We start from the raw sequence: 57671 nt of genomic DNA, 5'->3' as shown, positions 1-57671 counted from the left end.
TTAATGTCTCAAATAATAGAAGAAGGAGATTTGTAAGATGTTGAAAATTGTGACCGTATGTGGAAATGGGATTGGTTCAAGCCTATTGCTTCGCATGAAGGTAGAAGCCATTGCTAAAGATTTAGGAATCGAAGTGGATGCCGAATCATGTGATTCCAACGCAGCTGTTGGTAAAGGGGCTGATCTTTATGTAACAGTTAAGGAATTCAAGGATATTTTCCCTGAAGGTACTAAAGTATGTATCGTTAAAAGCTATACCAACCGGAAGAAAATTGAAGAAGATTTGGTTCCGGTCTTGAAAGAAATGTCTGGTCAAAACTAATTATTTAAAAGAAAAAGGGGTATAAAATGGAAGCCTTACTATCATTTTTTAGAGATATTTTAAAAGAGCCTGCCTTCTTGATGGGACTCATTGCTTGTGCTGGTTTACTTGCTTTGAAAACGCCATGGCATAAAGTCTTAACAGGTACCTTAGGACCAATCCTTGGTTACTTAATGTTAGCTGCTGGAGCCGGTGTCATTGTGTCAAACTTGGACCCATTATCAAAATTAATTGAACACGGTTTTAACATTACTGGTGTTGTGCCAAACAACGAAGCTGTGACTTCAGTTGCTCAAAAGATTCTTGGTGTTGAAACCATGTCAATCCTTGTTGTTGGTCTTTTGCTAAACTTGGCCTTTGCCTGTTTTACACGTTTTAAATATATTTTCTTAACTGGTCACCACAGTTTCTTTATGGCATGTCTTTTGTCAGCTGTACTTGGTGCCGTTGGCTTTAAAGGTGCTGTTCTAATTCTTTTAGGTGGTTTCCTACTAGGTGCTTGGTCAGCTATTTCACCAGCTATTGGTCAAAAATATACCCTTAAAGTTACTGACGGAGATGAAATTGCCATGGGTCACTTTGGCTCTTTAGGTTACTATCTTTCTGCTTGGGTTGGTGGTTTAGTTGGTAAGGGTAGTCAAGATACAGAAGACCTTGAAATTTCTGAAAAATGGAGTTTCTTACGTAATACAACCATTTCAACTGGTTTAATCATGGTTATCTTCTACTTGATTGCGACGATTGCATCTATTCTTCATGATCCAGCTTTTGTTGAAAAATTAGCTGCTGGTCAAAATCCATTTATTTTTGCTATTAAGAGTGGTTTAACTTTCGCTGTTGGTGTTGCAGTGGTTTATGCAGGGGTTCGGATGATTCTTGCTGACTTGATTCCTGCCTTCCAAGGTATCGCTGACAAGTTAATTCCTAATGCTATTCCGGCTGTTGACTGTGCCGTTTTCTTCCCATATGCACCGACTGCTGTTATTCTCGGATTTGCTTCTAGTTTCGTTGGTGGTTTAATTGGAATGCTCATTCTAGGCGCAGCTGGTGGAGTTCTTATTATTCCAGGTATGGTCCCTCACTTCTTCTGTGGTGCGACTGCGGGGATTTATGGTAACTCAACTGGTGGACGTCGTGGTGCTATTGTTGGGGCCTTCGTTAACGGTTTATTCCTAGCTTTCTTACCAGCTATGCTATTACCAGTATTAGGAAAACTCGGCTTCTCAAACACAACCTTTGGTGATTTTGACTTTGGTGTCTTAGGTATCTTGTTAGGTCGTCTTGGCACTTCAATTGGTCAAGTTGGTATCTACATTGTTATTGCTGTTATGGCGCTTGCTTTGATCATTCCAAGCTTTATGTCTAAATCTGATCAAGCTATTAATAATGTTGAGGAAAACTAAGGAGGGAATATGGAAAAGAAATTAAAGGTAAAAGTTTACTCAGATGGTGCTGTTTTAGAAAATATGCTCAATGACTTGAACTCTGGTTTGGTTACTGGTTTTACGACCAATCCAAGCTTGATGAAGAAAGCTGGTATTGGCTCTTATATCGGTTTTGCCAAAGATGTTTTGAGTAAAATTACGGAATACCCCGTTTCATTTGAAGTTTTCGCTGATGATCTTGATACCATGCGCAAGGAAGCTGAACGCATTGCTCAACTTGGGGATAATGTTTACGTTAAGATTCCGGTGACAACCTCAACAGGGATTTCGACAGCCGACTTAATTAAAGAGTTGTCTGAAAAAGGCATCAAATTGAATGTAACTGCTATCTTTACAGTTGAACAAACCCGTCTTGTGGTTGATCATTTAACTTCTGGTGTACCAGCTATTGTTTCTGTTTTTGCAGGTCGTATTGCTGATACTGGTGTTGACCCAATGCCGATTATGGAAGAATCTCTAGCTATCTGTCGTGAAAAAGAAGCTATTGAATTACTTTGGGCTAGCCTCGTGAAACATTTAATATTTATCAAGCGGATGCGCTTGGTGTTGACATTATCACATGTACCAGTGATTTAATTGCCAAATTGCCATTGGCCGGCAAAGATTTGGACCAATACTCATTGGAAACAGTGCAAATGTTTTTAAAAGACTCTACAAGTCTTGGTTTTAAAATTTTAGAAGACTAATCCTAAAATGCATTAATAATGATTGAAAGAAGCCTCTTTAGGGGCTTCTTTTTTCCTGTTTGGAGTCGCTTACTTCCGTGCTATTTTCCTTTTTTTGTGGTAAAATTGTAGAGATACGACTGTTTGATACAAAGAGGAGTTTAAGAGTTTTTCTTAGGTTGCTTTTTGTAGCAAAACCAGACCGTATCGCAAAAAGATATTTTGAAAGGAAAAATAAGTTTTACTGGGGATTAAAAGGCTTTCTTCAAGACTTATTTTAGGAACACATTTTATGACAAAACAAACATTTACAACAACTTTTGCTGGTAAACCTTTAGTTGTTGAAATTGGTCAAGTTGCCAAACAAGCTAATGGCGCAACAATTGTTCGCTATGGGGAATCAACTGTTCTTACAGCGGCTGTCATGTCTAAGAAAATGGCAACTGGCGACTTTTTCCCATTACAAGTCAATTACGAGGAAAAAATGTATGCCGCAGGGAAATTCCCTGGTGGCTTCATGAAACGTGAAGGTCGTCCGTCAACAGATGCAACTTTAACTGCTCGTTTAATCGACCGCCCAATCCGTCCAATGTTTGCGGAAGGTTTCCGTAACGAAATCCAAGTGATTAATACCGTTCTTTCTTATGATGAAAATGCTAGCGCTCCGATGGCAGCCATGTTTGGCTCCTCACTTGCTCTATCAATTTCAGATATCCCATTTAACGGCCCAATTGCAGGGGTACAAGTGGGTTACATTGATGGCGAGTTCATTATCAACCCGAACAAGGCTCAACTTGAAGCTTCGCTATTAGAATTAACGGTTGCCGGTAGCAAAGAAGCCATCAACATGGTTGAATCTGGTGCTAAAGAACTTTCTGAAGACATCATGTTAGAAGCTCTTCTTAAAGGACACCAAGCAATCCAAGAATTGATTGCCTTCCAAGAAGAGATTGTCGCTGCGGTTGGTAAAGAAAAAACGGAAGTTGAATTGCTTCAAGTTGATACTGATTTGCAAGCTGAAATTATTGCAAAATATAATGGTCAATTACAAGCGGCTGTTCAAGTTGAAGAGAAAAAAGCGCGTGAAGCAGCAACGCAAGCAGTTAAAGATATTGTAAAAGCTGAATACGAAGCAAAATTTGTCGAAGATGAAAACTTTGGCATTATCATGCGTGATATAGCTGAAATTCTTGAACAAATGGAACATGCTGAAGTTCGTCGTTTGATTACAGAAGATAAAGTTCGCCCTGATGGTCGTAAAATTGATGAAATCCGTCCTCTTGATGCAGTTGTTGACTTTTTACCAAAAGTTCACGGATCAGGTCTCTTTACCCGTGGACAAACTCAAGCCTTGTCTGTATTAACGCTTGCACCTATGGGTGAAACACAAATTATTGATGGATTAGCTGATGAATATAAAAAACGCTTTATGCACCATTACAACTTCCCGCAATATTCAGTTGGGGAAACAGGTCGTTATGGAGCAGCTGGTCGTCGGGAAATTGGTCACGGTGCCTTAGGTGAACGCGCCCTCGAACAAGTATTACCAAGCTTAGAAGACTTCCCATATGCTATCCGTTTAGTTGCGGAAGTATTAGAATCAAACGGTTCATCTTCACAAGCATCCATCTGTGCTGGTACCCTTGCCCTAATGGCTGGTGGTGTGCCAATTAAAGCGCCAGTTGCTGGTATTGCGATGGGTCTTATCTCAGATGGTACTAACTATACTGTTTTGACTGACATTCAAGGTCTTGAAGACCACTTTGGTGACATGGACTTTAAAGTAGCTGGTACTCGCGATGGGATCACTGCCCTTCAAATGGATATCAAGATTGCTGGTATTACGCCGCAAATTCTGGAAGAAGCGCTAGCTCAAGCTAAGAAAGCCCGCTTTGAAATCCTTGACTTGATTGAAGCAACTATTCCAGCACCACGTCCCGAATTGGCCCCAACAGCTCCAAAAATTGACACGATTAAAATTGATGTTGATAAAATCAAGGTCGTTATCGGTAAAGGTGGCGAAACCATTGATAAGATCATTGCTGAAACAGGCGTTAAAATTGATATCGACGATGAAGGTATGGTTCAAATCTTCTCAAGCGACCAAGCTGCTATCAACCGTACAAAAGAAATTATTGCTGGTTTAGTGCGTGAAGCTAAAGTTGGTGAAGTTTATCATGCTAAAGTGGTTCGGATTGAAAAATTCGGTGCTTTTGTTAACCTCTTTGACAAGACAGATGCTCTTGTGCACATTTCTGAAATTGCTTGGACTAGAACTGCAAATGTAGCAGACGTTCTTGAAGTTGGTGAAGAAGTTGATGTTAAAGTCATTAAAGTTGATGAAAAAGGTCGTGTTGATGCGTCAATGAAAGCCTTGATCCCACGCCCACCAAAACCAGAGAAAAAAGACTTTGACAAAGCTGCCAGCAAACCAGCTCCAGTAGCTAACAAAGAAGAAAAACAGGACTAATCTTATGAATGAATTAGATAGACGCTTACGGGCTTTTATCAATGCCCCTGACAACTTTTTGGATAGTGTTGCCTTAGTCAATGCCCTTCACAACTTTCCAGTTTGGGCAGCCAAAGAACCTTATGCCATTGAGATTGAGGGCCTTCAAGTAACCCCTGTCTTCACAGACAAAGATGATATGGCCCTCTTCAAGGATCAACAAAAGAGTGCTCAAAGCCACTATTGGTTGGAGCGCTCTGCCATTGCTGTCTTGGAAGAAGTCATCAAATCTGGTGTTTCTGGCCTCGTTTTCAATCTTAAGAAAAAAGGCGATTTTGGTAATTCGACCATTTTCAAAAGTAGCGATATGATCCAGTTTATCAACAATTATACCGCTATCTTGAATACCCTAATGGGCGAGGAGAACTTAGCAGCTGACGCAATGGACAAAGTCTACTTAGTACCGGCCTTTGTTCAGGTGCTTGGTGAAGATAAATATGATCGATTCTTCCCAACCATGTCAACCCCAGAAGGCAAGTCTTATATTCCGGCCTTTTCTAATCTGGATTCATTTGCCAAGTGGTATAACCAAGAAGACTTTGGCGGAGCTTTTCGTAAAGCTCAAGGTGTTATCATGACATGGAAGATAGAAGACATTTACCAACCCGTAATGGCGAAAATGAAATTGAAGAAACTGTCGGTGTAGCCGTTAATCCTTTTGACGAGAAACAGATCCTCATGGATTGGACCGACATCGAGAAATAAGAGGAGAAGAAATGGGCTGGTGGAAAAAAAGTATTGCTATTGTCAAAGAGTTAGATCCAGCCGCACGTAACTCTTTAGAAGTAGTTTTAACATACCCAGGCATTAAGGCCTTAGCTGCCCACCGTTTATCCCATTTTTTATGGAATCACGGTTTTAAGCTGTTGGCCCGCATGCATAGTCAATTTTGGCGCTTTTTAACCAACATTGAAATTCATCCAGGAGCAAGTATTGCGGCCGGTGTCTTTATTGACCATGGTGCAGGACTTGTCATCGGAGAAACAAGTGAAATTGAAGAAGGGGTTATGCTTTATCATGGCGTAACCCTTGGAGGAACAGGAAAAGATTGTGGCAAACGCCATCCGACAGTTCGTCGCGGAGCCTTAGTATCTGCGCATGCCCAAGTCATTGGTCCAATTGAAATTGGCGCCAATGCCAAGGTTGGTGCGGCTGCTGTTGTCCTTTCGGATGTTCCAGAGGATGTGACTGTTGTTGGGGTCCCAGCAAAAGTCGTCCGTGTTCATGGGCAAAAGGATATTATCCAAATTCAGTCTATCGAACACCAACGTGAGGAATCATATTATTCCTCAAAATTATAAAAAGACCATAGAAACCAAGGAAAGATTGAATGATCAAAATATATGATACCCTGACTCGCAGCCTGCGTGAATTTGTACCTTTAGTTGATAAGAAGGTGAGCATGTATGTCTGTGGACCAACTGTATACAATTATATCCATATCGGAAACGCGAGATCGGCTGTGGCTTTTGATACCATTCGTCGCTATTTTGAGTACCGTGGTTATCAGGTCAACTACATTTCCAACTTTACCGATGTTGATGATAAAATCATTAAAGCTGCGACTGAAAATGACATGACGCCAAAAGCTTTGGCGGATCAATTTATTGCTGCCTTTATGGAAGATACTAAACAATTAGGTATTAAACCAGCTAATCAGAACCCACGGGTTATGGATTATATGGGGGAAATTATTGCTTTTGTGCAAGAGCTCATTCAAAAAGGCTTTGCCTATGAGTCGGCCGGTGATGTTTACTTCCGTGTTACCAAATCTGAGAATTATGCAAGGCTTGCCAATAAAACCCTAGAAGACCTTGAAGTAGGAGCTAGTGGTCGGACAGATGCTGAGACAGAATTGAAGGAAAATCCTCTTGATTTTGCCCTTTGGAAATCGGCCAAGCCTGGTGAAATTTCTTGGCCAAGTCCTTGGAGTGATGGCCGTCCAGGCTGGCACATTGAGTGTTCGGTGATGGCGACGGAAATTTTAGGGGACACTATTGATATTCATGGTGGCGGTGCGGATTTAGAGTTCCCACACCACACCAATGAAATTGCTCAATCAGAAGCTAAAACAGGTCACACCTTCGCTAATTATTGGATGCATAACGGTTTTGTCAATGTGGATAATGAGAAGATGTCTAAGTCCTTAGGGAATTTCGTCACTGTCCATGACATGTTGAAATCCGTTGATGGTCAAGTATTGCGCTTTTTCTTAGCGACTCAACAATACCGTAAACCCATTAATTTTACAGAAAAAGCCATTCATGATGCCGAAGTTAACCTTAAATATTTAAAAAACACTTATACCTTACCGCTTCAAGAGCAAAAAGATAAAGCTCAGTTAGCTGACTTTGTGGCTGCTTTTACGGAAGCCATGGATGATGATTTTAATGCAGCTAACGGCATTACGGTTGTCTTTGATTTTGCTAAATGGATTAATTCTGGTCATTTTGATCAAGAAATTAAAGAAGCATTTGGTCAAATGCTCGAAGTATTTGGCATTGTTTTCCAAGAGGAAGTCTTGGATGCGGATATCGAAGCTTTGATTGCTGATCGTCAAGCGGCGCGGGCGGCGCGTGATTTTGCCAAAGCGGATGCTATCAGAGACCAATTAGCTGCCCAAGGCATTAAATTATTAGACACTAAAGAGGGTGTGAGGTGGACACGTGACTGATTTGGATGTCAATCTTATTAATGGGATTGCCCTAGCTTTTGAAGGGGATGCGGTTTATTCTTATTATATCCGCCGTCACTTGATTTTTACAGGGCAAACCAAGCCTAGTCAGTTACACCACTTGGCTACTTGCTATGTTTCTGCCAAGGCACAGGCAAGTCTGATTCAAAAGATGTTAGAAGCTCAGCTATTAACCGAAAAAGAAGAAGATATCTATCGTCGGGGGCGCAATACCAATAGTCATACCAAGGCCAAAAATGCGGATGTGGTCACTTATCGTATGTCGACAGGCTTTGAAGCAGTCATGGGCTTTCTTGATATGACCGGTCAGACGGAAAGACTGGAAGAATTGATTGCATGGTGTATCCAAGAAGTCGAAACCAATAGGGAAAAAGGGAGATGAAATCATCCCTTTTTTTTCTTGGACGGGAATTTTTTAATTAAGTCTTGTTTTGAAAGTGACTAGTGACCACCTATATGAATTGAGCTATGGTTTTTCCTTGAAATATCTTTTTTATTGCTATACAATGGCAGTAGTAGGAGAAAAAGGAGGAAAAAAGATGAAAAAAATGAGAAATCACAAGACAATGACCCTCATTGCTACTCTTACCCTAGCAGCTGGTGGCTTATTAATAGCACCACAAGTAGCTGCTCAAGAGACAGGAACAGCCCCTCAAGCAAGCACTAGCCAGACAAATACTACTGGCTTAAGCATAAATGCACAAATGCGCAAAGATACCGTTATCATTGACTGTCAATTAGGCATCAGCCCTGAATTGGCAAAAGGTGGACAGGCCACAATTCAATTGGTGGATAGCCAAGGCAATGTCCTAGCAACCATCCCTTATGAATTAAAAGCTGGATGGCAAAGCATGACTGCCTGGTTTGACCTGACCGGCTACCCAAGTGGCGACTACAGTGTCAAAGCCAGCTACAATGGCCAAACCGTACAATCAGCGGCCATCCACCACCAAGTAAAATAGCACCTCCTTGAAAAAACCTCCTACCGATTGGTAGAAGGTTTTTTGATTGTATTGATTTGGTTTGATCAGAAAAAATGCTAAATTTTTGACTTTTTATAAGACGGAAGCCTATTATTTTCATCTAGTTATTGTTTTACAAATCCTCAATTGGACTTCGGTAACAAACTTAATCTGAAAGTTAACTTACTGCTCTTAATTAAGTCTTGGTGTTTTAATTCAGTTATTGCTTTTTGATCTATTTGAACAGAATCCACAAAGTAGTAGTGGTTTTGGTTATTTTGACAGGTGATTTGGATTTCGTTACCAGATGGTAGATGCAGAATCAGTTCTGTAAACTGGGGAATGCCTAGTTGGTATTTTCCAGTTCCGGGACAAACGTGATAGAAACCAAGACATGAAAAGAGGTACCAGGCTGCCATAGAGCCATTATCTTCATCACCTGGGAAGGCTTGGAAACTAGTATCAAAAAGTTCCTGACGCACTTGCTTTATGAGTAAGCTGCAGTACTCAGGTTTTTCCGACCAATGAAAGAGATAGGGAATATGAAAACTTGGCTGATTGGATAAGGCTAATTGACCAAATGACCTTTGTGACATTTCACTCATTTCATGAATTTCAAATCCGTAGTTATCTGGCTTAAAGATGGGCTGATCATTGCAGAGATTTATTAAATAGTCGGTAAATGGCTTCTTGCCGCCAAGTAAGTCCACTAGACCATCCATATCATGATAGGCGCCTAAAGTCGCATGGATAGCTGAAGACTCGGCATAATCTTTGCCCCAAGCATAAGGATTAAAGCTATCCGAAAATTGTCCTTGAGCAGATTTGGCTCGTAGATAGCCTGTTTTCTTATCAAATAATTGGCGATAAGACTGCGCTTTGGTAAAGTATTCCTTAGCAATTTCTGTTTTTCCTAGAGCATCCGCTACGGTGGCAATACACCACTCACTATAGGCATAGTCTAAACTATGGCTAACAGATTCTGTGAATTCTGCCGGCAGATAGCCCAGTTCCTGATAGCTAGCATTTCCCGCTCGACCATGCAAGCCAGCAGGGTCAGAAGCTTGGCTATTGGCCAGCATGGCCTCAAATAAGTCAGGCATTAAATCGGGGGCAATACCCTTACTGCAAGCATCGGCGATGACCCCATCAACCAAGGTGCCCGGCATGACATTGCGCTCGTCCGGAGACAACCACTTAGGCAGAAAATGGGTATCGTGATAAAACTGCAAAATGCCTTCCAAAAATTCTGTCAAATAATCTGGGTAGAGCAGAGAATATAGTGGGTAATTGCTTCGGAAAGTATCCCAGTAGCCATTGTTGGTAAACATCTTTCCAGCCTTAGGTCCATGACTTTGACTATCAAAATGAATTGGCTGGCCCTGAGCATCCAACTCATAAAAGGTTTGCGGGAAAAGCAAAGTCCGGTAGAGACAGTGATAGGCAAGAGTTTTTTCTTGCGTTTTTTTGCGGTCTTTAATTTCCAGACGACCTAATAATTGATCCCATTTAGCCTTAGTTTCTTCTTGTGTTTTGGTGAAATCAGCTTGGCGCTCCAAATTGAGCTCGGCTTGCTGGGAGCTGATGAAAGAAGTGGCCAGTTGACAAGAAATAGCTTTGCTGGCAAAATTCACTTGGAAGTGGAGGTCTTTTCCCGTCAGACTTTGTCCCATTTCTAAGGTCTCCTCACTTAAAATAGGGTGACAAAAAGTGATATCACTATCAAATGACATGCTGATGTACATAGCAAAATTAGGGGATTGAACCTGACTAGCATTGGTGACTTTTACCTGGATTTGACGCTTGCTCAAAAAAGTATAGCTTGTTTGTTCGGGTGCAAAAAAGGTCAAACTTACCGGTAATTCTTCAGCTTCTACTTGTATATTGGCACCGTAGAGACTAGGGGTTAGCCGCGTTGTCAAACGATAGCGATTTGAAGTGATTTCTAAAAGGTTAGGCTGAAAAATAGCAGTATCGAGTTGGTAGCTGGACTGGCGATGAAAGAGACTATCACCATGAAGTTGACCAACAATGGGAGTCATTAAAAATTGAGAAAAATCGCCAATCCAAGGACTTGGTTGGTGATTGAGACGAATCCCTTGATAGACAGGTTCATAGGGATTAAACCACCCAGTTACCGTTTTGATCAGTCGTCTGTAAGGCAAAAGCATTCATGCCAAAAGGGTAGCTGGTAAGAGGGAGGGCATTCCCATTGGAAAAAGCATGAGAATTATAAGTTCCTAGTCGTGTGTCAATAGTTTCAACAATTGAAGACATATCGTAAGCTCCTCATTCTATCTTTTCCTTTATTATAGCCCAAATGAAAAGCTTTGGAAGTCTCACTTTTGGACAAACATTATTTGTGTAAAAAGGGGTTTAATTTGTGTATAGGATTTGCCAGTAAAGTTTTTTACACTAGCATTAGGAAACTATAGAATAAGGAGAATAGGATGCTTTATACAAAAGAAAAAAGCCAAGCTTGGCTAGAAATGATTGCGAATAAATTAAAGAATCATCCCAAATGGGCTCAAGTCTTTGAGAAGTGTTTTACCAATACCTTGGATAAAACCATGACTAAGTTAGATGATGGGACTGTCTTTATTTTGACTGGTGATATTCCTGCCATGTGGTTACGAGATTCCGCTGCCCAAGTCAAACCCTATATTGCCTTAGCTAAGGATGATGAACTTTTAAGAGAAACTATTTTAGGTTTGATTGAGCGACAATTGGATTTTGTCTGCCATGATCCTTATGCTAATTCCTTTAATATGGCTGACAATTGGAACGGTCATCATGAGACCGACCAAACGGAATTAACGGGTTGGATTTGGGAACGCAAGTATGAGGTTGATTCCCTTTGTTATCCCCTCCAACTGGCTTATTTACTTTGGAAAAGAACTGGTGAGACTGGTCAATTTAATGCCACCTTCTTCGAAGCTTTGGAAAAAATTGTTTCCGTCTGGCAAGTGGAACAAAGGCATCAGAACTCACCCTACCAATTTGAACGCCGGACAGACCGCCAAGAAGACACCCTTGTTAACGGTGGTAAAGGACCTGAATGTGCTTATACGGGCATGACTTGGTCAGCTTTTCGTCCCAGTGATGATGCTTGCCAGTACTCTTATTTGATTCCGTCAAACATGTTTGCTGTCGTTGTCTTGAAGCAAGTCCGAGAAATATTGGACAAGCTTTTCCCAGGTGAAGAAGAAGACCTCTATCAAGCTATTATGACTTTGGAACAAGAAATTGATGAAGGTATCAAGAATTTTGGTATTATCCGTAACAAGTCAGGTCAAAGTATTTTCGCCTATGAAGTCGATGGCTTTGGTAATGCCTCAGTCATGGATGACCCTAACGTCCCAAGTTTACTTGCGGCACCTTATTTAGGCTATTGCGCAATTGATGATCCTATATATCAAGCGACACGACAAACCATTTTGAGCCCAGAAAATCCCTATTTCTATCAAGGAACTTATGCCCAAGGTTTAGGAAGTAGTCATACTTTCCACCGCTATATTTGGCCAATAGCTTTAGCAATTGAGGGGCTTACAACACATGATAAGGCTGAAAAAGCAGCCATCCTCGATACCATGGTTGCCTGTGATGGTGGTACAGGGGTTATGCATGAAAGTTTCCACGTTGATGATCCAACGCTTTTCTCAAGAGAATGGTTCTCTTGGGCCAATATGATGTTCTGTGAATTGGTTTTGGATTACTTAGAATTGAATGAGGACTGAAATGGAAAAAGAAACGGTACATATTATTTCTCATAGCCATTGGGATCGCGAATGGTATTTACCTTTTGAAGAACATCGCATGCGCTTGGTTGAATTGTTTGATGATCTTTTTGAACTCTTTGAGATGGATCCTGATTTTAAGAGCTTCCATTTGGATGGTCAGCTCATTGTTTTAGAGGATTATTTGGCAATTAGACCCCAAAATCGAGAACTCTTAAAAAAATATATTGACCAAGGTAAACTGATTATTGGCCCCTTTTACATTCTTCAAGATGATTTTCTCATTTCATCAGAAGCCCATGTCCGTAACCATTTGATTGGTCACTTGGAAAGTAAAGAATGGGGTCCGACCCCTAAAATTGGTTACTATCCGGATACTTTTGGTAATGTCGGTCAAATTCCGCAACTGATGCAAGCAGCTGGTGTCGATGTGGCCTTCTTTGGTCGCGGGGTTAAACCGGTTGGCTTTGATAATCAACTACTAGCTGATGAGCAGTTTCAATCACATTTTTCTGAAATGAATTGGAAAGGTGCAGATGGTAGCCAAGTCTTAGGAATATTATTTGCCAACTGGTATAGTAATGGTAATGAAATTCCAAGTGAAAAGGGAGCCGCAAAAGCCTTTTGGGATCAAAAATTAGCCGATGTGAGACAGTATGCTTCTACATCACATCTCTTAATGATGAACGGTTGTGATCATCAACCCGTGCAAAAAGACTTAAGTAAGGCCATCAAGTTAGCCCAAGAACTCTATCCTGAAATCTCTTTTAAACATAGCAATTTTGAGGACTATATTTCAGCAGTAAAAGCGGAATTACTGGACAACTTATCTGAGGTTGAAGGGGAACTGATTAGTCAGGAAACGGATGGCTGGTATACCTTAGCTAATACCGCTTCCTCTCGTATTTATCTTAAAAAAGCTCAAGCAAGATCTGAAAATCTTTTAGAAAAAGTGGTGGAACCACTTGTTGTGATGACGGGTGCCGATTATCCTAAAGATCAATTACGTTATGCCTGGAAATTACTCTTGCAAAATGCCCCTCATGATAGTATTTGTGGTTGTAGTGTCGATGCTGTCCACCGTGAAATGGAAACCCGTTACGAGAAAGTTCAAGAAGTTGGTCACTATCTTTGTCAAGATATTCTTGACAAATGGAGTGCTAGAGTCGATTCTTCTCAATTAGAAGGTTGGCCTTTGACCGTCTTTAATACCTCAGCTCAAAACAAAAGCCAAGAAATTTGCATGGAATTGATTATTGATCAAGAGGACTTTCGTGATGGGCAATTGGAAACACACTACCAAAACATGGCTGATTTGGATCTGTCATCTTTAGCTCTCTTCACCAGTGATAACAAGCCTGTGACAGCTAAGATTGTGGATTTAGGCACCCACTTTAACTATTATTTGCCGAAAAATGCTTTCCGCTCTGCCAACTTCGCTCGCAAAATCCAAGTCAGTTTTGTGGTTGAGGGCTTAGCTGCCTTTTCATGGCGCAGCTATTCTCTTAAAAAAGAGGCAAAAGTCGAAAAAGAATCTTCAAAAACAGCTTTTGCCCTTGAGAATGATCTGATTAGCGTTTCTGCCGATGAGAATGGTCACTTGGTCTGGGAGAATAAAGGAAGTGGACAACGTTATGTCAACTTTATGCAGTTTGAGGATTGTGGGGATTTGGGCAACGAGTACGTTCATAAGGCTCCCCAAGGAGACAAGCCTGTCTTATCGGAACTAGTCTCATTTGAGGTGACGGAACAAAATCCGCAATTATCAAAGGCTAAAGTGGTTCATCGTTTGCTGATTCCAAAATCAATGGATGATATTTTGCTGGAAGAACAGCAGAAACTGATTGAATTCAGAAATCGTAAGGCTCAACGTTCTACTGATTTGCAAGAATTAATCCTGGAAACGGAATTACGGCTTTATGCTGGTCAGGAAAGATTAGAATGTTCTTGTCATTTTAAGAATGCTATGGATGACCATAGACTGCGCGTGATTTTTGATTTTGGCATCACTAGTGACCATCATTATGCGGATTCTATTTTTGAACGGATTAAACGACCAAATCATGTCCATTCCACTTGGGAAAATCCAAGTAATCCGCAAAGACATCGGACTTTTATTCAATTAGATAATCAAGATGAAGCTATGACGGTTTCAAGTAAGGGCCTGTTTGAATACGAAATTTTGGATAATCACAAAATTGCCTTAACTCTTTTAAGGGCAGTTGGGGAATTAGGTGACTGGGGTTATTTCCCAACGTCAGAAGCGCAATGCCACCGCCGATTCAAGCTTGACTTTAGCATTGAAAAACATGCTAGCCAAGATTGTTTTGCGGCCATTCAAAGGGCTCAGGCTTTCCAGACGGATTTGATTGGTAAACAAATCAAGATTCAGGATGGGGACATAGAGCTTAATCATCAAGCCTTCAAACACCCTGCACTTGAAAATCAACGCCTCAATGTAACAGCTCTTAAGACTAGTGAAGATTTAAGTTGTCAGCTTTTACGTTATGTCAATTTAGGGGATGAAAAGGTGTCCTTAGAGCATCAGGCTCAGGGTCTTAACCTCTTAGAAGAGCTAATTGGGTTATTGCATCCAGACTTAAGAGCTCAAGAAATTAGAACAGAAATCATAAAGGAGAATTGAGATGACAGTTGCATGTTTTGACGTAGGTGGAACTGGTGTGAAATTTGCTAAAATTGGTCAGGATTTAGTCTTAAAAGGTAAGGCAGAGACTGCGACACCCAAATCTTTAGAAGAATTATTGGCATTTATGTCCCATTGCTTAGAGAAAAAGGATTTCTCAGCCATTTCAATCAGCTTTCCTGGTGCTATTGATAAAAAATCCGGAATTATTATGGGGATTAGTGCAGTTCCTTATATTCATGGACCTTCATGGTACGAGCTCTTAGGGTCTTATCAAGTTCCTATTTTTATGGAAAATGATGCTAACTGTGTTGGACTCAGTCAGATGGCAGTTAGTAAAGATATTCAGAATTTCATCTGTGTGGTCTGTGGAACTGGAATCGGTGGTGCTTTGATTATTAACCGTCACTTAATTGCTGGACAAAAGGCTTATGCCGGTGAATTCGGTTGTATGATTATTGATCACCAAGAAAAACCAATGCAAAACTGGTCACAATTGGCTTCTACAGCTAGTTTGGTTAGGAGAGTTGAAGCGACTTCAGATCGTGACCTTGACTGGAATGGCCGACTTATTTTTGATGAAGCAGCTAAAGGAGATCAGGTCTGTCAAGAAGCTATTGAGCAGATGGTAAACAACATGGCTATTGGCATGATGAACCTCTATTATTTCTGTGATCCAGAAAAGATTTTTCTAGGTGGTGGCATTAGCCAAAATGCAGCCTTTATAAAAATGTTAGAAAATAAACTGACTGATTTAGCTAATACTTATGATGGCTTCCCTGTTGCCCCAGTTATTGAAGCCTGTCACTACCATCAAGATGCTAATTTAATTGGGGCCTACATGAATATATTTCAATAGGAGGATAGGATGACACTTGTATTTGACTTGCCTGAAACATTAAAAGAAGAAACTTTTCTAAGAACAGCTCGGCACTTAGGTATTACGAGTGGCCGGATCTCTATACAAGTGGATTCTAGCAGTCCAAGTTTAAGTGTCAAGAAGACTGCAGGAGGCTTTCTAATCAGGGCACCTAAGCAACACATGCTCTATAGGGGGCTCCTCTTATTAGCCCAGCAATTCCAAAAAGATACAGAAGTATTTGAGCTTGAAGAAAACTGTCTTTATCGTGATTTAGGCTTTATGGCGGATGTTTCTCGGAATGCTGTTTTAACGGTAGCTGCTGCTAAAAAGTTGATTGCTCTCTTAGCCATGATGGGTTATTCCAGTTTCCAACTCTACATGGAAGATACTTATCAAATTGAGGGTCATCCTTACTTTGGCTATTTCCGAGGTGCATACTCACAAGCAGAACTGGAAGAGATTGAGGCCTGTGCTATTTCTTATGGGATGATTTTTGTTCCTTGTATTCAAACTCTGGCTCACCTACATTCCTATTTAAGGTGGGAGCAAAAAAGTATTCAAGCCATTAAAGATGTTGATAACATCTTACTTTGTGGAAACGAGAAGACCTATGACTTGATTGATGATATGTTCAAGACCATGTCGCAATTGCAAACTAGAAAAATCAATATCGGTATGGATGAGGCCTTTCAAATTGGCTTAGGACAGTACTTGGCTGATAATGGCTTTCAAAACCGTAGTCTGATTATGTGTCGTCACCTAGAACGTGTTTTAGATATCGCCGAAAAGTATGGTTTTTCATGTAGCATGTGGAGTGATATGTTCTTCCAATTACTAGAGTCAGAAGGAGAAGAGACTAAGCAAGAGCAAGAAATCAAAGTCTATTTGGAAAAAATGATGGCGCGTGTGACCATAATTAATTGGGATTATTACCAGACAAGTCAAGAAGCTTATGATAGTGGTTTTCAGAAACATGCCAAACTGGGTAAAGAGATTGCCTTTGCCGGAGGTGCTTGGAAATGGACCGGCTACACGCCTGATAATGATTTTAGTTTGTATATTGCCCCCATGGCCCATGCTTCTTGTCAGAAAAATCAAATTAAAGAAGTTCTTATTACTGCCTGGGGTGATAATGGGGCAGAGGCTTCAACCTTTGCCATCCTACCGACCTTGTTGGTTTGGTCTGAACTGGCATATCATAACAATACTGACTTGGCTGAAAGTCACAGTCGCTTGCTGTTTGGACTTTCACAAACCGATTTTCTAGCCCTCGACGCGGCAAATATCCCCCCAAGTAACCCTCACCATGACGGTCTTCGCCAACAAAGCGGTATCAATCCTAGTCGCTACCTGCTCTATCAGGATGTCCTTTGCCCCCTCTTGCAAAAACATTCTCTTCCCTTCGAGGATGCTGCTTATTTTAGGAAAAAAGCTGCGCTTCTAACAGAGATTAAACTCAAAAGCCAGACTTGGGGCTATCTATTTGAGACTCAGGCGGCGCTTTGCAGACTCTTAGCCCGAAAAATTGAAGTGACAGCCGAAATTCGGAAGGCCTACCAGGATCAAAAGAGACTGGAGTTAGCTTCCGGCTTATCAAAACTTCAAGATTTACAAGTGTCCCTAGCGCATTTCAAAAAAGTTTACAGTCACCAATGGCAAAAAGAAAACAAGATTTTCGGTCTAGATACTGTCGACCTGAGACTGGGTGGTCTGTCTGCTAGAATTGAAAGAGCAACCTATCGGGTCAGTGATTATTTATCAGGTGACATCGAATCTATTGAGGAACTGGAAGTTGAGATTTTACCATTTAGTGATTACTATCAAACAGATAAGTATCCTGCCATACCGGCCAATCAATGGCAGTTGATTGCGACAGCATCAACCCTTTATACAACTTAAAAATCAAAAAGAGGAGTAGGCCTTTATGTCAGACCTCCTCTTTTTCCTTATCGCTTCTAGTAGGAGTAGATTATCACATGTTATTCTCCAAAGTATAGTTTACGGCTACCTATAATTTGTAGAATTTTGCCTATAGTGTGACTATTACCTAGCAGGCAAATGATGGGTATACTAGTAATGCAAAGGCTTACAAAGAAAGGATAGAATATGAAAAAAAAAGCTTAGGACCTTACAAAATAATGCCATCTTCTTATTAATGGTCTTACCCGGAGTATTATGGTTTATCACTTTCTTTTTTATTCCCGTTTTTGGTAACGTCGTTGCTTTCCAAGATTTTAGAATAACGGGCGAAGGTTTTATTGATAGTATTAGACATAGTAAATGGGTCGGATTTAATAATTTTAAATTCTTATTCCAATCTAAAGATGCCTATATCATAACACGTAATACCTTGCTTTATAACATCAGTTTTATCATTTTAGGTTTACTCTTTGCCGTCGGGATTGCCATTGTTTTCAGCCAATTAAGGTCCAAGAATATGGTTAAAGTTTTTCAAACAACAACCCTCTTCCCCTATTTTCTCTCTTGGGTTATCATTAGTTTCTTTGTTTACGCCTTCTTAAGTCCAGACAAAGGTTTGATTAACAGTATTCTCAAGCATTTCCATATGGCTCCCATCTCTTGGTACAATGAAGCAGCCTTTTGGCCATTCATTCTGGTTTTCTTAGGCATCTGGAAAGGTCTAGGTTACAATAGTATCATTTACTATGCCAGCATCATGGGAATCGACCCTGCCTATCATGAGGCTGCCATTATTGATGGTGCCAACAAATGGCAACAGATCCGCTATGTTACCCTCCCCCAATTAACACCGCTGATTACCATCCTTACCATTCTGGCTGTCGGCAATATCTTTCGAGCTGACTTCGGATTATTCTACCAAATCCCTAAAAATTCAGGAACCCTTTATAATGTCACTCAAGTTTTAGATACTTATGTTTATAATGGAATCTCCGGAACAGGTGATATTGGTATGGCAGCTGCGGCCGGTTTGTATCAATCAGTGATTGGTTGCTTCTTATTAGTGACAACCAATCTGATCGTGCGTAAGCTCGACCCAGAATCAGCACTATTCTAGGAGCCAGTATGAAGAAGAAAAAAATAGAAGCCGTGCATTTGCATACCTTTGATCGAAAGACAAATGCCATCTTTACCTTTATCTTAGCTTTTTTTGCCCTCTCTTGTATCTTACCTTTTATCTTTGTTATTGTGATATCCATTACGGATGAATCCTCGCTCTTGCAACATGGGTATTCTTTCTTACCAAGCAAGCTAAGCTTTGCAGGCTATGAATACCTCTATCAGTTAAAGGATAAAATTTTCCAAGCGCTCTTTATCACAGTATTTATCACAGTGGTCGGAACGACCCTTAATGTTTTCTTCACAACTTTGTATGCTTACTCCATTTCCAGAAAGTCCTTTAAGTATCGACGTTTCTTTACCATGATGGCTTTAGTGACTATGTTGTTTAGTGCCGGTGTAATCCCGACTTACATTATCATGACGACTTTCCTTAATCTTAAGGATACTGTCGCAGCCCTAATTCTTCCTATGCTATTAAGCCCATTTAATATTATGGTCATGAGATCCTTTTTCAAAAAGACCATCTCAGAATCCATTATTGAATCGGCTAGAATAGATGGAGCCAGTGAGCTCTTGATTTTCTTTAAAATTTGTTTACCGATGACCTTGCCTGGTATTGCTACCATTGCATTGTTTACAGCTCTAGCCTTCTGGAACGATTGGTATAATGCCCTATTGTATATCCAGAGTGATAATTTAGTACCCTTGCAATATTTACTGATGAAAATTCAATCAAACTTGGAATATCTATCAGAAAATGTTGCAGCAGGAGCACAGGTCTCTGGTGTTGCGGGAAGTCTCCCCAAAGAAGCAACCCGGATGGCAATTGTAGTTGTGTCAACCTTACCAATTGCATGCCTTTATCCATTTTTCCAACGTTACTTTGTAAAAGGATTAACGATTGGAGGTGTTAAAGAGTAAAAGTTAATGGACTAGTTTTAAACGAATTCTTAGGAGCCTATCCGTAAGGCTTTGCTAAACAAATTAAAGAAATCAACGCACAACACATTTTATTTACAGAAAGGTATCAATATGAAATCTTGGAAAAAAGTAATGGTATCAGCAATTGCTTTATCATCAATAGCTGCTCTTACTGCGTGTTCAAACTTAAAAGGAAATGGTGGAGATAACTCTGCTGACTCAGCAAATGGTAAAACAAATGTCTTAATGTATCAAATTGGTGAGCCTCCAAAAAACTTTAAGCTCTTGATGAAAAATGCTAATAAAATTATTGAAAAAGAAACTGGTGCACATTTAGAAATCAAATATATCAACTGGGGTGACTATGCTGATAAAATGGCAATCATGACTTCCTCAGGAGAAAACTATGATATTGCTTTTGCTCAAAACTATGTGATTAACGCTCAAAAAGGTGCTTATGCTGACCTTACTGACTTGTTCAAAAAAGAAGGTAAAGAATACTACGATCAACTAGACCCTGCTTACATCAAAGGGAATGAAGTAAATGGTAAGCTTTATGCCGTACCTGTAACAGGTAACGTAGCAAATCAACAAATGTTCTCTTTCAATAAAGAATTAGTTGACAAATACAAATTCGATATCTCTAATGTTAAAAATTATGAAGATTTGGAACCTATGTTGGCCGTTATCAAAGAAAAAGAGCCAAAAATCACACCAATGGCTTATTCTAAAGGTACAAAAGTGTCTGATAACTTAGACTACATCCTAGGTGACTTGTTACCATTCGTTGTTGACTTAGAAGGTGATTCTACAAAAATTGTTAACCAATTTGAAGTAGAACACTATGTTAACCGTATTAAAACTGTTCATGAATACTACAAAAAAGGTTACATTCCAGCAGACGTAGCAACAAGTGATGCAGAATTTAACTTGGCAACTCCAAACTGGTTCGTTCGTAAAGAAACACAAGGACCTGCAGATATGGGAGACAGCCTCTTAACAACTGTTGCAGGTTATCCAATTGTTTCTAAAGCTTTAACCAATGCTTATAAAACAAGTGGTTCAACTCAAGCAGCTAACTTTGTTATCTCAAGCACTTCTAAACATAAAAAAGAAGCAATGAAAATCTTGAACCTCCTTAACACTAATAAGGAACTTCTAAACGGTCTTGTGTTTGGTCCAGAAGGCACAAACTGGGAAAAAGACTCCAGCAAAAAAGATACCATCAAATTGCTTAAAGGCTATGCTAACGATACTCGAATGTCAGCCTGGAACACAGGTAACAGCCAAATTCTTTACAGAACTGATAAAGTAACTGATCAAGACGTGGCACAATCTGAAAAAGTTTTAAAAGAAGCTAAAGAATCTCCAGCTCTTGGATTTAGTTTCAATACTGATCCAGTTAAAACTGAAATCACACGTATCCAAAACATTATGAACCAATACAATGCAGGTATTCAAACTGGTACCGTTGATCCAGACAAAGCAATTCCTGAATTAATGGCTCAGTTCAATAAAGAAGAAGCTTATGCTAAAGTCATGAAAGAAATGCAAAAACAATATGATGAATTCTTAGCAAAAAAATAAGCTAAAGTAGGTAAGCCTAATGATCTGTCATGAAATGGGAAGATTATTAGGCTTTCTTTAGTGTAAGCGTGTTCAAATCTAAGATTTTTGATATAATGTAGGAATGTAAAAAAGGCAGGTGAATAGGATGAAAGTATTGGATAAATGTTTTTATTGGATTTATTTTCTCATGAAACTGAGTATGATTTACCTTCTTCTTCTTTTAATAGGAGCAGTTCTTTTAGGCTTTCATCCAGCAAATACCAGCATGATGTCTTTAATGGCTAAACATCAGAAAGACTTAGACGCCTATACGTTTAAAGAAGCTTTCAATATTTATAAAAAAGATTTTTGGTCAAGTAATGCGATGGGTTATTTGCTAGGTATCCTTGCAGCCTGCATTGCCTATACCATTTTTCATCTTCCTTCGGTTTCATCATTAGCTCTCTTATTTGCCATTCAAGTCATTAATAGTTTTTTCTTAAATTATCTCTTATGTATTTACGCTGTTTATTTAAAATTACAGGTTTATTATGATTTTTCATTTGTGAATGCTTTGAAATTATCGGCTATGGCAGTCTTCTTTGATATGGTTGCCATTCTAAAATGTCTGCTTGGTAGTTTTATTGTCATCTTTCTATTAAGTAAGGTTTCTCTATTATTGGCAGTCTTTCTTCCAGTCATCTGGTTGATTTTTATTGCTGATGTCTTAGAACCCATTTATCAAATGGTTAAGGCAGGAAATCATTTAAGATGAAGAAAATATTAATTCATACCCTGCTTAAGAGTTATTCCTATCTGGTCATTACCATTATCATCTTTTTTGCTAGTGTCCTATCCTATATCAACTGGGAACACTACCGGCAAAATGTGGAACATCAGCAACAATTAGTCGTTGAAAATGTGAAGACCCAGTTAAGAGATTACTCAGAACAAGCCCATTCACAACTTTATGATTTGTCACAAGATAAGGACAAAATTGAAGGGATTAGCCAATATTTTCAAAAATCACCGGCTGATTATGAAACCTGGCTTTTGCACCATCCTTTATTCCTGATAAAAAATGTTTCCTTTCATGAAACCATTAAAAGTTTTTACCGCAACTTACCCTTTGTTTCTGGTGTTGATCTGGCTTTGACCAATCAAAAAAATGTCTTTGTCTCAACACAAGATTTTAAATCGGGACACTTGGTAGCAGTAAAAGACTATAAGGCACCCAAAAATAGTTTTCCTATCAATTTCTACGATGCCAACAGTATGGTTTTAATTGGAACCTTTTATATTTCGGTTGATACCTCTTTAATTGATAACACCGTTGAGAAGAGTTCCAGTTTACCAATTGCTATCCTGATTAATGACTCCTTAAACCGGGATTTTTATAAGCATTCAACGATCAAGAAAAATGATATTGTCATGTACCAAAACAGTGATGAGATGGTCATTAAAGCTGGGCTTTCCAAACACTACTTCAGAATGGAAGTTTGGCGCCTAACAGCACTCATTTATCTAATCAGTTTAATCTTAATTGGGATATTGCTTGTCGTTCTAAATCGTGTTTTTCACCGCTATCAAGTTCAGGTTTCTGATCTTGTCAATACCATGCAGACCATTACCGAAACAGACAAAAGTGTCCGGATTAAGACGGATAATAAGCAGCAGGAGATGTTGCTGATTTCCAACCATATCAATGAGATGTTGGACTCTTTGGAAGACTCTATTAACGATGTCTATCGTCTTGAATTGGCGCAACAAGATGCCAATATGCGAGCTTTACAGTCCCAAATTAATCCCCACTTTCTTTACAACACGCTTGAATTCTTCCGCATGTATTCTGTTACTAAGGGCATGGATGAATTGGCCGATATCCTCTATGAATTTAGCACCCTTTTACGAGGATCTATTTCCCAGAAAAAGGAAACCACCCTCAAAGAAGAGCTGGAATTTTGTGAGAAGCACAGTTTCATCTGTCAGATCCGCTACCCAAGGTCTATCGCCTATTCTTATCAGATTGATAAGGGCTGTGAGGATGTGAAGATTCCAAGATTCTCCATTCAACCTTTAGTTGAGAATTACTTTATTCACGGGGTCGATTTGAAGCGTATTAATAATGCTTTGAGTGTTAAGGTTATCCGCCATGCCAATGATCTTGAGATTTTGATTAGGGATAATGGAAAAGGGATGAGTCAGAAAATTGTCGAAGACTATCAAAAATTGCTGTCACAAAGAGAAAAAATTAGCCAAGAAGGCCTAAAATCCATCGGAATTATCAATGTCCATGAACGGTTGCTCCTTTATTTTGGCGAGCGATATCAGATTCAGTTGAGCTCTCAACCAGGTCAAGGAGTTACTTACAGTATTATGCTTTCCGATGTTTTTGAAGAGGAGGACTAAATGAAGTCGATAGACATGCTTGTTGTCGATGATGAATACATGATTTTAGAGGGAATGAAACGCCTATTACCTTATGAGGAATATGGTATTGGTTCTGTGACGACTGCTGAGAATGCAGAGCAGGCTCTTGCCTATTTTAGGGAACATTCTATCGATATCGTTTTAACCGACGTCTGCATGCCAGAGATGTCTGGTCTCGACATGATTGACATCATGAAGAAGGAATCACCTAAGACCTCGTTTATTATGATGTCAGGTTTTCAAGAATTTGACTTTGTCAAAAAAGCGATTTCGCTGGGGGTAGCTGATTACCTAGTCAAACCCATTAATAAGAATGAACTGTCTCAACTCTTAAAACGAATAGTGGCTGATAAAAAACAAGCATTGGATTTATGGCAGAAAGTCCTCTTGGGACAGGAGCCTCTGTCTCGTGTCATGAGTTTAGAACAAGACACCTACATTTTGGCGGATTTAGAATCCATTAAGGATTCAGAAACCGTTTCGCAACAGATTAACCATCAGACAGTCTATTTTGCCTTTAGCAACTACTTACCAGAGCAAAAATTCTTATTTGTGGAAAAATTACAGCTAGATAGTCACATGCCAAAGATTATTGATGCAATTGAGCGTAGCCTTTTTTATCAACGACAACCCTCAAGAGTTCAATTTGCCACCAACCATTATTTTGAAGAATTATTACCCTTAATTGAAACAGGACAATTACAAAAGGTTCAAGAACGCTTAATGGAGATTGTTCAACAGTTTCGCAAGACAACCCCACCTGTATACTTAAGTAAGCATTTCTTCAGTCAAATCATGACGGCCGTTTACCATCATTTTCACCAATTGGATCACCTCCATTTAGAGAAATATGCCCTATCTGTTGAAACAGCTAATACTCTTGATGACCTGCTGGCAAGTAGTTTAGAACACTTGACCGAAATCAGTGAAAGCAAGAAGTATAGTAGCCATATTGTTGAAATCTTAAATATTATCAATCAGGAATATCAAAAAGAATTGACCCTCAAAGATGTCAGTGAACGTCTCTACCTCAATAATGTTTATCTGGGACAAATCATCAAAAGAGAGACAGGAGCTAGTTTTGCTGAACTCTTAAATCGTAAACGGATTAAAAATGCCCAGCAGCTCCTCATAACAACAGATACCAGTATTGAAGAAATTTGTTTTCAAGTGGGCTACAGCAATATCGGCTATTTCTACAAAATTTTTAAACGCTTTTGTGGGGAATCCCCAAAATCCTACCGCCAACAACTAGTTAAAAAATCTGAACATGAAGAATAAAAGTGCCCGTTCTGGGCAGAATCACAGCAAAGGAGACATCATGTACCGCTTTCCCGAAAACTTTTATTGGGGAACCTCAACCTCTGGCCCACAAACTGAAGGCCGCACAGCAACAGATGGCAAAGGGGACAACAACTGGGATTACTGGTATTCTATCGAACCAGAAAAATTCCACAATCAAGTTGGACCCCAAAAAACCTCAACTTTTTATGAACATTTTGAAGACGATATTGCTCTCCTAAAAGCCACCGGACACACCATTTTCCGGACATCCATCCAATGGTCCCGGCTGATTCCTGAGGGTCGTGGGGCCGTTAATCAAGAGGCAGTTGACTTTTACCGTCAGGTTTTTGGGAAAATCCGCCAAGAAGGCATCCGACTAATGGTTAACTTATACCACTTTGACATGCCATTTTTACTGGAAGCTCAAGGTGGCTGGGAGCATTTATCCACGGTGGAAGCTTACCACGATTATGCCAGCCAGTGCTTCACCCTCTTTGGCGACCTAGTCGACGACTGGGTCACTTTCAACGAACCAATTGTTCATGTCGAGTGTGGTTACCTTTATCAATACCATTACCCCTGTAAAATTGATGCCAAGCTAGCCGTCCGTGTGGCTTACCACACCCAACTAGCCAGCTCCCTTGCTGTAAAGGCTTGCCATGAGCTCTTGCCTGGTAAAAAAATCGGCATCATTTTGAACTTAACACCAGCCTACCCGCGTAGCGATAGCCTAGAAGACCTAGAAGCAGCTGAAATTGCCGAACTTTTCCAAGCTAAGTCTTTCCTTGATCCTTCGGTCAAAGGCTACTATCCGGTTAAATTGTGTAACATTTTAAATCGCCACAACTTGCTACCTGATTACACAGACGAAGAACTCCAAATCATCAGCGACAACAGGTTGATTTCCTTGGTGTCAACTATTATCAACCCCTACGAGTCGCGGCACCAAGCCAGAAGCCTGAAAAAGGCCAAGCCTTTATGCCAAGTTACTACTTTGAGCATTATGAAATGCCGGGCCGTAAAATTAACCCTCACCGTGGTTGGGAAATTTACGAAGAAGGCATTTATGATATTGCCAAAAACATTAAAGAAAACTACGGCAACATCGACTGGTTCCTGACTGAAAATGGTATGGGCGTCGAAGGGGAAGAAGCCTTCCTCAAGGATGGTCGGATTGAAGATGATTACCGCATCGACTTTGTCAAAGACCATCTCAAAGTCTTGCACCGCGCTATTCAAGAAGGCGCCAACTGCAAAGGTTACATGATGTGGACCTTTATTGACTGCTGGTCTTGGCTAAACTCTTATAAAAATCGCTATGGCTTGGTTTCTTTAAACTTGGACACCCAAGAGCGGACCATTAAAAAGTCTGGCTATTGGTTTAAAGACTTGAGTGACAATAATGGTTTTGAAGAATAAAAAAAATGCGAACCTGTTTCGCATTTTTTTATTCTTAGCCCTTCTCAAATCTTTGTTGCCCTTTAATCCATTCCAGTCCTCTCTTTCTTGGCTTTCGTGTTATAATAGGTCTTATGAAAGATAAAGAAAAGTTTAATGATATGATGGAAACAAGTAATGATATGGTTTACGGCGTGCATGCCGTCACAGAAAGTTTAAATGCCAATACCGGCAATAAGCTCTACATTCAAGAAGACTTGCGGGGCAAAAATGTGGATGCCATTAAAGCTCTGGCTAAGGAAAAGAAGGTTTCTATTTCTTGGACACCTAAGAAGACCCTGTCTGAAATGACGGAAGGGGCTGTCCACCAAGGCTTTGTTTTGCGGGTTGCTGAATTTGCCTATGCTGAGCTGGCAGAGCTGATTGCCAAGACTGAAGGGGAAGAAAACCCACTGATTCTGATTTTGGATGGTTTGACGGATCCCCACAACTTTGGCTCGATTTTGAGAACGGCTGATGCTACGAAGGTGTCTGGTGTTATTATTCCCAAGCACCGCGCTGTCGGTGTCACACCGGTCGTTTCCAAGACATCAACTGGTGCGGTGGAGCACGTTCCCATTGCCCGGGTTACCAATTTAAGCCAAACCTTGGACAAACTCAAGGAAGCTGGCTTCTGGATTTTTGGCACGGATATGGACGGTACGCCGGTTCACAAATGGAATACTTCAGGCAAGCTGGCGCTGATTATCGGCAGCGAGGGCAAGGGCATTTCGGCCAACATCAAGAAGCAGGTGGACGAGATGATTACCATTCCCATGGATGGGCATGTGCAGAGCTTAAATGCAGGTGTCGCGGCGGCTGTGCTTATGTATGAAGTTTTCCGCAATAAACTCTAGGAGCGCCATGAAGAAAAAAATACTCTTGGTAGATGGCTACAACATGATTGCCTTCTGGGAGGAGACGAAGCAACTCTTCAAAACCAATCAGTTGGATCAAGCCAGGACAGTCCTGCTAAACAAGCTCAACAACTACGCCCACTTTGAGAAGATTGACATTACCTGTGTCTTTGATGCCCAGTTCGTCCCAGGCCTGCGCCAACGCTATGACCAGTACATGATTTCAGTGGTCTTCACCGAAGAAGAAGAAACAGCGGATTCCTATATCGAACGAACCGCAGCTGAACTCAACACCGTCCGCAACCTGGTCGAAGTGGCAACAAGTGACCTCAACGAACAGTGGACCATCTTCTCACAAGGAGCCCTGCGGGTACCGGCCCGTGAACTGGAACGCCGGGTCAACACCGTCAAATCCGACTTAGACCAGATGTCCAAATCCATCGAAATGAAAAAACCAAAACTCCGCCCCTTTGAGGAAGGAAATCTGCAAAAACTCAAAGACTTTATGGATGATTTGGGGTAAGTGAGTTAAAAGAAAGAAGCACTGAGGTGCTTTTTTGTTTGGACTTGGAGAGGGTGAAGGTGTAGGTGAATGAAAATGTCGAACTCTTTTATAGTAGAAATAAGGTTTTGCGACAATTAGATTACCCAATGGAAAAGAAGAAGATTAAGCTCTTTTGACTTCCAAGATGAAAAATTCAAACTCATTTCATGCTGAAAAATTCGGATAATCTCATTTCCGAAGTGAGATTTAACTACAATTAAAACACTGAAATTGTCAAAAAATAAAAGTAACTTTCAAGACTAAGCTTGCACGGTTAAAGACTTTCTGCTAAAATAGGGCAATAATAATTTGATTATCAAACAAAACAAATACCTAAGGAGTTTTCATGTCATTTTGCATACTTACGGATTCAACAGCTGATTTAGACCCAAGTTGGGCCCAGGAGCACCAGGTCGATATCTTAGGTTTGACCATTAATTGTGATGGTAAAACCTATGAAACAGTGGGTTCCGATGTCCTCACCAGTCCCCAACTTTTAGCCATGATGAAGGCCGGTAGTAAACCAACAACCAGCCAAATCAACATTGGTGTCTTCGAAAAGTATTTCCGTAAACATGCAGAAACAGGGCAAGAGGTTCTCTATATCGCCTTTTCATCAGTTCTGTCTGGAACTTACCAGAGTGCGGTCATGGCGCGTGAAATGGTACGGGAGGATTATCCAGATGCGGTCATCGAAATTGTGGACACGCTAGCAGCCGCGGGCGGCGAAGGCTACCTGTCGATTCTGGCAGCGCAAGCTAGGGACCAAGGCCAGTCTATTCAGGACGCCAAAGCCCTGGTTGAGGATTTTCACCCTCGTCTTCGCACCTACTTCTTGGTAGATGATCTTTACCATCTCATGCGTGGCGGTCGTTTGTCGAAAAGCTCAGCGATTCTCGGAAGCCTAGCAAGCATTAAGCCTATCCTCTGGATTGACCAAGCCGGAAAGTTGGTGCCCATCGCAAAAGTTCGCGGGCGCAAAAAAGCTATGAAGGAAATCGTGAATCAGCTGACCGCTGACATTGGCCACTCTACCATGATTATTGGCTATTCAGACGATCACGAAGCGGCACAGGAGTTGCGTGAGACCCTTTTAGAACATCCAGAAGTGACAGATGTGCTGATCATGCCACTAGGTCCAGTTATTGCTGCCCACGTGGGTCCTAACACCCTAGCAGCCTTTGCCTTTGGGAAGGAAAAACGCTAATCAGACCAAGTTTTTCGGGACTTAAAAAAAGAAAAATAAAAGAGAAAAAGTACTTGCTAGTGGCAAGTATTTTTGATATTATAGTAGGCGGTATTGTTTACCCCATTTGAAAGGCCCCGGAACCTTCCAAATACCTTCGATGGGACGGAACACCCATCAACCCTGTAAACAAATATTACGAATTCGTATAGGAGAAATCATGAACAAAACAACTTTTATGGCTAAAACTGGCCAAGTTGAACGCAAATGGTACGTTGTTGACGCAACAGATGTACCTCTTGGACGTCTTTCTGCAGTAGTTGCTAGCGTACTTCGCGGAAAAAACAAACCAACTTTCACACCACACACTGATACAGGTGACTTTGTAATTGTTATCAATGCTGAAAAAGTTAAATTAACTGGTAAAAAAGCAACTGATAAAATCTACTACACTCACTCAATGTACCCAGGTGGATTGAAACAAATCTCAGCAGGTGAACTACGTTCTAAAAATGCTGTTCGTTTAATCGAAAAATCTGTAAAAGGCATGCTTCCACATAACACTCTTGGACGTGCACAAGGTATGAAATTGAAAGTCTTCGTTGGCGGTGAGCACACTCATGCAGCACAACAACCAGAAGTACTTGACATCTCAGGACTTATCTAAGAGGAAAGGAGCACATAAATAATGGCACAAGCACAATATGCAGGAACTGGCCGTCGTAAAAACGCTGTTGCACGCGTTCGTTTACTCCCAGGAACTGGTAAAATCACAGTTAACAACAAAGATGTTGAAGAATACATCCCACACGCTGACTTACGTTTAGTTATCAACCAACCTTTCGCAGTAACATCTACTGAAGGTTCATACGACGTATTCGTAAACGTAAACGGTGGCGGTTACGGTGGACAATCAGGAGCTATCCGTCATGGTATCGCTCGCGCATTGCTACAAGTAGACCCAGACTTCCGCGACTCATTAAAACGCGCTGGACTTCTTACACGTGATGCACGTATGGTTGAACGTAAAAAACCAGGTCTTAAAAAAGCCCGTAAAGCATCACAATTCTCAAAACGTTAATTCGAAAGAATTACTGTTATATGGAACATCCCTTTGGGATGTTCTTTTTTTGATACAATTTTGAGAATTTGCCCTAAAAATTGGCCTAAAATGATGCTTGTGATGTTGAGTTTCCAAAATGGAAATAAAATAAAAAACACCCAAAATGAAAAAGATCATTTTTGAGTGTTGGTTGTTTAGCGAAATCTAATTATCATTAATATTAATTAACAAAATAAGACGGTAGCTGCAATCTGGAAAGGGAAGTGATGCCTATGAGCATAATCTAAAAAATCCTAATAAAAAGGAACAACAAAGATTTATCTAGATTTGAAAATAATGATGATAATACTTGTGATGGGAAATTTCATCCTCTCACTCGGGAAATTAATGTTTGATTTTTAATAATACTCAAAATTATATTTGGAAAGGTCTACGGTTATTATTGATAGTAGATTGCAACTACAGTCTTAATTATTTCTGATATAAGCGCTTTATAACTTATTTATAACCAAATTTTAACATATTATAAAAAACCGTGCAAGGATATTTTTAAAAAAAGGTTTGATTTCTTTAACAACACTAATTAGATTTAAGCCAATTATGGTTACTCTCTTGCAATACTTAAAAATTATTTTCGGTAAAAAAATTTGGCGTTTAACAAAAAAATACATAACCTAACTTAGTAATTAGTTGGGTTATGTATACTACAAATTAATTATTTTTTATAAAGAGGAATATTTTGTTTTAGTACCTTTTGAAGCTCTTCATCAACTGCAAAGAGATAAAGTCCATTAACACCTCGTGTCAATAGAACGTTTAACTCATTTTGTAGTAATGTTTCTCCAAATGATTGTTTCCGTCCGTCTGACAAAGTTCTACGTTCTATAGCTTTAGCATTTTTACTTTCACTAGGATCAAAAATAACTTGTCCATTGCGGTATTTAACGGAAGGTCCAATAATGACTGCAGCATAGTTCAAATCAAATCCTTGGATGGTATACGTTGACCCAACTTCATCAATTGTTTGTGCTTGCTCTGCCCAAGATAAATCTTTTACTTTTCTAGTTTTAGGTAATTGAAGATTCCAAGGTAGTTTGAAGTCTCCTATTTCAACATAATAATAACCTTGTTCTGATTTAGAGTTTTTAAATGTCCAATCATAAGTTGCTAAAAGTCTGGAAATACCATTATCTTGGTTTAATGATTTTTTCTTAATTTCTGCATACATTTCTGTTGGTGAATCAAAAACTTTCAAATCATAAGTATTATCAGGAATATAAGGTTTAATCTGACCATCATCTATGAATTGGCGTATCCAAGTAATTGTTGAAATATTAGCATTAATACGCATTTGATTCTTTAACTTTATGGTATCTCGAGCATCAAGACGAATTTCAGCTAAATCCTGTGATTCCCAAATTTGTTCAGCTGTTAAAATTTGTTTCTCATCAAAAACAGCTATAACTACTTTAGCATTTTCCAGAATATCCTTTAGATGATTCTTTCCACGATAAGATTGTTTTCCGCGAGTGAGAAGTAAATGAGCCTCGTCAATAATGACAATATCAGCTTTTTGATTACATTTAGATTGCTTATTAATGAAACTTGTTGGCTTAGCTACAACAGGCATTTGATTTTTGTTTTTCAGCCCTAATTTTTTAGCTAATTGTTCGTAAACAACTAATTGTTGATCATGATTGACAAGTAAGTGTATAGATAATTCATTACTTTTTATAGGAAGTGACTCATCACTAAATAGATCATACAGTAGATTACTCATTAATACTGTTTTTCCAGAACCAGCTTCTCCTTCAACTAATAATAGTTGTCCTTCTAAATTCTGACTTAAAATTGAAATTGTCTTCAGGATTATCTCATTTTTAGCTTCAATCTGTTCTTTAGTTAATTTATGAAATGGTGAGGCTTTAAACAAAGCTGAATCTCTAATGATTGATTCAGTCGGAAAAAGTTCAGGATTTTTGTGATGTAATTTTCTCCATACTTTTGAAAAGATTGTTTCCATTGTTTCAGAAGTATAGTAGTTATTTTGTGGGTTCTCTTTTCGATTATTTACTTTTACTACAGATTCAACACTAGATAGGTAATGTAATAACTTATTTTCTATATCTAATGTAAGTGATTTATTGAAGTATTTATGCCCTATTATGAACATTTCTGCAGTAGTTGAATCACTTAACTCAATGAAATCTTCCCGTCCATTACGAATATCATCATATAAATGTTGTTTTGTTCGTCGACCTATATCGTTTGTTTCTCCAATATATACAATATATTTAGACTTTTGTTGATTATCTTTATCATTTATAATATATACTGTTGGATAGTCTAAAATTAAAGATTGGTCTTTCTCATTAAGATTTTGAGATTTGATAGAATTTACAGTGAGTGAGTCATAATTAATTTTGGTTATTACTGGACTATAATTGTTATTTAGTGACATAATTACTCCTAAAGAAGTGATAGCTTTATTTTACCATAATTCATAATAATGTAATATGTTATGATAGAATATTAAATAAGAGGTGTATGATGAAAAGTATAATGAATGAAATAAACAATTTTAGAGATGAGCGAGAATGGCGACAATTTCATAATGAAAAAGATTTAGCTATTTCTGTTTCATTAGAGGCAAGTGAGTTACTTGAATTATTTCAGTGGAAAACAAGTGAAGAAGTAATTCAAACTAAAAGTGAAGAATTAAAAGAAGAAATTGCAGATGTTGTAATCTATGCATACATGCTGGCTGATAATTTAGGGTTTGATATGGAATCAATAATAAGGGAAAAAATAGCAAAAAATGTAGAAAAATATCCTGTTTCGAAAAGCAAGAATAATAATAAAAAATACACAGAATTATGAATGTTGAGCGAAAAAAGTCATATTGAAACTTGAAGGTTGTACCATAAGTCTAACAAATACAACTACTGATCAATATGGAGTTTGACTTTTTGAAAGATAGGATAATACTGGCAGATACAAGCATAATGGAAGTTCTCTAGCCATCGAAGAAGATATACTTTGAAGATTTAAAGGGGTGTCTGATCTCGAAAGGTGTTTCTGAATTTGAAATAAAAAAGTTGTAAAAGCTTATCTTTATTTACATATTATTCCGAGAGCTATTTTTAGCTCTCTTTTTTTATCCTATTTTTCATTTCTTGATAGAAATCAATTTCTTTGGTCTTGGTCTTGGGTATACTAGTGTCAGTAAGGAGGTAGTTGTGATGCAAAAATGGTTATCCTTAAATCGGAATCGGTTGACTGCTGTGACAGGGATTTTGATTGTGGGTGCTTTTTCAATAGAGTGGTTTATTGGGAATGAGGGGCTTGCGGCCTCGTTGCTTTTCCTAGCGTCGCTGGTTGGTGGTTTTCCGATTCTTGTTCAAGCTTTTCAAGCGCTAAGGGTTAAGGTGGTGAGTATTGAACTGTTAGTGAGTCTTGCTATTCTTGGAGCCTTTGTCATTCAGGAATTCGAAGAGTCGGCGATTGTGGCTTTTCTCTTCTTGTTTGGGGCTTATTTGGAGAAGAGGACTATGGCCAAAACACGTTCGGCTATTAAAGATTTGGTCAACTTGGTGCCTGAGACTAGTTTTCGAAAAACTGAAAATGGTGAGTTCGAAGAAATTCCGGTGGATGAGATTGTTGAAGGGGATCTTCTTTTGGTAAAAACCGGAGGTAAAATACCAGTGGATGGTGTGATTACGTTTGGTTCTGGTAATGTGAATGAAGCTAGTATCACGGGAGAATCTATTCCAGTTTCAAAAGCGATTGGGTCCAGTGTCTTTGCTGGGACTATTCTCGAAAATGGGACCTTACACCTTAGGACGGAGAAAATCGGTGAGGAGACAACTTTTGGGAAAATCATTGAGTTGGTTGAAGAAGCTCAAGATTCTAAGTCCAAAGCTGAACGCTTTATTGATCGCTTTTCGAAATACTATACGCCTGCTGTTCTTGTCCTTGCAATTTTTGTTTGGCTTTGGACCCAGAATATGGAATTGGCTGTCACTATTTTAGTACTAGGCTGCCCGGGTGCCCTTGTCATTGGTGTGCCAGTTTCCAATGTTTCAGGTATTGGTAATGGTGCTAAAAATGGCATTTTATTCAAAGGGAGTGATATTATTAATCACTTTGGTAAAGTTGACACTATTCTCTTTGATAAGACTGGGACCTTAACTTATGGTAATCCTCAAGTGACGCAAGCTATTCATTATGGTCATAACAGGAACTATGTAGAAGGCTTGTTAGTTAGTGTTGAAAAAGAATCAGATCATCCTCTGGCTAGAGCTATAACCACTTATTATGATCCTCCATTTGTTGATATTGTTGAATCGACAAAAGTGGTGACTGGTGGTGGAATTGTTGCCCAAATTGGACAAAACCAGGTTCTTGTTGGTAATCGCTATTTAATGGAGCAATATGAAGTCCCCTTCAATAAGCAGATAAAAAGCGATATCGAAATATTGGAAGCTGAAGGTAATTCCTTAGTTCTAACTGCGGTCAATGGTCAATTATTGCTCATACTTGGAATCCGAGATCAAGTTCGTAATGGTGTTAAAGAAGACTTAGAATCACTGAAAAAAATGGGAGTCAAGAACCTGATTCTCTTGTCTGGAGACAATCAGGGGACCGTTGATTTGGTTGCGGAAGAATTAGGTTTAACGGGAGCTTACGGACAAATGCTTCCAGAAGACAAGGCAGCATTTGTAAAACACCGTCAAGCAAGAGGTGAAATTGTAGCTTTTGTTGGTGATGGTATTAATGATAGTCCTTCATTAGCCTTAGCGGATATTGGTATTGCTATGGGTGGTGGCACCGATGTCGCTATTGAAACATCTAACGTAGTCTTGATGAATTCTGATTTCCATAAGATACCACATGCTATTGCACTTGCCAGAGCTACTCGACACAATATGATTGAAAATATTGTTATCGCTTTGTTAGTAGTAGTAACACTTTTGGTCAGTGTTCTCACCAGTTCTTGGATGAATATGGCGATAGGTATGTTTGTTCATGAGGGAAGCATTCTGATTGTTATTATAAATGCAATGAGGCTATTAACCTTTAAAAAATAAAAAGCTTGACTCATCTCACTTTTATTTGAATAGTGTTGATTTATACTAGAAATAACTTTAGAAAGGAATTTTGAAAAATGAAAAAGACAATTTTACAACTTGAAACCCTTGCCTGCCCAACCTGTATGCAGAAAATTGAGGCTGCGATAAAATCAGTTACTGGTGTTGATAAGGAGACTGTCAAGGTTCTCTTTAATGCGAGTAAAGCCAAGGTAAATTTTGACGACAATCTCACAAGTAGTGATGCGATTGCAAATGCAGTGGAGGCAATTGGCTACACTGTTTTAAAAGTTTCTGAAAGATAATAAGGAGGATGGATGATGTTAAAAGAGTTTTTTGAAAAAAATGATGAAATTCTTGATTTATACACTAATGCTATTACTAAGGCGCATGGAAAAAATCATCCGGAAATTTTCGAAATCCGTCGCATTTATCAAGCTATTCAAGAAAAAATGTCGCAAAATCAAGTTGATTTAGTTCCTGAGTTTAGACAAATTCGACTACTGACAAGTGACTATGCTATTCCAAATGATGCTTGTCCAACCTTATCAAAAACCTATCAACTCTTAGAAGAATTTGATATACTATCACAAAAGTAGCTTTTAGAATCAGAAAAGAGGTTTACCATGGATCCACATATGTGTGTGACACTCGTTCCCTTATTCAATCATTTATCGGTGGAAGAGCAAGCTGAAATTAACATGCTAGCAAGTCATAGACACTATCAAAAAAATGAGACCATTTTCCAGCCCGGCGACGAACAACTGGATATCGTTGCGCGCGGTTCTATCAAGGTTTATCAACTATCGGCTAATGGCAAAGAACAACTTTTACGTGTCGTTGAACCTGGTGGTTATGAAGGTGAGAATCAGCTTTTCGGCCTTGAAAATGAAACGCTTTTTGCGGAAGCTTTGGAAGAAACAGAAATTTGCACCATTAGCAAACAGGCTTTTAATCAAGTCCTGCTCAAAAATCCCAAAATTGCCATTAAACTTTTTGAATTAAGTGGTCAGAAAATGCTTCAACTAGAAAAGCAATCACAACTTTTATCAATAGAACGAGTTGAGGAACGTCTAGCTAACTACTTGCTCGATTTAGTAAAAGTGACTGAAACAAATCAATTGACTCTATCTATGAAAATGAAAGATATTGCTCAATTTTTGGGAACTACTCCGGAGACCCTCTCGCGAAAATTTTCTTTATTTGAGAGTCAAGGCTATATCAGCAGAACTGGTAAATTAGTAACTATTCTTGACCTAGATGGATTGCAAGATATGTGAGTGAAAAGTGAAAAAAAAGCCAGCACCATTTAGGTGTTGGCTTTTAATTTTTTGTAGTTCATTCGTTGTGTCTTGATTTCATGGAATAAGTATGTTACTAAGCTAGATTAAGGTAAAAAAATATTCGGAAATCAAAAGACCTCATTAATCGTAATCTAAAAAGTGAAAGATATCTTTACCTAAAACCTCCCCCCGAACTTTTTGTCCGCTTTTCCTGCTCATTTTCCCATTAATTTGTGACCTTTTGACCGCTTTGGGGTTGAGGGGTCTTTTTTGTCTTGGGCTGTAGTAAAATTGAGCTAGTTAAATAAGAAGAAGTGAGGTTTAGCATGGAATTTAAGTCTTTGATGCATATTGCTTTCTACACGGATCAGCTGGATCAGATGTTGGATTTTTACGTTAACAAACTGGGTATGACTAAGAAGTCTGAGGTTGAATATTCTATTTATTTGGATCGAGATGATCGGCCGGCTTTGCAGAAGATAGCGCGTGAGGAGCCTGACAGAATTTTTAATATTTACCTTGAGGCTGCTCCCGGTCAGTTTATTGAACTTTTTACGGCCCATGCGACTCAGAAGGAGCACACGCAGTGGGATGAGCATAAGGGCTATTCGCATTTTGCCCTTTTGGTGGACGATATTTTCAAGACGCGCGATCAGCTGTTGGCAGCTGGTGTGGAGCTGGTTCACGATATTTCCAAAGGTCCGTCTGAGACTTACCAGATGTGGCTTCGTGATCCGGATGGCAACTATTTTGAAGTTATGCAGTATACTGAAAAGTCCATTCAGCTTGTTGGTAACTGCTAGTAGGTTTTGAAGTCAAAAACAGATTCTGTCTGATGAAGGCTCTAGCAGAATTGAAGGGAGTAAATAAGAATGTCTCACGATTTAATGGCATTAGCGCAGCAATTCTCTAAAGAAGACAAGGAAATCTTAGCAAGCATTGAAGAAAATTTGATTTTCCAGTCTTTCGATAGTCAGGCGGCTCTGGCTTTGGGGGCGCTTTTGGTGGAGGAAGCGGTGGCTTTTGGCGAGGAGCCGGCCATTCGGATTGAGCGCTTATCTGATGGGGCGGCCATTTTCCAATACATTGGTAATTCTGGCGGGGAGCGCAACATTGGTTTTGCTCTGCGCAAGATGGCTGCTGTCAGAGTGACGGGATTCTCTAGTCTCTATTCTCTAGCTTTGTTAGGCGAGAATCCGCAACTTTTGGACTTGGAGAACACTTTGCCGGTGGCGGGTGCCTTTCCCATTAAGGTGGCTGGGGAAATGGTGGCAATTTTAAGCATTTCCGGTTTGCATCATGGCAATGATCATCGCCTTTTGATGGTAGCTCTGTCTAAATTCTTGGGAGTAGAACTTCCGTCCTACAAGGGTTTGATTATTTGAGTAAAATAAAAGCATCCGCGGATGCTTTTTATTGTCTGAAAACTTTCACCATCCAAAGTTTTATAAATTATTTTTTATAAATATAAATTCCTTGTTTCAACTTTTTAAGGTTAGATTAGAAAGTGATTAATTTCACAAAATCTATAATTATTCATTAATTATTCTAATCTGTATTTTTATTGATAATTTTTCGTATATTTTTTTGAAATTATTATTTTCGAGTGCTATAATAAAAAATAAGAAAACGTTTTCTAATTTTTTGCTACTTTAAGAAAGGAGTGAAAAAGTGAAACAATATGACATTTTAATAATTGGAGCTGGACCGGGTGGTTATGTAGCAGCGGAAGAAGCAGCTAAATGTGGTAAAAAGGTTGCCGTCATCGAGCGCTCAAAAATTGGCGGGACTTGTTTAAATGTTGGCTGTATTCCTTCTAAAGCTACTTACAACACAGTCATTGGCTTCAAACAATCAGGGAATCCAAGAAATTTGGTATTGAAACAGAGATAAGGGGGATTGATTTTTCAAAGTTAGCTGATCGAAAAAATCAGGTGGTATCAACCTTGCAATCAGGTATCCATTCGACCTTTCAAAGTCTGGGTATAGACTATATTGAAGGCGAAGCTGAATTTATCAAAGATAAGCAATTTAAGGTTAATCAGCAAATCGTTTCAGGCAAAAACGTCATTTTAGCTACGGGGAGTCATCCATTTGTTCCACCAATAAATGGCATTGATAACGTTCCTTATTTAACGACGGATACCTTTTTTGACTTGAAGGAACTGCCTGAAAAATTAGTCATCATTGGTGGTGGTGTTATCGCGATTGAATTAGCCTTTGCTATGGCACCTTTAGGAGTAGATGTCACTGTCATCGAAGTGGCTCCGCAAATCTTACTAACCGAAGATGAAGCTGCACGTAAATTAATCAAAAAAGAATTGATATCCAACTTGGGTGTTAAGGTTTTTGAGCATGCTAAGATTGAGAAGGTGACAAATGAAAAAGTCATCTTAGATACGGAAGATATTCATTTTGACCAGTTATTAGTTGCAACTGGACGTAAACCTAACATTGATATAGCACAAGCTATGGGATTAGAGTTGACAAGTCGAAAATTCGTCAAAGTTGATGATTATTATGAAACGTCTCAGACGGGGGTATATGCAATTGGGGACCTTATTGACTCATACATGTTAGCCCATGTTGCTAGTAAAGAAGGCATTAAGGCGGTCAAAGCCATCTTAAGAAATGCTGAAGAAGTCTTGGATCAAACCTCTGTACCTAGAGCATTATACACGAATCCAGAAGTAGCCTCCTTTGGTTTATCAGAAGATGAGGCCAAGAAGGCGGGTTATGATGTCCTTGTTAAGGAATTGCCTTTTTCTTACAATGGCCGTGCTATTGCTTGCAATGAAACGAAAGGTTTCATCAAATTGATCTCAGAGAAAAAATACCATCAAATCTTAGGTGCTGTCATTGTAGGTTCACATGGTACCGATTTGTTGCAAAGTCTTATTCTTTTAAAAGATGCGCAAGCTACTTACGATCAGGTGGTCGATTCGATTTTTGCCCATCCGACTATTTCAGAATTAATACAAGAAGTCGCAAAAAATGTTGTTACCCATTAAATCTTGAGCTTTAGTGAAGGAGGATTTATGATGTCACATTATCAAGACTTACCACAAGAGTTGATTAAATCAAAACGTCAACTGAATGCAGTAGAAACCTTTGATTATACGGTTAAAACAGTTGACGATGTCGAAGTTGGGGAAATCTCTAAAGACAAAGTAAAATCTATTTACAAGTCCATGTGGGATATCCGCAATTTTGAAGAAAGTGCTCGTCGATTCTTTGCAGCAGGGCAAATTCCAGGCTTTGTGCATTTGTATGCTGGTGAAGAAGCTATCGCAACTGGTGTGTGTGCCAATTTGACCGATGACGACTATATTACCTCAACCCATAGGGGCCACGGGCACTGTGTTGCAAAAGGTGGGGATCTCAAGGGGATGATGGCAGAGATATTTGGAAAATCTACCGGCCTTGGTAAAGGAAAAGGTGGCTCCATGCATATCGCTGATTTGGATAAAGGAATCCTTGGAGCAAACGGTATGGTTGGTGGCGGTTTTGGTCTAGCTGTTGGGGCGGCCATGCGTAATAAATACCTCAAGACTGACAGTGTTGCAGTGTGTTTCTTTGGTGATGGTGCAGCCAATGAAGGAAACTTTCATGAATGTTTGAATATGGCTTCTATTTGGAAACTTCCTGTAATTTTTGTCAATGAAAACAACCTATTTGCCGAAGCTACTCCTCAATGGTATTCATCAGGTTCACCAACAATTGCCGAAAGAGCACTAGCTTATAATATGCCTGGTGTTCGAGTGAATGGTAAGGATCTTTTCGCCGTTTATGAAGTTGCTAAAGAAGCCGTTGAACGGGCTCGTAGTGGTCAAGGACCAACATTAATTGAAGCTGTTACCTACCGTAAATATGGTCACTTTGAAGGTGATGAACAAAAATATAAGGCTTTAGAAGGGCTTGAAAAAGACTGGGCTGAAGTGGATGCTTTAGATGTTTTCAAGGATTATGTCTTGAAAAATGACTTGCTTTCAGAAGCAGAGCTAGAAGAAATTAAAAAAGCATCTGAAGATGATGTCGAAGCGGCAATTACATTTGCCCAAGAAAGTCCAATTCCTCAACCAGAAGCATTATTAGAAGATGTCTTTGCAGAATAGTATGTAGGAGGATTTACAATGTCTAGACAAGTATTATTTATGAAGGCTATTAATGAAGCACTCGATCAGGCAATGGAAAAAGATGACACTGTCGTTCTACTAGGTGAAGATATAGCAGGTGGTGTCACTGTCAGTCATTTAGAAGGTGAAAACCAAGAGGCCTGGGGTGGTGTTATGGGTGTCACGAAAGGGTTGATGCCTAAATATGGTCGAGATCGGGTAATCGATACCCCAATTTCAGAACATGGTTATATGTCTGCTTCAGTGGGGATGGCCTTAACAGGATTAAGACCAGTTCCTGAGCTCATGTTTAATGACTTTGTTGGTTTTTGTTTTGATGCTTTATTGGGACAAGGGTCCAAAATGCGGTATATGTTTGGTGGTAAGGCAAAGGTTCCCATGACTGTTAGAACCATGCACGGTGCAGGAGCTTCAGCAGCAGCCCAACACTCTGGTTCCTATTATGGTCTCTTTGGCTCAATTCCAGGTATTAAAGTTGTTGTTCCAGCAACTCCATATGATGCTAAAGGCTTATTATTATCAGCAATTGAAGATGATAATATTGTAATCTTCTCAGAGGACAAAACCTTGTATGGTTTGAAAGGTGAAGTTCCTGAAGAGTATTATACTGTCCCTATTGGCAAGGCGGAAGTCAAACGAGAAGGGAAGGATTTAACAATTGTTACCATCGGAAAAATGCTTTACGTTGCCTATGAAGTTGCTGACAAACTGGAAAAAGACGGCATTTCTGTAGAAGTTATTGATTTACGAACAGTTGCTCCTTGGGACAAAGAAACAATTATTGAATCAGTTAAGAAAACTGGTCGATTAATTGTTGTTGATGAAGCCAACCCACATAACAATACGGCAACGGATATCGCTGCTGTTGTTACTGATGAAGCATTTGATTACTTAGATGGCCCTATTAAATGTGTCTGTGCTCCTAATGTCCCTGTTCCATTTGCCACAAATCTCGAACAATTGTATCTTCCTGATGCTCAAAAGGTGTTAACTGTTGCTTCTGAACTCATTGAAGATTTGAAAGCATAAAAGGGAGGTATATTATGGCTATAGAAGTAGTAATGCCAAAACTAGGACTTACCATGACTGAAGGTATCATTAATAATTGGCTGGTAAAAGAAGGCGATACTGTTTCAGCTGGACAAACTATTTTGGAAATAAGCTCAGAAAAATTAACTAGCGATGTTGAAAGTCCTGAATCTGGTAAGGTCTTGAAAATTTTATATCAAGAAGGTGATACTGTTAAATGTAAGGAAGCAATTGCTCTAATTGGCCAAGAAGGAGAAGAAGTTGCTTCACAATCTGCCTCAGCAGATAATAAAAACAATCATGATGCAGAAAAGGAGTCAATAAACCATCAAGCTAATGAATCTGAAGTAACCTCTCACCAACAAGAACCAGCTGTTTCTGGAAAAGATGCTGATAAGAAACGAATTTTTATCACACCTTTGGCTAAGAAAATTGCTAAGGAAAAAGGATATCTCATCGAACAGATTCCTGGTACCGGAGGTAATGGTCGGATAACTAGACGAGACGTTGAAAACTTTAAACCAAGTGAAGAGACTAAACAAAGCCCTGTAGGACAAATGTCCAAAGCAGAAAGTCAAGATTATGGTGCAGGACTTAAAGGTATGCGTAAGACCATTGCCTCAAGAATGATGTCTAGTATGCAAAATGCCGCGCAACTTACTCTTCACCGTAAGGCAGACATTACGGAACTCCTTGCTTTCCGAGAAGACATCAAAGGTCGCCTCAAAATGCCATTGGAAAATGGTGAGCTTGGCATCACAACTTTATTGACAAAAGCAGTAACAAAAGCTTTGAGGGACCATCCTAATATGAATGTTTGGTATGCAAATGGTCAATTAATTGAGAATGAAGAAATCCATATTGGTATGGCAACCTCACTTGATGATGGCCTTGTTGTTCCTGTTATCAAAAACGCAGATAAAATGACTTTATCTGAATTGGGTCGTTCAATCAAAGAATTATCAAATCAAGCTCGAAAAGGTACACTACCTTCAAACCTATACTCAGGATCGACATTCTCAATCACCAATCTTGGTTCAGCCGGTATCGAATACTTTACACCGATTTTGAATTCACCAGAAATTGCCATTTTAGGTGTCGGACAAACCCAAAAACAATTAGACCTTGATGAAGGCGGTCAATTAATGCAGAAGTTCTATCTTCCACTTAGCTTAACCTTTGATCATCAGGTTGTAGATGGTGCCCCTGCATCTGAATTTTTAGCAAGTATCATTGATTACTTAGAGGATCCATATCAGTTACTCTTTTAATGAAAAGGAATTTATTATGTTTAATCATTTGATGAGGGCAAGCCCTTTCTAATAAGTTAATAGTTGTTACGATAGATAAAATAATTTTAAAAGTGTAAAGAGGAAATAATATATGAATAAAGTTGCTATAGTTACAGGTGCAGGACAAGGTATAGGCTTTGCTATTGCCCAAAGATTACATAAAGATGGATTTAAAATTGGTATTGTCGATTATAATGAAGAAACTGCTAATGCTGCAGTTGCCAAATTCCCAGAAGGGGAAGCTTTCGCAACTGTCGCAGATGTTTCCAAACGCGATCAAGTCCAAAAAGCCTTTACTGATATTGTAAATCATTTCGGTGATTTGCATGTTGTCGTTAATAATGCCGGTGTTGCTCCAACAACACCTTTAGATACCATTACAGAGGAACAATTTACGCAAACATTTGGCATTAATGTAGGTGGTACGATTTGGGGTAGCCAAGCGGCTCATAAACATTTCAAAGAATTGGGACATGGTGGTAAAATCATCAATGCCGCTTCTCAGGCAGGTTGTGTCGGTAATCCAAACTTAACAGTATATGGTGGTACCAAATTTGCAATTCGTGGTATCACACAAACATTAGCAAGAGATTTAGCTGAAGAAGGAATCACCGTCACAGCTTATGCACCGGGAATTGTTAAAACACCAATGATGTATGATATAGCTCATCAAGTTGGAAAAAATGCAGGAAAAGATGACGAGTGGGGCATGCAAACTTTTGCTAAAGATATTGCTTTGAAACGTTTATCTGAACCAGAGGATGTGGCAAACGCGGTTGCTTTCCTGGCTGGACCAGATTCAAATTATGTCACTGGACAAACATTGGTTGTTGATGGTGGAATGGTATTCCATTAAGAAAGTGAAGAGAGACAAAAAAGGATTTAGCTCGAAAATTCGAACGCAATCCTTTTTTTTATTATGTGACTTTTGGCGAGGAGCCGGCTATTCGGATTGAACGCCTGTCTGATGGGGCGACCACTTTCCAGTATATTGGCAACTCTGGTGGGGAGCGCAACATTGGTTTTGCCCTGCGCAAGATGGCTGCTGTCAGAGCGACGGGTTTCTCTAGTCTTTATGCTTTGGCCTTGTTGGGTGAAAATCCGCAACTCTTAGATTTGGAGAGAGCTTTGCCGGTAGCGGGTGCCTTTCCCATTAAGGTAGCTGGGGAAATGGTGGCAATTTTAAGCATTTCCGGTTTGCATCATGGCAACGACCACCGCCTTTTGATGGTGGCTCTGTCTAAATTCTTGGGAGTAGAACTTCCGTCCTACAAGGGTTTGATTATTTGAGTAAAATAAAAGCATCCGCGGATGCTTTTTTGTCTATTCATAATCTGTTGGGTATTCTATCAGATTGATTTTCCCGTCTTTAACGTCAATGCCGAAAAGTAAATCATAAGTTTCGTAGGAATCTTTATTTTTGGCGTATTCTAATTCCAATTCATAGTAACCATCTGGATATTGGGAGACATTTAGTTTCTCCAATTGTCCTGTTATTCGATCAATTTCTGCTTTTAGAGCGGTATTGTGTTTGACCTTGCCGTAGATTGGAGGCATATAAATCTTATAGGTATAGTAGTAATTGGCTAAGTAGGTTTTTAGTTTTAAGTCATAGATTCCGAGTAAGGGTTTCTTTTTGGCTTCTTCAAATGGTCCGATATCTTCAATCAACTGTTGTGTGACTGCCTTCTCGTCGTAATCTTTTGATGAAGCGGTGTCTTCATAAAGTGTGATTGAAGCTGGTACCAGGAGTCTTCCCTGATCATCATTTAAGGCGTTTATGAATGACTCTTTGATGGCTTGTTCGTATTGTTTGGCCTCAGGTCCACTTCTTAAGGTTTTACCAAAGAGGAGACTGATGGGCTCATCGTATTGGTGAAGATGATTAGTAATTAAGTCTTTAGTACTAGTCACTGGAGGCATTGCTTTGATGCCTTTTATAGGTAATCGATAATCTCTGAACTTATAAGTGATATCCTGCCCATTTATTTTTTCAACATAGTCATAAGAATAGAGATAGTAACCTTCAAAACTATCAAGTTCAATTGTGTAATTTTTGATTTTTCCTTTAAAGCCACTTTGCTTATAATAGGAGATTAACATGGGTTTAAATTTTTCTTCATTATATTGACTATCAATCTTTTTATCATATGTGGCAACATCATAGATAAAATAGGCAATAAAACCAAATATCATAACACCTGGTAAGGTGACAAGGATACAAGCTAAAACGATTAGGACTTGCTTTACTTTTTCAGACATTTCATTCTCCTCATTTTTCCTTAATTAGTTTACCATAAAACAACGATAAAAAGGCATAAATAGGATTATTTATTATTTAGAATAATGAACATGAGGACATAAATGTCCTTGGTAAAAACAGTTTACCGGGTTATTTTGTAAGTGCTGGATTACAAGTGAAAAAGAAAGAAAAGGTAATAAAAAAATGAAAAAACGGTTAGCCTATGCAAATATATTTTGGTTAATTCTCTTCTTATTTGATTCTGATTTTGCCTTATTTCAAGTCTCCAATGCCCAATACCTAACTTTTATGGGACTGTATATAAGGAATATTGATTAGAAAAATAGTTTGATTAACATTTTCGGTGTGTCGTCGCGGGCATTCCTTGCCTATTTAGGAATAGTGATGGGCTGGCTGATTTTATATGGTTTAGCAAAAATGTTTGTTTTCAAGGAAAAATAACTGAAATCATATCTTACAGGACCTCGTTTTTTTGAAAGATTATTATTTTGAATGATTTACTACAAGAATTAGCCAGTCCCTTGATGGCACAATGATTGATAGTGTCTTTGAATCTATGAATAGTTAGATTACAGTGTCTGTTAGGATTAGAAAAGTTTGAGAGGAAAAAGTATTATCATCCTAAGCTTGAAATTTGGAAGAGATTCATTTATATGAATAATTAATTCTAGTTAAATGATAACCAAAAATTTTCATTTTTTTGTTTGACTTGGAGTTGACTCCATAGTTTATAATGGACTTATTAAATGAAGTGAGGGTTGGATTATGGAATACACACGTTTAGGTCAGAGTGGTTTGTTGGTTTCTAAGGTTTGTCTTGGGACCATGGGATTTGGGACACCAGGGAAACTTTTTCCATGGACGGTTGATGAAGAAGAGGCTGAGAAGATTGTTAAGGAATGTCTGGATCTTGGTATTAACTTTTTTGATACGGCTAATATCTATACTCATGGTGAATCTGAGCAATTTCTTGGTAGGGCATTAAAGAAATATGCTAAACGTCAAGATGTGGTGATTGCTACGAAATGTGGAATTAGTTTTAGTCAAGATCCAAATGCTGAAGGACTTTCACGTAAGGTTATTTTTGATGAAGTTGAAAAATCTTTGAAAAATTTAGATGCTGATTATATTGATCTTTATATTGTTCACCGGCCTGATATGGAGACACCAGTTGAAGAAACCATGAAGGCTTTACATGACTTGGTGGAGATGGGCAAAGTTCGTTATATTGGAGCTTCCAATATGAAAGCTTGGCAATTTGCTAAGTATCAGTATACGGCTAGGATACATGGTTGGACGCCCTTTATTTCTTTGCAAAATGAGCATCACATTTTATCGCGCAAGGCTGAAGAAGAATTATTTCCAATGCTTGAAGATATGGGAGTTTCTTTAACAGCTTACAAGGTTTTAGTTGGTGGCCGTTTAACCCGCAAGGAGAATGAAGTAACGGAACGGGCCAAATCTCAAGAACTATCAGATTTTGAAAAAGCCATCAGTCAGCACCTACAAGTCATAGCTGATCGTCATAACTGTTCTAAGGCGGATGTCCTCATTGCTTGGGAGCTGGCAAAAAAACCGATTGATGTGGTTCTGGTTGGTACGACCAAAGTTGGTCGCATGACTGATACCGTTAAGGCTTTGGAAGTAACATTAACTGAAAAAGATATCGAGGAATTGAATTCTTTTGCTCAAGGGAAATAGATTTAAAGGTGTTAGCATTCAATTATTACTTTCAAATATTTTTAGTAAGACGCCTCTCTGACAAGAGAGGTGTTTTTTCATGTATTCTTGTCCCATATTAGAATTTCACGAAAATTAGCGGTATAATAAGGATAAATTCGTTTTCGTTTTGAAAATGACATTGACCAAAACAAGGAGTTTAACATGAGTATTTTAAGAGATGATTTTTTATGGGGTGGTGCCATTGCGGCCAATCAGGTTGAAGGGGCTTGGAATCTTGATGGTAAAGGCCTTTCGGTTGCGGATGTGGCAGTCTTTAAACCTAATTTAGATGTCACTGATTATGCTGGTCATAATACGGTTACCACAGCTATGATTGAAGAAGCTATGGCGACCGAGGATGCTAAGGACTATCCTAAGCGTCGGGGCATTGATTTTTACCATCATTATGAAGAAGATATTGCTCTCTTTGCCGAAATGGGCTTTAAGACCTTGCGTCTTTCCATTGCCTGGTCTCGTCTTTTTCCAACGGGTGAAGAAGAAGTGGCCAATCCTCAAGGGCTTGCTTTTTACAAGAAGGTTTTTGAAGAATTGAAGAAGCACCAGATTGAACCTATTGTCACCTTATCTCACTATGAGATGCCTCTTGCTTTGAGTCTTAAATACAACGGTTGGGTGGACCGAGCGGTCATTGCACATTTTACCCGCTTTGCGGAAAGCTGTTTTGAAGCATTTGGGGACTATGTGACTTATTGGCTGACTTTCAATGAAATTGATTCTGTCGGTCGACATCCCTTTACAACAGCAGGCATCATTCCCGATCAATGCCAGGCTTACTCTCTGGAGCAAGCTGTCTATCAAGCCTTGCATCATCAGTACTTGGCGGCAGCAATTGCCACGCAAAAATGCCACCAAATGATTCCGGGCAGTCAGGTTGGTTCCATGTTGACCAAATTGACCACCTATCCTCACACCTGCCATCCTGAGGATGTGGCATTGGCGCTGGCTCAAAATTTGGATAACTATTCCCATTCCGATATTCAAATTTTTGGCAAATATCCACCTCTTCACTTGAAGAGATTGCAGGCTATGGGGGTTGCGCCTCAGATGGAAGCGGGCGATGAGGAGCTTTTGGCAAATGGCCGAGCTGATTACCTAGCCTTTAGTTATTACATGTCGCGGACTGAGTCAGCAGACCCCGAGCTGGAAAAGACTGCGGGCAATACCATTATGAGTGTGAAAAATCCTTACTTAGCGTCAACGGACTGGGGATGGCAAATTGACCCCGTGGGCTTGCGCATTTCCTTGTTAGAGCTTTACGACCGCTACCAAGTGCCTTTGATTATTGTGGAAAACGGTATGGGGGCTAAAGATACTATTGAGGACGATGGTAGCATTCATGATCCCTACCGCATTGCTTACTTAAAAGCTCACATTGAGGAAATGAAAAAAGCAGTGGAGATGGGAGTCGATTTATTTGGTTACACCAGCTGGGCTCCCATCGATTTGATTAGTGTGTCGACCTCACAAATGTCTAAACGTTATGGCTACATCTATGTGGACCAAGATGATTTGGGCAATGGTAGTTTAAAACGTAGTCCTAAAGATTCTTTTTATTGGTATCAAAAAGTCATTCAAAGTAATGGTGACAAGTTAGATTAATAATCTCAATGATAGACAGTTCTCTTACTGGAGGTCTGTCTTTTTAATGTGCTAGACATTATAAGAACAAGTCTAAAAGTGGCACTAAATTTCATTTAATTAAAATAATTCAAGGAATAATTAAAAAGTTCTTTACAGTTATATGTCAATGTGGTAATATAAAGTAAATATTGTTACACAAATGAAACGCTACAGTAACAAATGTCATTTTTAAATTGAGGTTAGGATGGAAGACAGGATTCAGGTTAAAGTTGGTATTAGTGCAGAAGAACATGATGCCTTTGTTAAGGGGCATTCGCAAATCAATCTCCTACAGAGTAGTGCTTGGGCTCAAGTCAAATCTAATTGGGTCAATGAACGCATTGGTTTTTATGAGGATAATCAGCAAGTGGCCTCATTGTCATTGTTGATTAAACCCTTGCCCCTTGGTTTGTCCATGATTTATGTGCCTAGAGGACCGGTGATGGATTATAGCTGTGCTGATTTGGTTGCCTTTGTCTTTTCTTATTTGAAGCGTTACGCCCGGGAAAAACATGCTTTGATGGTCAAATGTGATCCGGCTGTCTTCTATAAGCAATATCGCTTGGGTGATAATATGCAAAAGATTGATGGTAGTGGGCAACAAGCCATTGGGAACTTGGAAATGGCTGGTTTGAAATGGGTTGGGCCTAGTCTTATGATTTACGAGACCATTCAACCGCGCTTCCAGGCTAATCGGTACCTCTATCCAGATTTTCAAGAAGATTTTCCGAAACATACTAAACGACTGATGGCTGATGCCCAAAAGAGAGGTGTTACGGTTCACCGGGCTAAGACAAGCGATCTTGCGGCCTTTGCTGATTTGATTTCCCTAACGGAAAACCGTAAGCAGATTCATTTAAGAGGGTTTGACTATTTTAATAATTTGATGACTATTTATGGGGATGATGCTTATTTGCATTTGGCTAAGGTAAATATTCCTTTACAGTTGGAGAAACTCCAGGCAGAATTTGCTATTGTGGAGCAAGAGTTGAGTCAATGTCAGCCACATCAGAAAAAGAAATTGCGGAAGTTATCGGACCAGCAAGCTTCGCTGAGTAAGTCGATCAAGTCTTATGAGGAGTATGCTAAGAAATATCCGGAAGAAGTTGTGGTGGCGGGTATTCTGTCTATTGCCTACGGCCATTCCATGGAGATGCTCTATGCTGGGATGAATGAGGAATTTAAAACCTTCTATCCGCAATACTTGCTTTATCCTAAAGCATTTCAGGATGCCTATCAGAAGGGAATCAAGTGGGCCAATATGGGTGGTATTGAAGGGGATTTCTCTGATGGTCTAACCAAGTTTAAGTCCAATTTTAACCCGACCATTGATGAATATATCGGGGAATTTAATCTTCCAACTAGTCTCCTATATTATCCTTTTAATACTCTTTTCAAACTCAGAAAAAGCATGCATCACAAACATTAAGTCCTATCTCTATCCCCCTTCACCAGTCACTGTTGGCTGGTGTTTTTTGTCTCTAAATGTGATAGACTGACTCCTTTATTCAATAAGGTGTCATTAACTTTCCTTATCCCGACGATAAAAAATACCTAATACCATGTCACTCCTCTTTATGCTAAAATAAGCCTATTATCACGTGAAAGGAGCTTATCATGACAATGAGACCGGTTATCGGCATTACAGGCAATGTGAGTAAGGGCAAGAATCAGTATTCCTGGGAAAATGGGATTACGAGAACTTATTCTTCGACCATTTTCTCGGATGTGGTTATGGAGTTGGGCGGTTTGCCCATGATGCTTCCGATTGCCACTGAAGACCTGGTGAAAGACTATGTCTCGATGATTGATAAGTTGATTCTAACTGGTGGTCAGCATGTTTCCCCGCACTTTTATGGTGAAAAGCAGAGCATTGCCAGTGATGACTACAATGAAGACAGAGATATCTTTGAAAGCCAATTAGTCATGGAGGCTCTCAGACAGAATAAGCCGGTCCTGGCTATCTGCCGTGGGACTCAGCTTGTCAATGTCGTACTAGGCGGGACTCTCAACCAATCCGTTTCCAACCATTGGCAAGAAGAAGCTCCTCATCAGGCCAAAGATACCATAATTTTGGATAAAGACAGTGTCTTGTACAATATTTATGGTCAGGAAAATAAGGTCAATTCCTTGCATATGCAATCCATTAGGGAGTTGGCGCCAGATTTGAAGGCTATTGCTTGGGATCAGAAGGATCAGACCATTGAGGCGGTTTATAGTCACAAGCACCGGATTTTAGGTTTTCAGTGGCATCCGGAGTTGCTTTTGCCCAGTCACCCGGAAAGTAAGGCCAGTTTTGATTATTTTATTAACCACATGTAAGTGAGAGATTTTTGATGGGTGAGTCTAACTTAGCATTTTCTAAGTTAGGTGTTGCTTTGGCAAGGGTCTCTTTTTTGAGCCCTTTTATTGACAGGGAATGCTGCCTAGGGTAAGCTTAGGTGAGTAAAAAACAGTATTAAAAAGAGAGAGCAGCCGGTAAGGACTTTGAGAGTTGGGCTGATGGAGTGATAGATGAGAGTTGCCCAATTATTAAATTATTCAAAAGAGAAACTTGACTTAAGCCTTAATGAAATAGCTAAACCAGTGGCTGGACCGGGTGAGGTTCTTGTAAAAATTGCATACGCTGGGGTAAATCCTTTAGACAACATGATTACTAGAGGTGAGGTGAAGCTTATTCTTCCTTATAAGCTGCCACTTGTGGCCGGTAATGAGTTTTCAGGTTTTGTTGAAGAACGAGGTCAAGGCGTCACTGATTTTGAAATTGGGCAAAGAGTCTATGCCCGTCTGCCTTTAGATAAAACAGGCGCCTTTGGTGAGTGGTTGGCTATTGATGCCAAGGCTCTCGCTCCTGTTCCAGATTATTTGTCACTTGAGGAAGCGGCGGCGGTGCCTTTAACAGCTTTGACGGCTTTTCAAGCTTTGGACAAAATGCAGGTTGAAGCTGGCAAGAAACTGTTCATTTCTGGTGGTAGTGGTGGCTTCGGTGCTATGGCTATTCCTTTGGCTAAAGCCCGTGGTTTAGAGGTTTATACAAATGGTAGTGGTCGTAATGAGGCGCGTGTTCGGGCACTTGGTGCTGACCATTATATCAATTATCAAGAAGAAGACTTTAGCCAGGTTCTATCGGACATGGATTATGTCATTGATACCCTTGGTGGTCAGGAACTTGAAAAGCAATTCGCGATTTTAAAAGAGGGTGGCCAGTTAGTCAGTCTTAAGGGTATGCCTAACAAGGCTTTTGCCAAAGAAATGAGCTTTTCAGCAATTAAACAATTCTTGATGGGGCTTGTTGGTGCCAAGTATGATCGTTTGGCTAAGAAAAAAGGGCAAGTTTACCAATTCTTATTTGTGCAAGCTAATGGTCAGCAATTGCGTCAGATTTCTCAATTATTGCAAGAGAAGCAAATTGCGGTGTCTATTGATCAGGTTTTTGCCTTTGATGAGGTTAATAAGGCCTTGAAAAAGGTTGATCAGGGGTCTTCTCAAGGTAAAACGATTCTTAAAATTGAAGCATAGAAAAAAGGCTGGTCTTCCTTGGGAAGTCCAGCCTTTTGGCTTGTTAATGAGAGGCTTGATGCCTGAGTGGATGGATGTTAACTGGGATTTTGCTTGTCGCCATTTCTCTTTTGTTATAAAAGTGATTAGATAAATGGATTGTAAAAGCGGCCCTGGTTGATAAAGAACAAGAAGATGGTTAGGCTGACAATGGTTAGGCTAGGCCAATTGTTAGTAGGTCTAGTTTACTGAATGGGCGAGCGCTGTACCAGCTTCTTTTTTTCTCTTTGCCAAAACGACGCAGTTCCATGGCTGTTGAGACGGTGTCAATCCGGTCCAAGGATGAAAAAATCAATGGAATAATGATTTGAAGATTGCCTTTAATTCGGTCAAGGAGTTTGGCCTTTTTGGATAATTCTAGGCCGCGGGCTTCTTGGGATGTCCGGATCATATAAAACTCTTCTTGGACATCGGGGATGTAGCGCAGGGTTAGGGAGATGGCGTAAGCCACTTTGTAGGGCATGCCAATCTGGTTGAGGCTTGAAGCGAACTGGCTAGGATGAGTTGTGGTCAGAAAGAGGATGGCCAAGGGAACGGTTGAGAAATATTTCAAGCTGAGGTTGAAAAGATAGAAGAGTTCCTGGCTAGTCAGATTGTAGTTACCCCATCCTTTGAGCAAGATGGTTTGTGATTGGTAGATATCTTGTCCATAGTTTGGTGCGAAGAGGTAGACCATGATCACGTTCATGATGGCAAAGAAGGTGACGAAGGAAATCACAAAAGAAATGCTTTTCCAAGGGATTTTTGCCATTTTCAGTAAGATTAAAGATAGCAAACTGATGAAAAGAATTAGGCGGGTATCATAGGTTGTCATGCAGGCTACAGAGACAAGAATGAAATAGATTAACTTGCTGGCGCCAGACAAGTTATGAATGAACGTTTGGTTAGCTTGGTAACCGATCAGTCTCTGAGGCATGTCTTTCCCTTTCTTTTGTAATATAGTAGTTCGTTATCTCAATGGGGTCACAATTTATTTTTTCTGCTAAATGGAAGAGGCTCGTTTTTTTCAGGTAGGCCTGATCCAAAATCTCTGGATTTGAGAGGATGGCTGCGGGTTGATTGTCAGCTATGATTTGTCCATGACTGAGGACAATGGTGCGGTCTGCATATTCCATCATCAGCTGCATGTCATGGGTAATCATGACAATGGTGTGGCCTTTTTGGTTAAGCTGGTCCAAGAAATTCATGATTTCACTGTAATTCCGCTTATCTTGGCCAGCCGTTGGTTCATCCAAAATGATGATTTCTGGTCCTAGGACCAAGATTGATGCGATGGTAACGCGTTTTTTCTGACCGAAGGAAAGAGCAGAAATAGGCCAGTTACGGAAGGGATAGAGACCACAGGTTTTGAGGGTTTCATCCACCTTTGTTCTGATTAATTCTTCTGGGACATTGCGGAGACGGAGTCCCTCTGCCACTTCGTCAAAAATAGCGGCTTTACTGATCATCTGATTAGGGTTTTGCAGGACATAGCCAATTCTATCCGCTCGTTCCTTGATGGAATCCTTGGAAATGTCCTTCCCCCGATAGGTCACGCTGGCATCTGTTTCTAAGAATTGACACATGATTTTAGCCAAAGTTGACTTTCCTGCACCATTTTGCCCAACAATAGCCACTTTCTCGCCTCTGTTAAGGGTCAAATTGATATTTTTCAGAATCATTTGGTCGCTGTCATAGCCAAAATTAAGATTTTCAATTTTTAATAAAGACTCTCGCGTCTCTGCTTTCGTTTTTGCAGCTTGTACCGGAAGTGTGATGGGACTTAGGTCCAGGGCATAGAGGTTGTTGAGTTCTTTTTCACTTTCGATGGGATAGCCAAGCTCTCGAAGGCAGGTGATGTAGAGAGGTTCGCGGATACCATTCTGAACAAGCAGGTCGCTGGTCAGAAGCTGATCAGGACTGCCGTCGAAGAGGACTATGCCGTCGTTGATAAGAATAATTTTATCCAAGTGACGATAAAGGACATCTTCAAGACGGTGTTCAATAATGACAGTTGTAGCCTTGGTTTCTTGATGAAGGCGGTCAATGAGATCGATAGCGTCCAGTCCAGTTTTAGGATCAAGGTTGGCTAAGGGTTCATCAAAAAGTAAGATAGGACTTTCGTCGACTAAGACACCAGCAAGACTGACTCTTTGTTTTTGTCCTCCAGATAAGTCTTGGGGGCGTTTCGACAAATGGTCAGTAAGTTCTAATTGTTGCGCCCAATATGTGATTTTGGATGACATCTCATTTTGGTCAAGGCAGTCGTTTTCTAGTGCAAAGGCGATATCTTCAGCCACTGATAAGCCGATAAATTGGCCATCTGGATCTTGCAAAACAGTTGAAATCATCTTTGATTTATCATAGATAGACAGGTCAAAGGCATCGATGCCATTAATCGAAAGAGAACCACTATTCTCACCTTTAAAATGATTAGGAATAATACCATTTAAACAGTTTCCGATGGTTGATTTGCCACTACCTGAAGGACCGATAATAAGAACTTTTTGACCTTTTTCAATGGTTAGGTTGAGATTAGTAATTGTTGGTGTCGACTGAGCGTCGTATTTGAAGGTGAAATTTTTGAATTGGATAGCAGTGTTTTGTGAATTTTCCAAGTCTTTAGTCCTTTTTCAGGCTACCTGATTTAGTCCGTGTGTTAGCGTAAGCAATGATTAACAGGGTGCCACCGATACCAATGGTAACAATATTAGCAATACCAGCAAAAATACCTTGAGTGAAAACTTTATTGGCTGGCTCATGGTAAACAAGAATATCACCTAATGGTGCAACGATTCCCCAAGCAACAATATTAACAATTGCTTGTGTGATGTTGAAGAAAATGATGTCTTTTTTATTGAAAACCCCATTAGCAACTTGAAGTTTCTTTTGGAGAAAACCGATGCCTAAACCAACTAAACCACTTGGGATAACCCATGACCACCATACTGATCCGTATGAAAGCATGTCCTTAATCATATGGCCGAAGAAACCAATAAAGAATCCTGCTAAAGGGCCAAATAAAACCGCAAATAAGGCTTGGACAGCATACTGTAAGGAAATAGTGGTATTGGTAAAGATAGTAATTGGTACAAAAATACCAATGATAATAAATAGGGCAGCACCGATACCGATGGCAACGACAGTTTTAATGGATAAGTTGTTCATGATTGTCTCTTTTCTGTATTTAATGTAATTTTGATAAAAGGTGGCTAAATGTTTCTAAAATGTCTCTAGTGTTGCATTGTTAAATTTTCTTGATTTCTAAATGCCAGTTTTGTCCCACACCGACGTTATAAGCTTTAGCAAAGGAGCCTTGATTGATGGCTAAACCAACCCGGTAAAGTGAGTTGATATAGATGATAGGTTGCCCAATGCGAACATCAGCAAAGGATTTGCCATAGGTAACTTGGTTTTGATAAACCAGCATATCATTGTTATAAATAGTTACTTCAAAGCGGTCACCGAATTCAGGCGTAAAATGCTGGAATTCTTCGCGAGTAATAGAAGTCCAAAGGGAACCGAAACGAACATCAAGGATATCAATAACACCCCTAATGACATCATCTTCAATCACTGTATTAACGACAGGGACTTCAACAATAGCATTAACGGATAATTCTGGACCAACTTCTTCGAAAGTAATATGACCAGAAGCTAATTTAGCACCAGTGTAGGCGTAGACATCTCTTCCGTGGAAGGTGTAGGATAGTTCGGTATTTTTGCGACGATTCTTCACTTCAGAAATCTCACGAATTGCTTTAATGCCGATGTGCTTTTTAATGTAGGATAATGTCCCATTATCTGGAGTTACAATATACTGATTGTTCTCAGTTAAAGCAACAACACTCTTGCGTTTAGACCCTACCCCAGGATCAACTACCGAAACGAAAGTTGTTCCTTCAGGCCAGTAGTTAACGGTTTGAAAGAGTCGGTAAGACGCTTCAAAAATGTTATAAGGCGTAATGTCATGGGTTAAATGGTGAATCTGTAATTGCCGATCTTCTTGAAGGGCTACCCCAATCATGGCAGACACAGCACCATCAACGAGACCAAAATCTGACTGTAAAACGAGAAGGTTATTATACATGAGCGACTCTCTCCTAATTATTATAATATCTATATTTTATCATAAAGATAGAGTAAGCAAAATAAGGAATCAAGAGGAATAAGCTATAGTCTGAGGCTATAAGGGATTTCAAAATGCTTTAAAAGAGCTGATTATTAAAATATGTTATAATGATAAAGTTTAAAGGAGATAATATGTATAAACTAATTGCATTTGATATGGACGGAACACTTTTACAGTCAGATAAAACAATAGCAGAAACCAGCCTTTCTTCTATAAAAGAAGCATTTAAAAATGGTAAAGAAGTTGTTTTGGCGACTGGCCGCCCGAAATCTGAACTTCATATGTACGCTAATGAGTTAGCTAACATCCGATATGGTGTTTTGGAAAGTGGTGCGATTGTTTATGATTTTGTGAATGACAAAGTCTTAGATAAACAAGTTATCCCTGAAGATGTTTCTAAAAGAATTAGTGCAATTGTTAAAGCCAATGATGTCATGGTAGTTTTAATGGTGGATGGTCAAGGTTTTATTCAACAAAATCATTTTGACAATATTGCTGACTACCATATGACTATATACGAAGACTTGTATCGTTACTCGGCTAATTTTGTTCCAGCTATTCTTCCAAAATTGGAGGCTGAGATTGGAAATTTTGAAAAGATTAATCTCTATTTTAAGAACAATGACCTTCGTGACTTCTATTTCAATGAATTAATTCAGGATAATATTACGCTTGCTAAGGCAGAAGAAACAGCCATTGAAATCACGGCAAAAGGTGTTGAAAAAGGACAGGGTCTAAAAACACTTTGTTCCATGCTTGGCTATTCTATAGAAGATGCCATCGCAGTTGGAGATGCTGATAACGATGAGAGCATGATCCGGGATGCTGGTCTGGGTGTGGCAATGGCAAATGCTAATGCAACCATTATTGATTTGGCAGATGTTATGGTAGCCTCAAACGATCAAGCAGGTATTCAAGAAGCTATCCAAAAATTCTTGTTAGAAAAATAATTAAAACCTATTGACAAGTTTGTCTCTAGTGAGTATACTAATAAAGCTGTCAAAAGCGTCACTGGAAAAAGCTTTAAATAACCAAGAAAAAAATGCCAAAGAAAAGTAAAAAAAGTATTGACAAAGGCATAGTGACTGATAGAATATAATAGTTGTCTCGTAAGAGATGGCAAGACCTTTGAGAACTGAATAAGACAAGAAAAACCAAATGTGAGGGTGATATGTTTAGATGCATATTATCCGTCAATGAAGTAAAAAACAATAAATCTGTCAGCGACAGAAAAGAACGAGTAAGTTCAAACTAAAATGAGAGTTTGATCCTGGCTCAGGACGAACGCTGGCGGCGTGCCTAATACATGCAAGTAGAACGCTGAGGTCTAGTGCTTGCACAAGACCAAGGAGTTGCGAACGGGTGAGTAACGCGTAGGTAACCTACCTCATAG

At 39.4% G+C, this 57671-nt stretch carries 46 protein-coding genes, 1 rRNA gene and 6 pseudogenes (1 of these 53 running past the window's edge); 46 read left to right on the top strand and 7 right to left on the bottom strand.

The window, feature by feature from the left end; genetic code table 11:
* The 10 genes and pseudogenes from AT575_RS07560 to AT575_RS07515 form a co-directional block, all read left to right on the top strand.
* Positions 1-36, top strand: partial view of a BglG family transcription antiterminator gene (locus AT575_RS07560; RefSeq protein WP_102777825.1) — the end only. Its footprint begins 2016 nt before the window's first position; 36 of the gene's 2052 nt are visible here — the last part of the coding sequence; its start codon lies beyond the left edge, outside the window; its stop codon occupies positions 34-36.
* A 1-nt stretch (position 37) separates the two neighbouring features.
* Entirely contained in the window at positions 38-322 is a 285-nt protein-coding gene (locus AT575_RS07555) for a PTS sugar transporter subunit IIB (protein WP_102777824.1), read from the top strand.
* 26 nt (positions 323-348) lie between these two features.
* Positions 349-1725, top strand: a complete 1377-nt coding sequence (locus tag AT575_RS07550; RefSeq protein ID WP_102777823.1) for a PTS ascorbate transporter subunit IIC — start codon at positions 349-351, stop codon at positions 1723-1725.
* Between the two features lie 9 nt (positions 1726-1734).
* A pseudogene (locus AT575_RS07545) lies at positions 1735-2453 on the top strand (transaldolase).
* Between the two features lie 271 nt (positions 2454-2724).
* Positions 2725-4902 carry a polyribonucleotide nucleotidyltransferase gene (gene pnp / locus AT575_RS07540; protein WP_102777822.1) on the top strand — a complete coding sequence of 726 codons (2178 nt, stop codon included), beginning with the start codon at positions 2725-2727 and terminating at the stop codon, positions 4900-4902.
* Between the two features lie 4 nt (positions 4903-4906).
* Positions 4907-5646 (top strand): annotated as a pseudogene (locus AT575_RS07535) (SseB family protein).
* 11 nt (positions 5647-5657) lie between these two features.
* The gene (cysE, locus tag AT575_RS07530; protein WP_102777821.1) at positions 5658-6242 is read left to right on the top strand and encodes a serine O-acetyltransferase; all 585 of its coding nucleotides are present in this window, start codon (positions 5658-5660) and stop codon (positions 6240-6242) included.
* Between the two features lie 29 nt (positions 6243-6271).
* The gene (cysS, locus tag AT575_RS07525) at positions 6272-7615 is read left to right on the top strand and encodes a cysteine--tRNA ligase (protein ID WP_102777820.1); all 1344 of its coding nucleotides are present in this window, start codon (positions 6272-6274) and stop codon (positions 7613-7615) included.
* A complete protein-coding gene (locus tag AT575_RS07520) occupies positions 7608-8018 on the top strand; it encodes a Mini-ribonuclease 3 (protein WP_102777819.1) in 411 nt (136 codons plus the stop codon). Before cysS ends, AT575_RS07520 begins: the two co-directional genes overlap by 8 nt.
* Before the next feature lie 157 nt (positions 8019-8175).
* Entirely contained in the window at positions 8176-8598 is a 423-nt protein-coding gene (locus AT575_RS07515) for a hypothetical protein (protein WP_174683097.1), read from the top strand.
* Between the two features lie 143 nt (positions 8599-8741).
* Here AT575_RS07515 and AT575_RS07510 read toward each other — a convergent pair.
* Positions 8742-10875: pseudogene (locus AT575_RS07510) on the bottom strand (GH92 family glycosyl hydrolase).
* 173 nt (positions 10876-11048) lie between these two features.
* On the opposite strand from AT575_RS07510, the gene AT575_RS07505 reads away from it, so the two are divergent.
* The 16 genes and pseudogenes from AT575_RS07505 (at position 11049) to rpsI (ending at position 30171) form a co-directional block, all read left to right on the top strand.
* Complete coding sequence (locus AT575_RS07505; RefSeq protein WP_102777818.1) at positions 11049-12335, top strand: glycoside hydrolase family 125 protein; 1287 nt, start codon at positions 11049-11051, stop codon at positions 12333-12335.
* 1 nt (position 12336) lies between these two features.
* Entirely contained in the window at positions 12337-14979 is a 2643-nt protein-coding gene (locus AT575_RS07500; RefSeq protein ID WP_102777817.1) for an alpha-mannosidase, read from the top strand.
* Position 14980: 1 nt separating this feature from the next.
* On the top strand, positions 14981-15838 hold the full coding sequence (locus AT575_RS07495) for an ROK family protein (RefSeq protein ID WP_102777816.1): 858 nt from the start codon (positions 14981-14983) through the stop codon (positions 15836-15838).
* A 9-nt stretch (positions 15839-15847) separates the two neighbouring features.
* Entirely contained in the window at positions 15848-17740 is a 1893-nt protein-coding gene (locus AT575_RS07490; RefSeq protein ID WP_102777815.1) for a beta-N-acetylhexosaminidase, read from the top strand.
* 256 nt (positions 17741-17996) lie between these two features.
* On the top strand, positions 17997-18878 hold the full coding sequence (locus AT575_RS07485) for an ABC transporter permease (RefSeq protein WP_102777814.1): 882 nt from the start codon (positions 17997-17999) through the stop codon (positions 18876-18878).
* Entirely contained in the window at positions 18872-19804 is a 933-nt protein-coding gene (locus AT575_RS07480; protein ID WP_415746700.1) for a carbohydrate ABC transporter permease, read from the top strand. The genes AT575_RS07485 and AT575_RS07480 overlap by 7 nt, the downstream gene beginning before the upstream one ends.
* 111 nt (positions 19805-19915) lie before the next feature.
* Positions 19916-21391, top strand: coding sequence for an ABC transporter substrate-binding protein (locus AT575_RS07475; RefSeq protein WP_102777812.1), 1476 nt, complete (start codon positions 19916-19918; stop codon positions 21389-21391).
* Between the two features lie 181 nt (positions 21392-21572).
* Positions 21573-22127 carry a DUF624 domain-containing protein gene (locus tag AT575_RS07470; protein WP_165778658.1) on the top strand — a complete coding sequence of 185 codons (555 nt, stop codon included), beginning with the start codon at positions 21573-21575 and terminating at the stop codon, positions 22125-22127.
* On the top strand, positions 22124-23761 hold the full coding sequence (locus AT575_RS07465; RefSeq protein ID WP_102777810.1) for a sensor histidine kinase: 1638 nt from the start codon (positions 22124-22126) through the stop codon (positions 23759-23761). Before AT575_RS07470 ends, AT575_RS07465 begins: the two co-directional genes overlap by 4 nt.
* Positions 23762-25063, top strand: a complete 1302-nt coding sequence (locus tag AT575_RS07460) for a response regulator transcription factor (RefSeq protein ID WP_102777809.1) — start codon at positions 23762-23764, stop codon at positions 25061-25063. It begins immediately after the preceding gene.
* Positions 25053-26485 (top strand): annotated as a pseudogene (locus tag AT575_RS11100) (glycoside hydrolase family 1 protein). The gene AT575_RS07460 and the pseudogene AT575_RS11100 overlap by 11 nt, the downstream one beginning before the upstream one ends.
* Positions 26486-26598: 113 nt before the next feature.
* Positions 26599-27360, top strand: a complete 762-nt coding sequence (gene rlmB, locus AT575_RS07450) for a 23S rRNA (guanosine(2251)-2'-O)-methyltransferase RlmB (RefSeq protein ID WP_102777808.1) — start codon at positions 26599-26601, stop codon at positions 27358-27360.
* A gap of 7 nt (positions 27361-27367) precedes the next feature.
* On the top strand, positions 27368-27883 hold the full coding sequence (locus AT575_RS07445) for an NYN domain-containing protein (RefSeq protein WP_102777807.1): 516 nt from the start codon (positions 27368-27370) through the stop codon (positions 27881-27883).
* Between the two features lie 367 nt (positions 27884-28250).
* Positions 28251-29111, top strand: coding sequence for a DegV family protein (locus AT575_RS07440; RefSeq protein WP_102777806.1), 861 nt, complete (start codon positions 28251-28253; stop codon positions 29109-29111).
* A 199-nt stretch (positions 29112-29310) separates the two neighbouring features.
* On the top strand, positions 29311-29757 hold the full coding sequence (gene rplM / locus AT575_RS07435; protein WP_071794477.1) for a 50S ribosomal protein L13: 447 nt from the start codon (positions 29311-29313) through the stop codon (positions 29755-29757).
* Between the two features lie 21 nt (positions 29758-29778).
* Positions 29779-30171 carry a 30S ribosomal protein S9 gene (gene rpsI, locus AT575_RS07430; protein WP_003085621.1) on the top strand — a complete coding sequence of 131 codons (393 nt, stop codon included), beginning with the start codon at positions 29779-29781 and terminating at the stop codon, positions 30169-30171.
* 697 nt (positions 30172-30868) lie between these two features.
* On the opposite strand, the gene AT575_RS07425 is transcribed toward rpsI, so the two are convergent.
* The gene (locus tag AT575_RS07425; protein WP_102777805.1) at positions 30869-32614 is read right to left on the bottom strand and encodes a DUF2075 domain-containing protein; all 1746 of its coding nucleotides are present in this window, start codon (positions 32612-32614) and stop codon (positions 30869-30871) included.
* A gap of 89 nt (positions 32615-32703) precedes the next feature.
* On the opposite strand from AT575_RS07425, the gene AT575_RS07420 reads away from it, so the two are divergent.
* The 13 genes and pseudogenes from AT575_RS07420 (at position 32704) to AT575_RS07360 (ending at position 44273) form a co-directional block, all read left to right on the top strand.
* Positions 32704-33033: a nucleotide pyrophosphohydrolase gene (locus tag AT575_RS07420; protein ID WP_102777804.1), complete on the top strand. Its 330-nt coding sequence runs from the start codon at positions 32704-32706 to the stop codon at positions 33031-33033.
* Positions 33034-33395: 362 nt separating this feature from the next.
* The gene (locus tag AT575_RS07415) at positions 33396-35243 is read left to right on the top strand and encodes a heavy metal translocating P-type ATPase (protein ID WP_102777803.1); all 1848 of its coding nucleotides are present in this window, start codon (positions 33396-33398) and stop codon (positions 35241-35243) included.
* A 77-nt stretch (positions 35244-35320) separates the two neighbouring features.
* On the top strand, positions 35321-35548 hold the full coding sequence (locus AT575_RS07410) for a heavy-metal-associated domain-containing protein (RefSeq protein WP_102777802.1): 228 nt from the start codon (positions 35321-35323) through the stop codon (positions 35546-35548).
* 15 nt (positions 35549-35563) lie between these two features.
* A complete protein-coding gene (locus AT575_RS07405; RefSeq protein WP_102777866.1) occupies positions 35564-35842 on the top strand; it encodes an iron-sulfur cluster repair di-iron protein, ric in 279 nt (92 codons plus the stop codon).
* A gap of 27 nt (positions 35843-35869) precedes the next feature.
* Positions 35870-36523, top strand: coding sequence for a Crp/Fnr family transcriptional regulator (locus AT575_RS07400; RefSeq protein WP_102777801.1), 654 nt, complete (start codon positions 35870-35872; stop codon positions 36521-36523).
* Between the two features lie 329 nt (positions 36524-36852).
* A complete protein-coding gene (locus AT575_RS07395) occupies positions 36853-37329 on the top strand; it encodes a VOC family protein (RefSeq protein ID WP_102777800.1) in 477 nt (158 codons plus the stop codon).
* Between the two features lie 69 nt (positions 37330-37398).
* Positions 37399-37911, top strand: a complete 513-nt coding sequence (locus AT575_RS07390; RefSeq protein WP_102777799.1) for a heme-binding protein — start codon at positions 37399-37401, stop codon at positions 37909-37911.
* Positions 37912-38197: 286 nt separating this feature from the next.
* A pseudogene (lpdA, locus tag AT575_RS07385) lies at positions 38198-39537 on the top strand (dihydrolipoyl dehydrogenase).
* Between the two features lie 180 nt (positions 39538-39717).
* On the top strand, positions 39718-40641 hold the full coding sequence (locus tag AT575_RS07380) for a thiamine pyrophosphate-dependent dehydrogenase E1 component subunit alpha (protein WP_415746698.1): 924 nt from the start codon (positions 39718-39720) through the stop codon (positions 40639-40641).
* An 18-nt stretch (positions 40642-40659) separates the two neighbouring features.
* Positions 40660-41691: an alpha-ketoacid dehydrogenase subunit beta gene (locus AT575_RS07375; RefSeq protein WP_102777798.1), complete on the top strand. Its 1032-nt coding sequence runs from the start codon at positions 40660-40662 to the stop codon at positions 41689-41691.
* Positions 41692-41705: 14 nt separating this feature from the next.
* Positions 41706-42962, top strand: a complete 1257-nt coding sequence (locus tag AT575_RS07370) for a dihydrolipoamide acetyltransferase family protein (RefSeq protein WP_102777797.1) — start codon at positions 41706-41708, stop codon at positions 42960-42962.
* A gap of 112 nt (positions 42963-43074) precedes the next feature.
* The gene (locus AT575_RS07365; protein WP_102777796.1) at positions 43075-43839 is read left to right on the top strand and encodes a (S)-acetoin forming diacetyl reductase; all 765 of its coding nucleotides are present in this window, start codon (positions 43075-43077) and stop codon (positions 43837-43839) included.
* A gap of 65 nt (positions 43840-43904) precedes the next feature.
* The gene (locus tag AT575_RS07360; protein WP_102777795.1) at positions 43905-44273 is read left to right on the top strand and encodes a heme-binding protein; all 369 of its coding nucleotides are present in this window, start codon (positions 43905-43907) and stop codon (positions 44271-44273) included.
* Positions 44274-44306: 33 nt separating this feature from the next.
* On the opposite strand, the gene AT575_RS07355 is transcribed toward AT575_RS07360, so the two are convergent.
* Complete coding sequence (locus tag AT575_RS07355; protein WP_102777794.1) at positions 44307-45245, bottom strand: hypothetical protein; 939 nt, start codon at positions 45243-45245, stop codon at positions 44307-44309.
* A 766-nt stretch (positions 45246-46011) separates the two neighbouring features.
* Between AT575_RS07355 and AT575_RS07350 the strand changes: the two genes are divergently transcribed.
* From AT575_RS07350 to AT575_RS07330, 5 genes are all read left to right on the top strand, one after another.
* Entirely contained in the window at positions 46012-46947 is a 936-nt protein-coding gene (locus AT575_RS07350; RefSeq protein WP_102777793.1) for an aldo/keto reductase, read from the top strand.
* 183 nt (positions 46948-47130) lie between these two features.
* The gene (locus tag AT575_RS07345) at positions 47131-48588 is read left to right on the top strand and encodes a glycoside hydrolase family 1 protein (RefSeq protein ID WP_102777792.1); all 1458 of its coding nucleotides are present in this window, start codon (positions 47131-47133) and stop codon (positions 48586-48588) included.
* A 226-nt stretch (positions 48589-48814) separates the two neighbouring features.
* On the top strand, positions 48815-50038 hold the full coding sequence (locus AT575_RS07340) for a peptidoglycan bridge formation glycyltransferase FemA/FemB family protein (protein ID WP_102777791.1): 1224 nt from the start codon (positions 48815-48817) through the stop codon (positions 50036-50038).
* Between the two features lie 188 nt (positions 50039-50226).
* Positions 50227-50931 (top strand): gamma-glutamyl-gamma-aminobutyrate hydrolase family protein, encoded by a 705-nt coding sequence (locus AT575_RS07335; RefSeq protein WP_102777790.1) that lies wholly within the window; start codon positions 50227-50229, stop codon positions 50929-50931.
* 192 nt (positions 50932-51123) lie between these two features.
* Positions 51124-52128: an NADP-dependent oxidoreductase gene (locus tag AT575_RS07330; protein ID WP_102777789.1), complete on the top strand. Its 1005-nt coding sequence runs from the start codon at positions 51124-51126 to the stop codon at positions 52126-52128.
* A 125-nt stretch (positions 52129-52253) separates the two neighbouring features.
* On the opposite strand, the pseudogene AT575_RS07325 reads toward AT575_RS07330, so the two are convergent.
* From AT575_RS07325 to AT575_RS07310, 4 genes and pseudogenes are all read right to left on the bottom strand, one after another.
* Positions 52254-53083: pseudogene (locus tag AT575_RS07325) on the bottom strand (energy-coupling factor transporter transmembrane component T family protein).
* Positions 53052-54764 carry an ABC transporter ATP-binding protein gene (locus AT575_RS07320; RefSeq protein ID WP_102777788.1) on the bottom strand — a complete coding sequence of 571 codons (1713 nt, stop codon included), beginning with the start codon at positions 54762-54764 and terminating at the stop codon, positions 53052-53054. Before AT575_RS07320 ends, AT575_RS07325 begins: the two are co-directional and overlap by 32 nt.
* Positions 54765-54768: 4 nt before the next feature.
* Complete coding sequence (locus AT575_RS07315) at positions 54769-55314, bottom strand: ECF-type riboflavin transporter substrate-binding protein (RefSeq protein ID WP_102777787.1); 546 nt, start codon at positions 55312-55314, stop codon at positions 54769-54771.
* A gap of 79 nt (positions 55315-55393) precedes the next feature.
* On the bottom strand, positions 55394-56236 hold the full coding sequence (locus tag AT575_RS07310) for an SAM hydrolase/SAM-dependent halogenase family protein (protein ID WP_102777786.1): 843 nt from the start codon (positions 56234-56236) through the stop codon (positions 55394-55396).
* A 173-nt stretch (positions 56237-56409) separates the two neighbouring features.
* On the opposite strand from AT575_RS07310, the gene AT575_RS07305 reads away from it, so the two are divergent.
* Together AT575_RS07305 and AT575_RS07300 are read left to right on the top strand one after the other, a co-directional pair.
* On the top strand, positions 56410-57228 hold the full coding sequence (locus tag AT575_RS07305) for an HAD family hydrolase (protein ID WP_102777785.1): 819 nt from the start codon (positions 56410-56412) through the stop codon (positions 57226-57228).
* Between the two features lie 302 nt (positions 57229-57530).
* Positions 57531-57671: ribosomal RNA gene (locus AT575_RS07300) — 16S ribosomal RNA — on the top strand; the annotation flags it as partial.

The sequence above is a fragment of the Streptococcus penaeicida genome (assembly GCF_002887775.1).
Lineage (GTDB): Bacteria > Bacillota > Bacilli > Lactobacillales > Streptococcaceae > Streptococcus > Streptococcus penaeicida.
This window is presented reverse-complemented; position numbering and strand designations above follow the sequence as displayed.

Bases quoted from the DNA above. Each gene is read 5' to 3' on its own strand.
- AT575_RS07345 (WP_102777792.1), top strand. From the start codon at position 47,131: ATGAGTATTTTAAGAGATGATTTTTTATGGGGTGGTGCCATTGCGGCC.
- rlmB (WP_102777808.1), top strand. From the start codon at position 26,599: ATGAAAGATAAAGAAAAGTTTAATGATATGATGGAAACAAGTAATGAT.
- AT575_RS07490 (WP_102777815.1), top strand. From the start codon at position 15,848: ATGACACTTGTATTTGACTTGCCTGAAACATTAAAAGAAGAAACTTTT.
- AT575_RS07395 (WP_102777800.1), top strand. From the start codon at position 36,853: ATGGAATTTAAGTCTTTGATGCATATTGCTTTCTACACGGATCAGCTG.
- AT575_RS07405 (WP_102777866.1), top strand. From the start codon at position 35,564: ATGTTAAAAGAGTTTTTTGAAAAAAATGATGAAATTCTTGATTTATAC.
- AT575_RS07550 (WP_102777823.1), top strand. From the start codon at position 349: ATGGAAGCCTTACTATCATTTTTTAGAGATATTTTAAAAGAGCCTGCC.
- AT575_RS07465 (WP_102777810.1), top strand. From the start codon at position 22,124: ATGAAGAAAATATTAATTCATACCCTGCTTAAGAGTTATTCCTATCTG.
- AT575_RS07410 (WP_102777802.1), top strand. From the start codon at position 35,321: ATGAAAAAGACAATTTTACAACTTGAAACCCTTGCCTGCCCAACCTGT.
- pnp (WP_102777822.1), top strand. From the start codon at position 2,725: ATGACAAAACAAACATTTACAACAACTTTTGCTGGTAAACCTTTAGTT.
- AT575_RS07505 (WP_102777818.1), top strand. From the start codon at position 11,049: ATGCTTTATACAAAAGAAAAAAGCCAAGCTTGGCTAGAAATGATTGCG.
- rpsI (WP_003085621.1), top strand. From the start codon at position 29,779: ATGGCACAAGCACAATATGCAGGAACTGGCCGTCGTAAAAACGCTGTT.
- AT575_RS07315 (WP_102777787.1), bottom strand. From the start codon at position 55,314: ATGAACAACTTATCCATTAAAACTGTCGTTGCCATCGGTATCGGTGCT.
- AT575_RS07340 (WP_102777791.1), top strand. From the start codon at position 48,815: ATGGAAGACAGGATTCAGGTTAAAGTTGGTATTAGTGCAGAAGAACAT.
- AT575_RS07355 (WP_102777794.1), bottom strand. From the start codon at position 45,245: ATGTCTGAAAAAGTAAAGCAAGTCCTAATCGTTTTAGCTTGTATCCTT.
- AT575_RS07420 (WP_102777804.1), top strand. From the start codon at position 32,704: ATGAAAAGTATAATGAATGAAATAAACAATTTTAGAGATGAGCGAGAA.
- AT575_RS07485 (WP_102777814.1), top strand. From the start codon at position 17,997: ATGGTCTTACCCGGAGTATTATGGTTTATCACTTTCTTTTTTATTCCC.
- AT575_RS07495 (WP_102777816.1), top strand. From the start codon at position 14,981: ATGACAGTTGCATGTTTTGACGTAGGTGGAACTGGTGTGAAATTTGCT.
- cysE (WP_102777821.1), top strand. From the start codon at position 5,658: ATGGGCTGGTGGAAAAAAAGTATTGCTATTGTCAAAGAGTTAGATCCA.
- rplM (WP_071794477.1), top strand. From the start codon at position 29,311: ATGAACAAAACAACTTTTATGGCTAAAACTGGCCAAGTTGAACGCAAA.
- AT575_RS07425 (WP_102777805.1), bottom strand. From the start codon at position 32,614: ATGTCACTAAATAACAATTATAGTCCAGTAATAACCAAAATTAATTAT.
- AT575_RS07350 (WP_102777793.1), top strand. From the start codon at position 46,012: ATGGAATACACACGTTTAGGTCAGAGTGGTTTGTTGGTTTCTAAGGTT.
- AT575_RS07460 (WP_102777809.1), top strand. From the start codon at position 23,762: ATGAAGTCGATAGACATGCTTGTTGTCGATGATGAATACATGATTTTA.
- AT575_RS07555 (WP_102777824.1), top strand. From the start codon at position 38: ATGTTGAAAATTGTGACCGTATGTGGAAATGGGATTGGTTCAAGCCTA.
- AT575_RS07370 (WP_102777797.1), top strand. From the start codon at position 41,706: ATGGCTATAGAAGTAGTAATGCCAAAACTAGGACTTACCATGACTGAA.
- AT575_RS07330 (WP_102777789.1), top strand. From the start codon at position 51,124: ATGAGAGTTGCCCAATTATTAAATTATTCAAAAGAGAAACTTGACTTA.
- AT575_RS07310 (WP_102777786.1), bottom strand. From the start codon at position 56,236: ATGTATAATAACCTTCTCGTTTTACAGTCAGATTTTGGTCTCGTTGAT.
- AT575_RS07475 (WP_102777812.1), top strand. From the start codon at position 19,916: ATGAAATCTTGGAAAAAAGTAATGGTATCAGCAATTGCTTTATCATCA.
- AT575_RS07470 (WP_165778658.1), top strand. From the start codon at position 21,573: ATGATTTACCTTCTTCTTCTTTTAATAGGAGCAGTTCTTTTAGGCTTT.
- AT575_RS07335 (WP_102777790.1), top strand. From the start codon at position 50,227: ATGACAATGAGACCGGTTATCGGCATTACAGGCAATGTGAGTAAGGGC.
- AT575_RS07500 (WP_102777817.1), top strand. From the start codon at position 12,337: ATGGAAAAAGAAACGGTACATATTATTTCTCATAGCCATTGGGATCGC.
- AT575_RS07400 (WP_102777801.1), top strand. From the start codon at position 35,870: ATGGATCCACATATGTGTGTGACACTCGTTCCCTTATTCAATCATTTA.
- AT575_RS07380 (WP_415746698.1), top strand. From the start codon at position 39,718: ATGTGGGATATCCGCAATTTTGAAGAAAGTGCTCGTCGATTCTTTGCA.
- cysS (WP_102777820.1), top strand. From the start codon at position 6,272: ATGATCAAAATATATGATACCCTGACTCGCAGCCTGCGTGAATTTGTA.
- AT575_RS07515 (WP_174683097.1), top strand. From the start codon at position 8,176: ATGAAAAAAATGAGAAATCACAAGACAATGACCCTCATTGCTACTCTT.
- AT575_RS07305 (WP_102777785.1), top strand. From the start codon at position 56,410: ATGTATAAACTAATTGCATTTGATATGGACGGAACACTTTTACAGTCA.
- AT575_RS07390 (WP_102777799.1), top strand. From the start codon at position 37,399: ATGTCTCACGATTTAATGGCATTAGCGCAGCAATTCTCTAAAGAAGAC.
- AT575_RS07415 (WP_102777803.1), top strand. From the start codon at position 33,396: ATGCAAAAATGGTTATCCTTAAATCGGAATCGGTTGACTGCTGTGACA.
- AT575_RS07375 (WP_102777798.1), top strand. From the start codon at position 40,660: ATGTCTAGACAAGTATTATTTATGAAGGCTATTAATGAAGCACTCGAT.
- AT575_RS07365 (WP_102777796.1), top strand. From the start codon at position 43,075: ATGAATAAAGTTGCTATAGTTACAGGTGCAGGACAAGGTATAGGCTTT.
- AT575_RS07445 (WP_102777807.1), top strand. From the start codon at position 27,368: ATGAAGAAAAAAATACTCTTGGTAGATGGCTACAACATGATTGCCTTC.
- AT575_RS07440 (WP_102777806.1), top strand. From the start codon at position 28,251: ATGTCATTTTGCATACTTACGGATTCAACAGCTGATTTAGACCCAAGT.